The 56,795-nt window shown below is 33.8% G+C and carries 41 protein-coding genes; 10 read left to right on the forward strand and 31 right to left on the reverse strand.

The window, feature by feature from the left end; genetic code table 11:
* Positions 1–1,834 (forward strand): beta strand repeat-containing protein (locus ACM55K_RS16980; protein ID WP_416851499.1); only part of this gene is annotated, 1,834 nt, incomplete at its 5' end.
* A 63-nt stretch (positions 1,835–1,897) separates the two neighbouring features.
* Entirely contained in the window at positions 1,898–3,649 is a 1,752-nt protein-coding gene (locus ACM55K_RS16985) for a T9SS type A sorting domain-containing protein (protein WP_416851501.1), read from the forward strand.
* Positions 3,650–4,137: 488 nt separating this feature from the next.
* Here ACM55K_RS16985 and ACM55K_RS16990 read toward each other — a convergent pair whose 3' ends face one another.
* Positions 4,138–5,463 (reverse strand): ammonium transporter, encoded by a 1,326-nt coding sequence (locus ACM55K_RS16990; protein WP_416851503.1) that lies wholly within the window; start codon positions 5,461–5,463, stop codon positions 4,138–4,140.
* A gap of 368 nt (positions 5,464–5,831) precedes the next feature.
* On the reverse strand, positions 5,832–6,209 hold the full coding sequence (locus ACM55K_RS16995; protein WP_416851504.1) for a PH domain-containing protein: 378 nt from the start codon (positions 6,207–6,209) through the stop codon (positions 5,832–5,834).
* A gap of 185 nt (positions 6,210–6,394) precedes the next feature.
* On the opposite strand from ACM55K_RS16995, the gene ACM55K_RS17000 reads away from it, so the two are divergent.
* The 3 genes from ACM55K_RS17000 to ACM55K_RS17010 all read left to right on the forward strand — a co-directional run bounded on the left by ACM55K_RS17000 (position 6,395) and on the right by ACM55K_RS17010 (position 10,030).
* Positions 6,395–7,384: a Gfo/Idh/MocA family protein gene (locus ACM55K_RS17000; RefSeq protein ID WP_416851506.1), complete on the forward strand. Its 990-nt coding sequence runs from the start codon at positions 6,395–6,397 to the stop codon at positions 7,382–7,384.
* An 81-nt stretch (positions 7,385–7,465) separates the two neighbouring features.
* Positions 7,466–9,001, forward strand: coding sequence for a YifB family Mg chelatase-like AAA ATPase (locus ACM55K_RS17005; RefSeq protein ID WP_416851508.1), 1,536 nt, complete (start codon positions 7,466–7,468; stop codon positions 8,999–9,001).
* Positions 9,002–9,331: 330 nt separating this feature from the next.
* Entirely contained in the window at positions 9,332–10,030 is a 699-nt protein-coding gene (locus tag ACM55K_RS17010) for a pseudouridine synthase (protein ID WP_416851509.1), read from the forward strand.
* A 1,344-nt stretch (positions 10,031–11,374) separates the two neighbouring features.
* Here the strand turns inward: ACM55K_RS17010 and ACM55K_RS17015 are convergent.
* The 10 genes from ACM55K_RS17015 to ACM55K_RS17060 form a co-directional block, all read right to left on the reverse strand.
* Entirely contained in the window at positions 11,375–12,664 is a 1,290-nt protein-coding gene (locus tag ACM55K_RS17015; protein WP_416851511.1) for a DEAD/DEAH box helicase, read from the reverse strand.
* Between the two features lie 311 nt (positions 12,665–12,975).
* Positions 12,976–13,833, reverse strand: a complete 858-nt coding sequence (ypfJ, locus tag ACM55K_RS17020) for a KPN_02809 family neutral zinc metallopeptidase (protein ID WP_416851512.1) — start codon at positions 13,831–13,833, stop codon at positions 12,976–12,978.
* Between the two features lie 88 nt (positions 13,834–13,921).
* Positions 13,922–17,341, reverse strand: coding sequence for a PAS domain S-box protein (locus ACM55K_RS17025; protein WP_416851513.1), 3,420 nt, complete (start codon positions 17,339–17,341; stop codon positions 13,922–13,924).
* Positions 17,342–18,127: 786 nt separating this feature from the next.
* Positions 18,128–18,898 (reverse strand): hypothetical protein, encoded by a 771-nt coding sequence (locus ACM55K_RS17030; RefSeq protein ID WP_416851515.1) that lies wholly within the window; start codon positions 18,896–18,898, stop codon positions 18,128–18,130.
* A 35-nt stretch (positions 18,899–18,933) separates the two neighbouring features.
* The gene (locus ACM55K_RS17035) at positions 18,934–19,671 is read right to left on the reverse strand and encodes a nitroreductase family protein (protein WP_416851516.1); all 738 of its coding nucleotides are present in this window, start codon (positions 19,669–19,671) and stop codon (positions 18,934–18,936) included.
* Positions 19,662–20,990 carry an aldehyde dehydrogenase gene (locus ACM55K_RS17040; protein ID WP_416851518.1) on the reverse strand — a complete coding sequence of 443 codons (1,329 nt, stop codon included), beginning with the start codon at positions 20,988–20,990 and terminating at the stop codon, positions 19,662–19,664. Before ACM55K_RS17040 ends, ACM55K_RS17035 begins: the two co-directional genes overlap by 10 nt.
* 76 nt (positions 20,991–21,066) lie before the next feature.
* Complete coding sequence (locus ACM55K_RS17045; RefSeq protein ID WP_416851519.1) at positions 21,067–21,762, reverse strand: RluA family pseudouridine synthase; 696 nt, start codon at positions 21,760–21,762, stop codon at positions 21,067–21,069.
* Between the two features lie 41 nt (positions 21,763–21,803).
* A complete protein-coding gene (gene panB, locus ACM55K_RS17050) occupies positions 21,804–22,622 on the reverse strand; it encodes a 3-methyl-2-oxobutanoate hydroxymethyltransferase (protein ID WP_416851521.1) in 819 nt (272 codons plus the stop codon).
* 180 nt (positions 22,623–22,802) lie between these two features.
* The gene (locus tag ACM55K_RS17055; protein ID WP_416851522.1) at positions 22,803–23,912 is read right to left on the reverse strand and encodes an acyltransferase family protein; all 1,110 of its coding nucleotides are present in this window, start codon (positions 23,910–23,912) and stop codon (positions 22,803–22,805) included.
* Positions 23,913–24,166: 254 nt separating this feature from the next.
* The gene (locus tag ACM55K_RS17060; RefSeq protein WP_416851524.1) at positions 24,167–26,632 is read right to left on the reverse strand and encodes a glycoside hydrolase family 3 N-terminal domain-containing protein; all 2,466 of its coding nucleotides are present in this window, start codon (positions 26,630–26,632) and stop codon (positions 24,167–24,169) included.
* Between the two features lie 159 nt (positions 26,633–26,791).
* Between ACM55K_RS17060 and ACM55K_RS17065 the strand changes: the two genes are divergently transcribed.
* On the forward strand, positions 26,792–27,538 hold the full coding sequence (locus tag ACM55K_RS17065) for an NUDIX domain-containing protein (protein WP_416851525.1): 747 nt from the start codon (positions 26,792–26,794) through the stop codon (positions 27,536–27,538).
* Between the two features lie 58 nt (positions 27,539–27,596).
* On the opposite strand, the gene ACM55K_RS17070 is transcribed toward ACM55K_RS17065, so the two are convergent.
* The 7 genes from ACM55K_RS17070 to ACM55K_RS17100 all read right to left on the reverse strand — a co-directional run bounded on the left by ACM55K_RS17070 (position 27,597) and on the right by ACM55K_RS17100 (position 41,544).
* Positions 27,597–29,024 carry an L-serine ammonia-lyase gene (locus tag ACM55K_RS17070; protein ID WP_416851526.1) on the reverse strand — a complete coding sequence of 476 codons (1,428 nt, stop codon included), beginning with the start codon at positions 29,022–29,024 and terminating at the stop codon, positions 27,597–27,599.
* 188 nt (positions 29,025–29,212) lie between these two features.
* On the reverse strand, positions 29,213–30,484 hold the full coding sequence (locus ACM55K_RS17075; RefSeq protein WP_416851527.1) for an NRAMP family divalent metal transporter: 1,272 nt from the start codon (positions 30,482–30,484) through the stop codon (positions 29,213–29,215).
* Between the two features lie 142 nt (positions 30,485–30,626).
* Complete coding sequence (tamL, locus tag ACM55K_RS17080) at positions 30,627–32,918, reverse strand: translocation and assembly module lipoprotein TamL (RefSeq protein ID WP_416851528.1); 2,292 nt, start codon at positions 32,916–32,918, stop codon at positions 30,627–30,629.
* On the reverse strand, positions 32,911–37,911 hold the full coding sequence (locus tag ACM55K_RS17085; RefSeq protein ID WP_416851529.1) for a translocation/assembly module TamB domain-containing protein: 5,001 nt from the start codon (positions 37,909–37,911) through the stop codon (positions 32,911–32,913). Before ACM55K_RS17085 ends, tamL begins: the two co-directional genes overlap by 8 nt.
* Before the next feature lie 216 nt (positions 37,912–38,127).
* Complete coding sequence (locus tag ACM55K_RS17090) at positions 38,128–39,810, reverse strand: Na/Pi cotransporter family protein (RefSeq protein WP_416851531.1); 1,683 nt, start codon at positions 39,808–39,810, stop codon at positions 38,128–38,130.
* Between the two features lie 197 nt (positions 39,811–40,007).
* Positions 40,008–40,808: an NIPSNAP family protein gene (locus ACM55K_RS17095; RefSeq protein WP_416851533.1), complete on the reverse strand. Its 801-nt coding sequence runs from the start codon at positions 40,806–40,808 to the stop codon at positions 40,008–40,010.
* Between the two features lie 46 nt (positions 40,809–40,854).
* The gene (locus tag ACM55K_RS17100) at positions 40,855–41,544 is read right to left on the reverse strand and encodes an aspartate/glutamate racemase family protein (RefSeq protein WP_416851535.1); all 690 of its coding nucleotides are present in this window, start codon (positions 41,542–41,544) and stop codon (positions 40,855–40,857) included.
* Between the two features lie 213 nt (positions 41,545–41,757).
* Between ACM55K_RS17100 and ACM55K_RS17105 the strand changes: the two genes are divergently transcribed.
* Positions 41,758–42,603: a transglutaminase-like domain-containing protein gene (locus ACM55K_RS17105; RefSeq protein WP_416851537.1), complete on the forward strand. Its 846-nt coding sequence runs from the start codon at positions 41,758–41,760 to the stop codon at positions 42,601–42,603.
* Positions 42,604–42,630: 27 nt separating this feature from the next.
* On the opposite strand, the gene ACM55K_RS17110 is transcribed toward ACM55K_RS17105, so the two are convergent.
* The 5 genes from ACM55K_RS17110 to ACM55K_RS17130 all read right to left on the reverse strand — a co-directional run bounded on the left by ACM55K_RS17110 (position 42,631) and on the right by ACM55K_RS17130 (position 46,206).
* The gene (locus ACM55K_RS17110) at positions 42,631–43,185 is read right to left on the reverse strand and encodes a hypothetical protein (RefSeq protein ID WP_416851538.1); all 555 of its coding nucleotides are present in this window, start codon (positions 43,183–43,185) and stop codon (positions 42,631–42,633) included.
* Between the two features lie 9 nt (positions 43,186–43,194).
* On the reverse strand, positions 43,195–44,115 hold the full coding sequence (locus ACM55K_RS17115; protein ID WP_416851539.1) for a helix-turn-helix domain-containing protein: 921 nt from the start codon (positions 44,113–44,115) through the stop codon (positions 43,195–43,197).
* A gap of 69 nt (positions 44,116–44,184) precedes the next feature.
* A complete protein-coding gene (locus ACM55K_RS17120) occupies positions 44,185–45,195 on the reverse strand; it encodes an aldo/keto reductase (RefSeq protein ID WP_416851541.1) in 1,011 nt (336 codons plus the stop codon).
* Positions 45,196–45,383: 188 nt separating this feature from the next.
* Positions 45,384–45,731, reverse strand: a complete 348-nt coding sequence (locus ACM55K_RS17125) for a nuclear transport factor 2 family protein (protein ID WP_416851542.1) — start codon at positions 45,729–45,731, stop codon at positions 45,384–45,386.
* Positions 45,732–45,768: 37 nt separating this feature from the next.
* Positions 45,769–46,206, reverse strand: coding sequence for an acyl-CoA thioesterase (locus ACM55K_RS17130; RefSeq protein WP_416851544.1), 438 nt, complete (start codon positions 46,204–46,206; stop codon positions 45,769–45,771).
* 251 nt (positions 46,207–46,457) lie between these two features.
* Here ACM55K_RS17130 and ACM55K_RS17135 point away from each other — a divergent pair, with 251 nt between their 5' ends.
* The gene (locus ACM55K_RS17135; protein WP_416851546.1) at positions 46,458–46,838 is read left to right on the forward strand and encodes a hypothetical protein; all 381 of its coding nucleotides are present in this window, start codon (positions 46,458–46,460) and stop codon (positions 46,836–46,838) included.
* A 51-nt stretch (positions 46,839–46,889) separates the two neighbouring features.
* On the opposite strand, the gene ACM55K_RS17140 is transcribed toward ACM55K_RS17135, so the two are convergent.
* From ACM55K_RS17140 to ACM55K_RS17160, 5 genes are all read right to left on the reverse strand, one after another.
* The gene (locus ACM55K_RS17140) at positions 46,890–47,573 is read right to left on the reverse strand and encodes a 2'-5' RNA ligase family protein (RefSeq protein WP_416851548.1); all 684 of its coding nucleotides are present in this window, start codon (positions 47,571–47,573) and stop codon (positions 46,890–46,892) included.
* A 14-nt stretch (positions 47,574–47,587) separates the two neighbouring features.
* Positions 47,588–48,148 (reverse strand): TetR/AcrR family transcriptional regulator, encoded by a 561-nt coding sequence (locus ACM55K_RS17145; RefSeq protein WP_416851550.1) that lies wholly within the window; start codon positions 48,146–48,148, stop codon positions 47,588–47,590.
* Between the two features lie 64 nt (positions 48,149–48,212).
* Positions 48,213–49,274: an MBL fold metallo-hydrolase gene (locus ACM55K_RS17150; RefSeq protein ID WP_416851552.1), complete on the reverse strand. Its 1,062-nt coding sequence runs from the start codon at positions 49,272–49,274 to the stop codon at positions 48,213–48,215.
* 338 nt (positions 49,275–49,612) lie between these two features.
* On the reverse strand, positions 49,613–50,233 hold the full coding sequence (locus ACM55K_RS17155; protein ID WP_416851553.1) for an HAD family hydrolase: 621 nt from the start codon (positions 50,231–50,233) through the stop codon (positions 49,613–49,615).
* Between the two features lie 57 nt (positions 50,234–50,290).
* On the reverse strand, positions 50,291–51,241 hold the full coding sequence (locus ACM55K_RS17160; RefSeq protein ID WP_416851554.1) for a phytanoyl-CoA dioxygenase family protein: 951 nt from the start codon (positions 51,239–51,241) through the stop codon (positions 50,291–50,293).
* Between the two features lie 147 nt (positions 51,242–51,388).
* On the opposite strand from ACM55K_RS17160, the gene ACM55K_RS17165 reads away from it, so the two are divergent.
* On the forward strand, positions 51,389–52,249 hold the full coding sequence (locus ACM55K_RS17165; protein WP_416851555.1) for an AraC family transcriptional regulator: 861 nt from the start codon (positions 51,389–51,391) through the stop codon (positions 52,247–52,249).
* Between the two features lie 93 nt (positions 52,250–52,342).
* On the opposite strand, the gene ACM55K_RS17170 is transcribed toward ACM55K_RS17165, so the two are convergent.
* The gene (locus ACM55K_RS17170) at positions 52,343–52,666 is read right to left on the reverse strand and encodes a nucleoside triphosphate pyrophosphohydrolase family protein (RefSeq protein WP_416851556.1); all 324 of its coding nucleotides are present in this window, start codon (positions 52,664–52,666) and stop codon (positions 52,343–52,345) included.
* A gap of 216 nt (positions 52,667–52,882) precedes the next feature.
* Positions 52,883–53,854, reverse strand: coding sequence for a C1 family peptidase (locus tag ACM55K_RS17175; protein WP_416851557.1), 972 nt, complete (start codon positions 53,852–53,854; stop codon positions 52,883–52,885).
* Positions 53,855–54,578: 724 nt separating this feature from the next.
* On the opposite strand from ACM55K_RS17175, the gene dnaK reads away from it, so the two are divergent.
* The gene (gene dnaK, locus ACM55K_RS17180) at positions 54,579–56,465 is read left to right on the forward strand and encodes a molecular chaperone DnaK (RefSeq protein WP_416836796.1); all 1,887 of its coding nucleotides are present in this window, start codon (positions 54,579–54,581) and stop codon (positions 56,463–56,465) included.
* Positions 56,466–56,795: the final 330 nt, after the last annotated feature.

Raw genomic sequence — 56,795 nt, forward strand, 5'->3', positions numbered from 1 at the left:
CACTAATGTAGCTGCCAATGCAAGCGCAATTGAAGGAGAAACTACTAGAGCTACGGCTGCAGAAGGAACCCTTACCACTAATGTAGCTGCCAATGCAAGCGCAATTGAAGGAGAAACTACTAGAGCTACCGCTGCAGAAGGAACCCTTACCACTAATGTAGCTGCCAATGCAAGCGCAATTGAAGGAGAAACTACTAGAGCTACGGCTGCAGAAGGAACCCTTACCACTAATGTAGCTGCCAATGCAAGCGCAATTGAAGGAGAAACATCAGCTAGAGCTGCTGCAATTTTAGCAGAAACATCAGTCAGAATAACTACAGATGCTATTCAAAATACAGCTATTGGTGCAAACGCTACAGCTATATCAGCAGAAACATCAGCTAGAGCTGCTGCAATTTCAGCAGAAGCTACAGCTAGAACAAATGGAGACGCTAACAATGCAGCTTCAATTTCAGCAGAGACATCAGCTAGAACAACTGCAGATGGTCTTCAAAACACAGCTATTTCGAATAATGCAACTACAATATCTGCAGAAGCTACAATCGCGAGAGCTGCTGAGTTAGCCAATGCCAATGCAATTTCAACAGAAAGCACAACTAGAGCCACTGATAACACTGCTCAAGATAACGCCATCGCTGCCAATGTAACTGCAATATCTGCAGAAGCTACAATCGCGAGAGCTGCTGAGTTAACCAATGCCAATGCAATTTCAACAGAAAGCACAACTAGAGCCACTGCTGACACTGCTCACGATAACGCCATCGCTGCCAATGCAACTGCAATTTCAGCAGAAGCTACAACCGCAAGAGCTGCTGAATTAGCTAATGCCAATGCAATTTCAACAGAAACATCAGCCAGAGCAGCTGCAATTTCAGCAGAAGCTTTAGCTAGAACAAATGGAGACGCTACCAATGCAACTTCAATTTTAGCAGAAACATCAGCTAGAGCAGCTGCAATTACAGCAGAAACTAATGCTAGAACCGCTGCAGATGCTGTTAATTCTAGTGCGATCACAGCAGAAACTACAAGAGCTACAGGAGTTGAGGGAACAAAAGAAGACTCGGCAAACAGATCAACGAATGTAACTACTGATGCAGCTTCAGATACAAAATATCCAAGTGTGAAATCGGTAAAAACGTATGTTGATGCTCAAGTAGGAGGGGTAGTAACTCCAGATGCTACTAGTTCAGTGAAAGGAAAAATACAATTGGCTGGAGATTTATCAGGTACAGCTGCTGTTCCAACAATTGCATCAGTTGGAGGTGTAAATGCTATAAACGTGGCAAGCGGATCAAACTTAGCTAATGCGGCAACGAATGCAAATAATGCAAGCACAATAGTAAAACGTGATGCGTCAGGAAATTTTAGTGCAGGAACAATTACTGCGGCTTTAACTGGAAATGTTTCTGGTACAGCTACTAATGTTACCGGAACAGTGGCTGTTGCAAATGGTGGTACAGGATCTACTACGCAAAATTTTGTAGACCTTACAACAACGCAATCATCCATAGGTGGTGCCAAAACTTTTACAGGAAGTGTTCAAATTGGAACAAATGGAACTACATTGGCAGCAGTGATTAAAGCTACTGTTACTACTAATACAGGTAATCTAATAAAGAATGTGATTACCACCCAAAATTATACTGTGCCAAATTCTGTAACAACTGGTTCTGTAATGGTTTCACCAAACAGTGATACAGTGATTCCTCCAGGTGTATTCATTGCTTTTGCTCGTGTTAGTTCAACTGGTACAGTTACGATTGGTTTTTACAACTTGAACACAGGAACTAGTAATCTCAATGCAGGTTCTTTTTATATAACAGTTATTCAATAAGTAAAGGCTAAAAACTTTTAAAAAGTGTAATAGTAACCAAAGTGATTTCTAAAACATGATACAATGAAAAATATAATCATATTATTTGCATTACTAACAATGATTAGTAATGCAAATGCGCAAACCATCAGTCGTAAGCTCGTCTCCAATGCTGGGGGAACCCTAACGGGAGGCAGTAGTCAAATCACTTTTAGTATTGGTGAAACAATTATTCCTTCGCTGAATACTGCTACTGCTATGATAACGCAAGGTTTTCAACAACCAGGTGAGCAAATTAGGACGGGTAGCGTGGCTACTTCAATATGTGCTGGAAGCAGTTTTAATCTTCCGTACACCGCCACTGATGTAGGAGGGAGCAATACTTTTACGGCGCAATTAAGTAACGCCGCAGGAAGTTTTACAAGTCCGGTAAACATTGGTACACTGTCTGGCAATGCTTCTACAACTGTGATTAATGTAACGATTCCTTCTAATACAGTGGCAGGTAGCGGCTATAGAATACGTATAACGAGCAGTTCACCAGCTTTTATAGGTGCCAATAACGGTGCTAATATTACAATTAACCCAGCTCCAACAGCGAGCATCAGTTATAGTGGCAGCCCTTATTGCGCAAGTGGTGCCGCTTCAGTAACAAGGTCAGGGCAATCGGGAGGTTCTTATTCAACTGCTGCAGGATTGAGTATTAATAGCTTAACTGGGGAGATTAATCTTGCAGCTAGTGCAGCAGGTACATATAGTGTAACCTACATCTTCAGCAATGGTACTTGTTCCGGTACAGCAACTACGAATGTAACTATTGCGATTCCAACAGTACCTGTTGTGGCAGCACAAAACTTCTGCAATTCAGCAACTGTAGCTTTACTGCCCAATGGTAGTGGGGCATATAAATGGTACACTAAAGCGAAAAACGGCACGGCACTTATAAGTTCTACTGTAATAAGCACAGGAACCTACTATGTAAGCAGTACATCGGGTAGTTGTGAAAGCGAAAGAGCAGCGGTAAGTGTCACAATTAGTCCAAATGTTACAGCAGGAACAGTAAGTGGTACTACGTCACTTTGTAAAGGAGCAGCAGCAAACTACACAAGTAACGGTACAACAGGTGGAAGCTGGAGTAGCACGAACACATCTGTAGCAACTGTGAATGCAAGTACGGGACTTGTAACTGCAGTGAATGCAGGAAATGCGATTATCAAATACACTGTAACTACAGGTTGTGGTAGTCCTGTTACGTCATCATCTGGAACTTTAGCGGTAAATGCATCACCGACAGCAAGCATCAGCTATAATGGTAGTCCGTTCTGTAAGTCAGGTTCAGTAAATGTGACTAGAACGGGTCAGGCAGGCGGTACGTATTCCTCTTCTGCAGGATTGATTATTAGTAGTTTAACAGGAAGTGTCAATCTTGAAGCCAGTTCAACAGGAACATATACGGTGACCTACATTTTCAGTAATGGTACTTGCTCTGATATAGCTACGACCACACTAAAGATTAATAAATGTAATAATAATAGTCGCATAGTAAATGATGTTAATACTATTACTCAGGAATCATCTTTAAAGGTAACAGTTGATAAATTTGATGTTATTGCTTATCCTAATCCATCAAATTATCAATTTACTCTTATCGTTAAAGGCGGAAGCGATGAAAAAGTAGAAGTAGTGGTATATGATTCACTTGGAAGAATGGTGAAACACATTGATAATAGTGATGGGAAACAAATCAAGTTTGGAGAAGAACTTCCATCAGGTGCTTACATTGCAATAGTCAGTCAGGGTATTAACCAAAAAACAATCAGACTGATAAAAGAATAAAGTTACTTACAAACAGGTTTTAAAAACTCCATTTCAATTTTATTGAGATGGAGTTTTTTTATATAATATTTTGTGTTTTGAGAATTCAGTTTTAGATAAAAATAGTAATTATATGGGCTATCAAGAATTGGATAATCAAATGAAAATGTAATGATTTTAACCTGATTGAGTATTATTTAAGCAATGATTTGGGTATTGAGAATGTAATAAATGAGGAGGATTGAATATATGTGGAAGTTCAAAATAGAAATAATTTGTATTGTAAGATAATTCAAATTTACTTTTGGAGCACTATACCTAAATTATTTTAAAACAAAAAAATAGAAGTATGATTATGTAATCACTATTATTGAGAAGTTTTCGGAAAAAGGAGTTTACTGATGTATTTAAGGAAGTTGATGTAGAGAAAAATAATTGAATATTATGTAAAAAAAAACACTCTGAAAACTAATTTTCAGAGTGCCTTAATTTATTTATAAAAAGGTATATTATAAGTATTCTCCGTGTTGAGAAATATCTAAACCTAATTCTTCTTTTTCTTCAGAAACTCTTAAAGGAGTAATTTTATTTACAATAAAGAAAAGGAAATACGATACTGAAAATGCAAATACCGAAACAAGAACTAATGCTTTTAATTGAATTAAAAACAAAGTAGCATCACCAAAAATTAAACCTTGGTTATCTCCTACAATCGCATTTACAGATTTTGATGCAAATACACCTGTTAAAAGCATACCTACCATACCTCCAACACCGTGACAAGCAAATACATCTAAAGCATCATCAATTTTACCTTTAGGGAATTTGCTCACCACAAGATTACTTACAATACTGGCAATTATACCAATTGCCATTGCATGAGGAATGCTTACGAATCCTGCAGCCGGTGTAATAGCTACTAAACCTACAACAGCCCCGATACAAGCTCCCATTGCAGAAAGTTTGTGTCCAAGAATTTTGTCAAGAAATACCCAACCCATTGCAGCAGCAGCAGCAGCAACTGTTGTAGTTCCTAAAGCTTGAGCAGCAAGACTTCCAGCTCCAACAGCTGATCCAGCATTGAAACCGAACCAACCGAACCATAATAAACCTGTTCCTAATAATACATAAGTAATACGAGCAGGATTTGCCTTTTGTACTTTTCTTTTTCCTAAGAACATAGCTCCGGCAAGAGCAGCCCAACCTGCACTCATGTGAACTACTGTTCCTCCAGCAAAATCTAGTACTCCCCATCCAAATAATAACCCATCAGGATGCCATGTCATGTGACACAAAGGAGAGTAAACGAATAATATGAATAAAACCATAAACAACAAGTAAGCCCAGAAACGAACACGTTCTGCAAAAGCTCCTGTTATTAAAGCTGGTGTAATAATTGCAAATTTAGCTTGAAATAAGGCAAACAAGATCATTGGAATGGTTGGAGCCAGTTCCCAAGCAGTGTTAGCACTTACTCCTTGAAAAAATAAGTTTGACATAGGATTTCCTATAAATCCACCTATTGACGGTCCAAAACATAATCCAAATCCAACAACAACCCATAGAACAGTTACTATAACCATAGCCATAAAGCTTTGTAGTACCGTACTAATAACATTCTTTTTACCTACCATTCCACCGTAAAAGAATCCAAGTCCTGGAGTCATTAATAATACAAGAGCTGTGGCAACTATCATCCAAGCCGTGTCTCCCGTATCTAATTTTAATTCAACAACGTGTGCACCTAATGTTGTAGATTCAACAAAAAGATGAATTGAAAAAATGGATAATACTAGAATTGTGATCATTATCACACTTAAAATAATCTTTCGCATAGTTTTTAGTTTTAAATTTCGATAAAAATATAAAATGATTTTAAACCCCCTATTAAAAAAGAGTATAATATTTTATTTTTATTGATTTTTCAATTTACCCCCCTATATTTTGTGGGTATGTGATAATTCAACATTAAATTTAATGATTTATTAATGTTGTTTTTCTGAAAAACGACAGTTTCTATAAACTATTAAATTTATCATAATATATTAGCAGTCTTTTAATATTATATGGATTATTCGATAATTACACACAATAATAAACAATTTTATCGAGAATTTATCAAAATTACAAACAAAAAAAACACCTCATACTTTTATGTATCAGGTGTTTATTTTAATTTTTAAAAATTATAATTTTAAAATTATTATTTTAAAAGGTGTTGACTTAAAATTTTGTAAACTTCATTGATATTGTTTCCTCCCTTTCCAAATTGTTTAGAGATGGGTGTATCTTCACTTTTTAACCAAATTTTTAATTCAGCATCCATGTCCATAATTCCAGCACTTTCTTTAGAGAACTTTTGGATACTTGAATAAGGAATTGACATGTAATCTACTTTGGTTCCAACCAATTGCTTTTCGACTAAAATTAATCTTTTATTAGTAAATATAAACATATCACGAATAAGTTTATATGCTTTTTCGATTATCTCCCCATCAATTAAAATAGGTTCAAATTCTTTTGAAACATTTTCAATGTTTACTTCTGATGCATTGCCTAAAATGGCATTGAATATTCCCATAATTATTTTTTCTAGTTTGTAAAATTCAAAATTAAACGAAATTATACGTTATTAATGCCAATATTTTACTAATTTACGTACAAAATTAACATACATACTAAATTAAAATATTTCTTGAAAAATATGTAAATTATAGCTTGTCAGTATGTTTAATGTTTATCGAAAAGGTTTAATAATTATTTTTTATGGAAGAAGGGGTTAAGATAAAATGGGGAATTATAGGTTTAGGCAACATTGCTCAACAATTTGCAGATGATTTAATGTTGGTTCATGATGCTAAAATTGTTGCAGTAGCCTCACGAAATAGTGAAAAAGCACAAGAATTTGCAGAAAAATATAATTGTGGAAAAGCCTATACCACTTATGACGAAATTTTTGCCGATGATGAAGTAGATATTTTATATATAGCAACACCCCACAATTCTCATGCAACATTAACTATTAAAGCATTACAAAGCAATAAACACGTGCTTTGTGAAAAACCTATTGCATTATGTTATAATGATGCTTTTCAAATGATTGAAGCTTCAAAAGTAAATAATAGATTTTTCATGGAAGCCTTTTGGACTAGGTTTAATCCTTCGGTTCGGGAAGCTTTTTATAAAATTAAAAATGGTGAAATAGGTGAAATCAAATACATTAATGCTGACTTTGCATTTCAAGCTGAGGAACTGGAAGGAAATCGAATGACAGATTTAAAATTGGGTGGAGGTGCACTTTTAGATATTGGTGTATATCCTCTTTTTTTGTCGTATTTGATGTTGGGAATTCCTAACGAAATTGTTGCAAGATCAAATTTTCATGATTCGGGAGCAGATTTACAAACGACAATGATTTTGCAATATGATACTGCTCAGGCAGTTTTGCATTCCAGTTTTCTTTCTTCGTCAAATAGGAAAGCAACGATCAGTGGTACTAAAGGTATAATTAATTTGAATTCGCCTTGGTACATGACTAAATCATATACTTTGATTAAAGACAATGAAAAAGTAAAATATAAATTACCTACTAAGGGTAAAGGCTTTACCTATGAAATTGAAGAATGTCATAGATGTATTAGAGAAAACAAAATTGAGAGTAGCCTTTGGTCCCATCAAAATAGTTTAGATCTTATAAAGATAGTTGATAAAGTCAGAAGCGAAATTGGACTAGTGTATCCTCTAGAAAAAATATAGTTGAGAAGTCTAAAATAGTTGTTGATTTTTTATTGTTGTTTTAGAATTAATACTTTTTACATTTAAACAAAACAATTTTATATGCTAGTTAAAGTTTTTGGAAGTGCCGTTTTTGGAGTCGAGGCCACAACGATTACCGTCGAAGTAAATATTGATAAAGGTATTGGATATCATCTGGTGGGATTGCCTGATAATGCCATCAAAGAGAGTAGTTATAGAATTGCTGCCGCACTCAAAAATAATGGGTACGCCATGCCAGGCAAAAAAATTACGATCAATATGGCTCCAGCTGATTTGCGTAAAGAAGGTTCGGCTTATGATTTGACTTTAACGATAGGAATTCTTGTTGCTTCAGGACAAATTAAAGCAGATGACATTGACAAATACATCATCATGGGAGAGCTTTCTCTGGATGGTGGTTTGCAACCAATTCGTGGGGCTTTACCAATAGCAATAAAAGCAAAAGAAGAAGGCTTTAAAGGTTTTTTTCTTCCAAAACAAAATGTAAAAGAAGCCGCAATTGTTGCCGGGCTAGAGGTGTATGGAGTAGAAAATATACAGGAAGTCATTGATTTTCTGGAAGGAAAAGGCACATTAGAACCGACAACTATTGATACCAGAGCAGAATTTTATAAAGATTTAGATTTCCCAGAATTTGATTTTTCGGATGTCAAAGGACAAGAAAGCATTAAGCGTTGTATGGAAATTGCCGCTGCAGGAGGACATAATATTATTCTAATAGGTCCGCCAGGTGCAGGAAAGACAATGCTTGCCAAGCGTTTGCCCAGTATTTTACCACCTATGACTTTGCGAGAAGCACTGGAAACTACCAAAATACATAGTGTTGCAGGAAAACTGAAAGAAGTGGGTTTAATGAATCAAAGACCGTTTCGTAGCCCACATCACACTATTTCAAATGTGGCACTTGTTGGGGGAGGGAGCTACCCGCAACCGGGAGAAATTTCTATGGCGCATAATGGTGTTCTGTTTCTGGATGAATTGCCGGAATTTAAAAGGGACGTTCTCGAAGTGATGCGTCAGCCATTAGAAGATAGGGAAGTAACCATTTCAAGAGCTAAGTTTACCGTGACTTATCCTTCGTCTTTTATGCTTGTGGCAAGCATGAATCCAAGTCCGAGTGGTTTTTTTAATGATCCGGATTCGCCACAAACTTCTTCGCCACATGAAATGCAGCGGTATTTGAGTAAAATTTCGGGACCTTTATTGGATAGAATTGACATTCATATTGAAGTGACGCCAGTTCCTTTCGAAAAATTGTCCGAAGACCAAAAAGCGGAAAGCAGCGTTGATATTCGAAAAAGAGTTACAGCTGCGCGCGAAATCCAAACGGAACGCTTTGATCAAATGGAGAATATACATTACAATGCCCAAATGAATACCAAACACATTCGGGAACATTGTGCGCTGGATGATGTCTCCAAACAATTATTAAAAACTGCAATGGAAAGATTGAATCTTTCGGCTCGTGCTTATGACAGAATTTTGAAAGTGGCCAGAACCATTGCCGATTTAGATGCCGCTCCAAAGGTTGTTTCTTCTCATATCGCAGAAGCTATACAATATCGCAGTTTGGATCGCGATGGTTGGTTGGGTTGAGATTTCAGATTTTTGATCAACGATTTTTGATTTTAGATATTTATCACAACGCTCCACAAAGTCTTCAACTTTGAGGAAGTGACTTTCTATTTTTAACCGATTTTGGTTTTCAAATGTTTGATTTTTAAGGTCAGTCAGAGAATGGAAAATAGATACTCAAAGTCGGAGACTTTGCGTAGCAGATGAATTAGATTTCAGATATTTGATTAACGATTTTTGATTGCAGATGTTTAACCTCTGCAAAATCGATAAGCGGGGGGAAAAAGAAAAGTATAGAAATAAATAAGTCAAAAAAGAGATTTCGATAGAAATCTGTTTTATTTTTGCCAAATGTTAGAAATTCTTTACCAAGACGAATATATTATAGCAATTAATAAGCCAAGTGGATTGTTGGTCCACAAATCATTTTATGCGCGCGATGCAAAAGTTTTTGCTATTCAAGAATTGAGAAATCAAATAGGAGGGCAACACGTTTATCCTATTCATCGGTTAGATCGCAAAACATCTGGTGTCTTGTTATTTGCGTTGGATTCAGCGGTTTTAAAAATTATGAATGATCGTTTTGCCACACGCGAAGTCGAAAAAAAATATTTAGCAATTTTACGTGGTTGGTCACCCGAAGAACTAACGATTGATTATGATTTAACCAATGATGATGGCATTATACAAAATGCAATAACATACTTTCATCGATTGCAAAGTACCGAAATTGAGTTAGAATTTAACAATCAACCAACGTCACGATATTGTTTGGTAGAAGCGATTCCTGAAACTGGACGTATGCATCAATTACGAAAACATTTCAAACATATTTTTCATCCCATTTTAGGAAGTCGTCCACATGGTTGTAACAAACAAAATAAATTATGGTTGGAGAATTTTGACCTGAGAGGAATGATGCTTCATGCACATCAGTTAATTTTTAATCATCCAATAACAAATGAACAACTTATCTTGAATGCAAAGATTAATGAAGAGTTTAGCAGAGTAGGTACTATTCTTAATCTAGATTTGAATAAGTATGAATAGAATACTAATGTGTAAATTAATGCTTTAAATTATTGTTGAAATTGGAAACAACAGTTTTCAGTATAAAGAGGAGCATATTTCAGATTTTTGATCAACGATTTTTGATTGCAGATATTTAACCTCTGCAAAATCGATAATGTGATTGCTAGCGCGAGCGTTCCGCTCGTGCCTATTACAAATTTATAGTGATTTATTTTTGTTAGTGTTCACGAGCGGGACGCTCGCGCTAGCGGGGGGGTAAATGCTAGACAATTCCAGTAATATCAGATTATTTGTTTCAAGTTTAGTTTTAGAGTTATTAACAAATTAAGATTTAATGATATTCAATATCTTAAATATATTTTGGTTAAAATAAAAATATAATAGTTAAATATAAATTAAACACTGCTTTTTCCTTTCCCAAGAAAAACAAAATACAGCAAGTATATGTTAATAAAAAAGTTTCCATACTACTGTAGATTACGATATATTTGTAAATGATGATCCAAGGGAAATTAGACTTGTAAGAAATAAAAAAACCAAAGCGTGGGGCTTCGGTTCTTATGAGCTAGATTTTAATGTCTAACAATAAAATATTAACGATAATGGAAATATTTATTTATTTGTATTACCTAATGGTAATATTGTCATTAACTAGATTAGTTGAAAAGATTACAAGATTAGTAATTGAATCTAAAAAGTAATCTAAACTTATTAAACCACTTGATCCTTTTACTGTTGATAGTGGTTTTCTATTTGTAATCAATTGTATTAAACAATTGCCATAAGGCAAATGTATAGAACAAATATATAGAACAAACGATACATTTCGCAACATTTTACAACATTTATATTTATTTATTTATTAACAGTATTAATAATAAAAGGTTTAACGTATTGAATAATAAATAGTTATAAAAAAGCTATAAATAATTAAGTACTATTTTACTACTACTTTACTACTAGTTTAATTAAGAGGATTGAAATTTGTTACTGGTTTTAAAAACATCTAAGGATAGAGTTAGGTCAGAAAGAGTGCCAGAGCGCATAAATAAACCAGTTTTCCCAGTTTCCAGCCATTATCCCATCATTCCCTTTTTTTACTAATCCTGGCCACTCGGATTTGCACTAAACGCATCGAGTTGGATAGCGCAGTTTTGTAAACTGTGCCCATAAACGAGAGCGACTTTGTTTTTCAAAGATTTGAATAAAGGTCTTTAGAAAGAAAATAGTAAATTATAGCCCCGATAGGAACGAAAATTCTCCCGATTTTTCATCGGGAGATTATAGTGTATAGCGGGAAATAAGTTCTTAAAAAACGAACTCGTTCTGCTCCTAAAAAAAGAAAACGTATTTTCTTAATTGTTATCTATTAGAACGTCTGTCAATATTTTGACTTGGACGTCTTGGACCAAAGCTATTATTGCTGCTACGGTTTGTAGTATCTGTTTTTGGTTTTCGAGGAGTTGAATCGCGTTGTTGCCTTCCTTGACCTTGTTTAATTGGTTCAGTTGAAGCGTTAGGATCTGGCTCAAAACCTTTAATGTTTTCTTTCGGTAATTTCAAGCCAACCAATTTTTCTATATCGCGTAAAAAAACAGTTTCGTCTGGACTAAACAACGAAATGGCTTCTCCACTTGCTCCAGCTCTTCCGGTTCTACCAATGCGGTGAACGTAATCTTCGGGAATATTTGGTAATTCAAAATTAATAACATGCGGTAATAATGGAATATCCAAACCTCGAGCGGCAATATCTGTGGCGACCAAAGCGGTTAGGCTTCCGTTTTTAAAACCGGCTAAGGCTTTAGTTCGTGCGCCTTGACCTTTATTTCCGTGAATGGCAGCTGCTTTGATTCCGGCACTAATCATGCTTTCCGTCAGTTTATTGGCACCTTGTTTGGTACGGGTAAAAACCAAAATTTGCTTCCAGTTTCCTTCCGTAATCAATTTAATGATTAGTTCTGTTTTTTTCTCTTTGGCAACAGGATATACTTTTTGAATAATAGCATCTACGGTTGTGTTTTCCGGAGTTGCTTCAACCTGAACAGGATGGTGCAAAATACCCATTGCCAATTTTTTGATGTCTGTTGAAAAGGTTGCCGAAAACATCAAATTTTGCCTTTTTGAAGGTAATACTTTTATAATCCGCTCAATGTCTCGTACGAAACCCATGTCCAGCATACGGTCTGCTTCATCTAAAACTAAGATTTCAACTTTTGCGAGCGATATTAATCCTTGATTTTGCAAATCGATTAGTCGACCTGGAGTAGCGACTAATATATCGACTCCTTGACGCAATTGAGTTACTTGTGGGTTTTGGTTTACACCTCCAAAAATAACGGTACTGCGCAAGTCTAAGAACTCACTGTATTCTTTTATATTAGCAAGTATTTGTGCTGCTAATTCTCTGGTTGGGGTCAATATTAAGGCACGAATAGGTCTTTGTCGCAATTGTTGACCTTGTGATAATATTTGTAAAATGGGTAACGTGAAGCCTGCTGTTTTTCCTGTTCCAGTTTGTGCAGATGCTAATACATCTTTACCTTCTAAAATGGGTGGAATTGCTTTTTGTTGTATTGGTGAAGGAGTTGAATATCCTTTTTTACTGATGGCTTTTAATAAAGCATCAGATAAGCCTAATGAGTTGAATGACATAAATAGTATTTATAAAGTAAACACTATTATTTAGGTTACTTTTTTAATTGGGCGCAAAGATACTGCTAATTTTTTCGATGTACTTTTTATTGCGCGACTTTGTTTAAATAAAGGATAGTCCTTCGTTTTAATCCGTTATAAACAAGAGTCGAGACGTTAATAATTAGGGTATATTCAAAAACGTAGCTGCTAGTGTTATTCCTATATAAATGAATGGAATAACAATAGTAGCTTCTTTAAATTTTCAGGTTTGCACATAAAAAAATCGGGTACAAAGCCCGATTTTTCAAGTAATAATATTTAAAAATGTTTTAATGCAAGTCCTTAAAAGTATCTCCTTGTTTTATATCGCCAGTTTCGTATCCTTTTTTGAACCAGTACATTCTTTGTTCAGAAGTTCCATGAGTAAATGAATCAGGAACAATTTGTCCTTGCATTTTTGATTGAATCGCATCATCACCTACAGCATTTGCAGCACTAAGGGCTTCTTCAATATCACCATCATCCAGAACATTATTCCCTTTTTGGTAATGTGCCAATACACCCGCATAAAAATCAGCTTGTAATTCTAGCGCTACCGATAATTTATTGGCTTGAGTTTCACTTTTTCCTTCTTGAGCCTGTCTCATTTTATCTGAAGTTCCTAATAAATTTTGTACGTGATGTCCTATTTCATGCGCAATTACATATGAGATAGCAAAATCGCCGCCTTCTGCACCAAATTTTGATTTTAATTCTTCAAAAAAAACCAAATCCATATATACTTTTTGATCGCTAGGGCAATAAAATGGGCCAGATGCAGATGAAGCCCCTCCGCAAGCAGTTTCTACCGCTCCTTTGAATAGAACTAATTTTGGATTTATATATTCCTTACCGTTCTCGGTAAAAATTTTGCCCCATACGTCTTCATTGTCTGCTAAATTCACTCTAACAAAATTGCCTAGTTCTTCCTCTTCTTTCGTTAAAGGAATACCAGATTCTGTTTGTGTAGATTGATTGCCTTGCATTTGCTCCAGAACAGGAGTTAAAAGCTGTGCATTTTCACCTCCAAAAACATTCAATAATAAAATTATAATTCCTATTATTCCACCACCAGCTGCTATTTTTCCACCAGATAATGTTCTACGGTCCTCTACATTGTCACTTTGTCTTCTGCCTATCCATTTCATAATTTAGAATATTAAATTAATTTTTGTTTTTCAATAGTAGTACTAAATTAAATTATTTTTTTTAAAGCAGTATAGATTTCCAGTATTATTAATCCTCATAAATTGGGGTTGTCCATTTAGAAAGTGTTTCTTCAATAATCCCTTTTATTATAGGTTTTGATATATAATCATTCATTCCTGCCTCAATACATTTGTCTTTTTCTTCTTTTTCGGTACCTGCAGTTATTGCAATAATAGGAATACTTTGACCGGATTTTAAATTACGGATTTCTTTCGTGGCTTCATATCCATTCATTATTGGCATTTGGATGTCCATAAAAATAATATCAGGGTATAGGATTTCAAATTGATCAACTGCATCTTTCCCATTTAAAATTTCAGAAATTGTCGCATTTGGATATAAATTTTTAAGTATTGTTTTAAGTAATAACATGTTGATTTTATTGTCCTCAACAATCATTATTTTTATTTTTTTAGAATTTTTGGTTGGTACAATTATGTCCTCACCTTTATTAATAAGAGTGTTAATTTGGACTGTGTTCTCATATGTTTTATCAGTAATCTCTAAATCTAAATCAAAATAAAACGTACTACCTACATTAATAGTACTATCAAGTTGTAAATGGCTGTTCATTAAACCCAATAGCTGATTCGAAATTGTTAAGCCTAAACCTGTTCCTCCAAATTTTCTGGTTGTAGAGCTGTCTTCCTGAGAAAAAGCCTGAAAAATTTTCTTTTTATTTTTTTCTAATATTCCCATTCCAGTGTCTGCAACTGCAAAACGAATTTTGGCTCTGGAATCATCCGTTTTTTCAATAACACAAACATCTAATTTTATAGTCCCTTTTTCAGTAAATTTTACCGCATTTGCTAAAAGATTAATCAAGATTTGCTTTAAACGAACACTGTCAATCCAAAAATATTTAGGAACATCCTTGGCTATATTCAATTCTAAACCCAATTTTTTTTGATTGGATTCATATAATATCAAATCAATGATTTGACTCAATATTTCCTTAGCATCATGTTTTTCAATATATAAGTCTAATTTCCCAGCTTCTATTTTTGAGAAATCAAGAATGTCATTTATGATATCTAATAATGAATGTGCCGATTGGTTTACGGTTATCATATATTTTTCTTGGGTTCTTCCAAGATTTGTTTTCATCAATAAATCAGTAAACCCAATAATTCCATTTAAAGGAGTTCTGATTTCATGACTCATATTAGCAAGAAATTCTGATTTTGCTTTATTGGAAGCTTCAGCCAATTCTTTTGCTTTTATTACGGTTTCAGTTTGTTTTCTTTCGGTAATATCAATGAAAATACCTTCTATAAATGCAATTTTTCCATCTTTATAAATAACATCTCCAAATTCTTCAATCCATATAATTTCTTTATTCTTGTGAAGAATTCTATAGCTTAAATGAATTTGACTTCCGTTTTGGATTGCTTCTTGTTGTTTTTGTAAAGTTTGCTCTTTATCCTCTGGATAGATTAAGTCTATAAATGACAACCTATTAGAAAGAAAATCTGATTTTGGGTATCCAGTCAGTTTTTCAATTTCATCATTGATATAAATTTTAGTAGCATTTTTATCATATTTTGATAAATAAACAGTCCCAGGAATATTATTAGCTAATAATCTGAACTTTTCTTCACTTTCATATATTGCCGTTTCATTTATAATTCGTTCTATAGCGGCAGCAATGTTTCTTGCTAATGTTTGTAAAATATTGATTTCATCTTCATTCCAAATTCTTTCATTGTGAGTATCATCAAATCCTAAAAATCCATGAAATTTGTTTTTTACAAAAATTGGAAAAAGGATTACTGAAGATACATCTACTTGAGATAATTTATGTCTTAAAGATTCATTTTCAATTTTGGAAACGGTAGATTCAAAAATTTGATTATTTAAAAGCGGAGTTAGCAATTCCTCAAAAAACTCATGAGGTAAATTTTGAAGCTTTATGTTGTTTTCAGTTAATTTAATGTTGTTAATTAACCATCGGTATTTTTGGCTTATTAATCCTGAATTTTCATCGTTTTCGTAATAATACGCCCTATTTGATTTTGTTGCTTTTCCCATGATTATAAGAACATCCGAAAAAATAGCATTAATATCATTACTGTTTAATAATTTTTCGGTGCAAATCGTCATAGCGGATAATAGCTCGCTTTTATATTCTAATTTTTTATCAACTTCATATCGCATTTGTGATGCAATTGCTAATGATATAATATCGGATATTGTTCGTGCAAAATTGACATCTTCGTTATCCCAATTTCTAATAATTCCAGTAGTTTCAAAGCATATCGTTCCAATTAATTCACCATTTGTAAAAATGGGTATATCGAGCGTGGATTTAATGTCATTTTTTGAAAAATAGTTTTCGATGAATTCTGAAATTTCCCATTTATTAAAAACATCTGGGGCAACAATTTGTTTTTTGTTTTTTATAGATTCAAAATAAATTGGAAATTTTTTCTGCTTTAAAATATTTCCTTCTCCAAATGCATTTGTATCTAATAAGTATAAATTTTCGCAATAAATTGCATCTTCCGTATATTTCCAAAAGCTAACTCGATTACACTTAGAACTTTTTGCAGCAGCTTCTAATATTAACTTTATACTAATTTCAAAATTTTCAAAATAGCTAAAATTAGTTGTAGATAATTTTTTAATTATATTATTGTATTCTTCATTTTTTTCTTGACGTATTCTATTTTCAGTTTCGATATTTTTTAAAATAGTTATGTCCCTACCTATGCCGGAATAGCCAATTATTTTGTAAGAATCATTTCTGCGAATCATTACTTTTTGAGAAATCCATACTATTTCACCATTCTTTTTTAATAAAGGAATTTCGATAGTTGGAAAATCAAATTCCTTTTCTTCTAGATTTTGATAAAAAAGCATCATTTCATCAATAAAATCTTCCCTTATAAATTCCGAATAATTTCTCATAAGAATCTCTTCCTCTTGATAACCTAAAATTTTAATAGTAAAATCGTTAACAAACGTAAAATCACCATCATCATCAACTTCAAAAATAATATCAGTAGCCGTTTGAATTAAGTTTTTATATTGATTTTGAATCTGAACTTCATTGGTTATATCTTGACCAATTCCTATGATTAAATCATCTGAAAATTTCGTATCCTTCCATTGAATGTATTTGTATTCACCATTTTTACATTTTAATTTTCTAGTATATAATTTCTCGTCAACATAATTTTCGTGATACTTTTCGCCAATAAATTCTGGATCTTCAGTAAGTTTCCAAAACTCTAATCCCATTACTTCTTTTGATGTGTATCCTAAAATTTGAAATATGTTTTCACTACAAAAAATAATTTCTCCCTTTTTATTACTTGCTACCGAGAGTGAATTTCCTTTGTTTACAATTTCATTGGTAAAGCTAAATTTATCTTTTATGTTTAATAAATACAGGTGTCTGATGTAATTAATAACCAAAATTATCAAAGAGTAATTGAATACCATAATTGTGGTATTCAGTGGTACTAATTCAAAAATAAAAATGATGATTAAGTAGGTAAAAACTAATCCAACAAAAATGCAATATAATTTTATTGGTTTTAGAATGCTATAGGAAAAGAAAAAAGCTATTATAAAAGCAATAGCGGGTAAAATATCAGGGGAAGAAAAAATCAAATTTCTGCATACAAAACTAAAAGATAGAACAAAAAGTACCTTGAAAATTTGATGTAGGTTTCGAAATACAAAAGACGATTTTTTACTAATAAAATATACCGCTAAAAAAAATGCACCTAAACTGCAATTTACGATTAATAAACTTTTGTGTCTTACTTTGAAAATTTCGAAAGTAATTTCGAAGATGGGAATTACTATTCCTAAAAAAAACAGATAAAGTTGGTATTCTTCACTTTTCGAAGTCTCTTTAGAATAGTTTTCTATATACTTATTATTTAATATAGATTTAATTTTCGAAAATTTATAAATCAATGAAAAAATCAACAAAAATAAAAATGGAGCAATAATTCTAAATAAATTATTGCTTATAGTCGATTTATCAATTAATAAAAAATGATTAGAAATAATCAAATTATTGAACCAGCTTGAAAAAGCAAAGTTAGGTTTAAAGAATAGTAAAGAACTACAGTATGATACCATAGGATAAATTTGCTTAGGTTTGAAAGATTGACTTGGGGTTCTATCTTTAGAATTTTGAAATATAGGAATTTTTTCAAAAAAACACAACTAAAATTTTTAATTGTGTTTTTTAAGAAGGGTGATATCTAAAATAATTTATTCAAATTCATTTTCTGAATCTATTCCTATAATTGCAACATAAATAGCATAGTACATGGAATACATAAAAGGAATTGTAAAAAATATTCCAATGCAACATCCTATAAACCCAACCATTGACGCTATTGCTGATACAATAATTAATCCCAAAAGTACAAATGGTTGTTTTGATACAATTATGGCGCTAGATTTTAGAGCCTCAATAGCTTTTAAATCACCAAAAATTATAAGGGGAATTGTTAGAAAAGTAAAAAAAGAAATTGTCATTGCAATAAGTGATCCAACTATTTTAATTCCTGCATAATCAAGCAATGATGATATGCCGGAACTTAATATTGAAATTATGATTGTAGAAATTAGAAGTTCCTTAAAATAAGGAGCTTTGTAATATTCTAAAATTGTAGAAACATGAAATTCCTCGTCTTTCTCGCCACAATGTGCCATTTTAATTAATCCGGCAGGGAAAGGACTTAAAAGGCAAGATAACACAATTGCTCCAACTACATAAACTAACATAAAAATGCCTGAAAAGTTTTCGTTTTTTAAATTTTCTAACGATTTTTCATTTAATATGGAAACTCCAAAAGTAAAAATTACTACTCCAAATATAAGAATAGCTATCAGAACAGAGAAAACAAAAATCATTAAACCGGCATATAGTGCGATTTTTTTATAGTTTTCAAATGCATGATTGAATACATTTCCAAAATCTAATTGGTATCCATTGATCTTAATTTCTTCTATCTTTTCTTTAGTAGTTTTCATCATTTAGTTTATTTGTGTATTGGGTGAATTGAATGTATTTATAGTTTAAAATAGACTTCTTCAAAAGGAATTCTAAAACGGGTTCCATAAACGCCTTGTTCTTCTCGAATACCACATCCTATAATCATATTTATTTCGGATGAAGCAGGTAAATGTAATATTTTTTTTATTCTTAGCGAATCAAAACCTTCCATAGGACATGTGTCATAGTTTATTGCAGCCATGCTTATCATGAAATTTTGTGCAGCAAGTCCAGCGCTTTTATGAGCAACAATGCGCATATCACTTTGTCTTGCTTCTCTGTAAATGGGCTTGAATACTCCGATAATTTTAAAAACAATAAATTTTATTATTCCTATGATTCCCAAAAAATCAAAATAAAGCGTCGGTATAATTTTTTGATAATAATTCAATGCAAATTTTTCTCTTTTTGAATAAGTGGATTCTGGTTTATCTCCATACATCGATTTTAAATAATCAATATTTGACTGCACCCTTTTTCTCCATAAATCTTTTCTGGCTACCACAATAACCAGCTGTTGTGCTGTTTTTGCTGCATTTTGACCGAAACTTGCGGCTGTCACTTTTTGTATAATTTCAGGAGAAACAACATGATAAAATTCCCAAAGTTGCATATTACTGCTCGTAGCTGCAAGTGTTGCTAATTGAATGCATTCTTTTACTTTTTGAACGTCAATGGCCTCGTTTTTAAAAACCCGAACGGACCGTCGGTATGTAATGGCTTCGCTTACCGATTTTTCATTGGTTACAACCATTTTAATAATTTTTTAATTGTTTTTAATTTATCATGGTAAGGGGCATAACGCATCGGTAAATCCAACCAATTTGCTTTTTTTACAATTCCTTTTTTATGCGAAAAAGTGTCAAAACTTAAACTGCCATGATATGCGCCTATTCCGCTGTGGCCAACGCCTCCAAAAGGTAATCTTTTATTAGAAAAGTGAATTACAGTATCATTGATGCAGCCACCCCCAAAAGAATATTTGTGTATGATTTTTTGTGCAAATGAATGGTTTTCAGTAAAAACATATAAGGCTAAAGGTTTCTCGTATTTAGAGATTATCGTATTTATTTCTGTCTCATTTTCATACGAAAGAATAGGAAGCAAAGGACCGAAAATCTCTTCTTTCATGATCAGACTATCAACACTCGATTCATCAATAAGCGTAGGGGAGATATAACAATTTTCAATTTCAGTTTGCCCTCCAAAAATAACTTTGTCTTCCTCAATCATATTGACTAGCCGAAGCCAGTTTTTTTGATTTATTATTCGGGCATAATCAGGTGATAGTTTCGGATTTTCGCCGTATGCTTTGGTGATTTCTTCTTTCATGAATTCCATGAAATGGCTCTTCATGTTTTTTTGAATCAAAATATAATCCGGAGCAATACATGTTTGACCAGCATTTATAAATTTGCCCCAAACGATTCTTTTGGCAGCGAGTTTTAAATTGGCAGTTTCATCAATAATACAAGGGTTTTTTCCGCCAAGTTCCAGTGTTACAGGAGTTAAGTTTTCGGCAGCAGCTTTTGCCACAATTTTACCCACAGGAACACTTCCTGTAAAAAAGATATAATCCCAGCGTTGTGAAAGTAGATTCTGAGTGACTTCAACTCCGCCTTCTACAACTTCGACATGACTGATTTGAAATGTTTTTTCAATAATTTTCGCAATTATTTCGGATGTTTTTGGTGTGAGTTCAGAAGGTTTTAAAACTACTTGATTTCCTGCCGCGACAGCTGAAATTAAAGGACAAAGAGCCAGTTGAAACGGATAATTCCAAGGTGCTATAATCAATACTTTGCCGTAAGGTTCATTGTAAATATAATCAGTGGAAGGGAAATTGAGAATTGAAGGGAATACTTTTTTTGGTTTAGCCCATTTATATAAATTCTTTATAGTGTCTTTTAATTCAGAAATAACATAATTGGTTTCTGTGAGTACTGCTTCAAAAGCCGGTTTTCTGAAATCATCGTATAAAGCCTGAATAATTTCATTTTCATGAGTAATAATTACATCGAGTAACTTTATTAAAGTTTCTTTTCTAAATCCTATAGTCGTTTTATAATTCATTAGGCACACACAATTTATTTAGTGCTATGCAAGTTAATTTTTATAATTTACATAATGAATTATTCTTAATAAAAAATTATAACGCATCCCAGATGGAGTCTGATGGAGTGGGAGCAGTTATGGTTAAAGCTTCTTTTGTAACCGGATGGACGAATGTTAATTTCCTAGCGTGTAAATGAATTCCACCGTCAGGATTACTGCGGTCAAAACCGTATTTTAAATCCCCTTTTATTGGTGAACCTATAGCAGAAAGTTGTGCCCTGATTTGATGATGTCTTCCGGTGTGAAGATTAATCTCTAATGCAAAATAATTATTGAGTTCCTTAAATACTTTGTAATCCAAACTGGCTAATTTACTTTCTGGAACTTCCTTTATATGCGCTTTGGAAGTGTTGTTTTTTTCGTTTCTTTTTATATAATGAACGAGATTATCTTCCTCTTTTGAAGGTTTATTTTTTACGATTGCCCAATACGTTTTTTGAGTTTCTCGATTGCTAAACAGTTCATTCATTCGGGTTAAAGCCTTGCTTGTTCTGGCAAAAACGACAATTCCTGTTGTAGGTCTATCTAAGCGATGTACAACACCCAGGAAAACTTCTCCGGGTTTGTGGTATTTGTCTTTTATATATTCTTTGACAACTTCACTCAAAGGTTTATCACCGGTTTTATCGCCTTGCACAATATCTCCCACGCGTTTATTGACTACAATAAGATGGTTGTCTTCGTGAAGAATTTGTAAGTTATTTTTGTTTGAAATGATTTTGTTAGACACTTTTAAGGCTTTTTTTGTAAACTGAATACTGCGGTTGAATACTAATATTGCTCATTAGCATTAGGAAAATCACTAGATTTCACATCAGCAACATATTGACTGATTGCAGTTGTCATTCCTTCATATAAATTCATGTATCTTCTCAAGAAACGAGGACTGAATTCATTATTCATTCCTAACATATCGTGAATAACCAAAACTTGACCATCAACACCGCCCCCGGCACCAATACCAATAACCGGAATTGAAATGCTTTTTGCTACTTTTTCTGCTAAATGAGCCGGAATTTTTTCAAGAACCAAGGCAAAACAACCTAATTTTTCTAATAATTTGGCATCTTCCATCAATTTTTCAGCTTCTTCTTCTTCTTTGGCACGAACAGTATAGGTTCCAAATTTATAGATGGATTGTGGGGTTAAACCCAAATGTCCCATCACTGGAATCCCTGCGTTTAATATTTTCTTGATAGAATCTTTAATTTCTTTTCCACCTTCCAGTTTTACGGCATGTCCACCACTTTCTTTCATGATTCTGATGGCAGAACGCAACGCTTCTTTTGGGTCCGATTGGTAACTTCCAAAAGGTAAATCAACCACAACCAAAGCTCTTTCTATGGCTCTAACTACGGAGGAAGCGTGGTATATCATTTGATCCAAAGTAATAGGCAAAGTCGTTTCGTGTCCAGCCATTACATTCGAAGCCGAATCACCAACAAGAATTACATCAATTCCAGCAGTATCAACAATTTTAGCCATTGTATAATCATAAGCGGTCAGCATGGAAATTTTCTCTCCATTGGCTTTCATTTCAATTAATGACTTTGTTGTAATTCTTTTGTAATCTTTTTTTGCTACAGACATTTGATATTAGATTTCAGATTTAGTTTGTAAAAGTAGTAAAATCGATTAGTTTTAAACAAAAAAATGGACTTGAAATAATTCAAATCCATTTTTTAACTATTGTTAAATTGAAAATATTTAAAGTTATGTAAGTGATTTTTTTATTTATTGTTTTTACGAAAAAATCATTTCCAATTTGATCTAAGCTGTTTTTTTATTTATCCATTGTCTTACAGGTACGTCATATAATTTCAAGCAAATGTAAGCAAGCGCAATACACGATAATAAAACTAATATACTCACCGGAAATACTTCGCTAAATGGTGTTTTATGATCTGCTACCCATCCTGTATAAATGTATATTATTGGATAGTGAGTAATGTATATTGGATACGAAATATCACCGAAAAATTTGCATACCCGTGAAGAAAATTTACTTTTAATTTCTCCGCTTGCCGCCAAGAAAATAATCAGAGGAAAAAATAAAATTACAACTGCTGAATCATAAATGCCATTCAGCCATAAATGTTCGCTTCCACCAATCCTTGGCATAGCTAAGGCTAATATAACTAGCAAACTACACCAAAAAAAAGCATTTTTTACGTGAATTAATTTTCCCATACGAAAAAGTAATAATCCTGCAAAAAAAGGATACATCATCCGAGCAAAACCAATGTGCATTTGTGTTAGTTCTAGTGACCAACCTCCAATAAGATCCCCATTTGGACTTGTAACTGCAAGATGAATTAATGCGCAGCCAGCAAGAAAGACGAGTATCGAAAGCGCTGTTTTTGAAAATTTTCTCACAAAAAGTGCATACAAAATATTGGCAATATATTCATAAAACAAAGACCAGCCTGGGCCATTTAGCGGATGCAATTCTGTCCAGCCACGAATATCCAAAGACGGTGGGACAGGAACCAGCGTAAATCCAATGAACATTACCAATAGCATTTTCCATACAGGTACATCATGAATAGTAGGCCACAATACCGAATCTTGAAAATAGAATAACAAAGCTCCGATAATCATTCCCATAATCACCATAGGCTGAAGCCTAATCAATCGGCGTTTGAAAAAATTCCCGATCGACATAGTATCCCATCGGTCATCATAGGCGTAGCCAATAACAAAACCGGATAATAAAAAGAAAAAATCAACAGCAAGATATCCGTGGTTTATTATTTGGTCCAGATGACTTGTAGCATGTGCCTCAAAAATGTGAAAAGCAACCACCATCAGTGCGGCTACGCCACGCAAACCATCTAAAATAGGATAATGGGGTTTTGATTTTAAAGTGCTTATATTCATATTTTTATCTTGTGTTTTTTCGTAAGTTAGTATTGGGTTTCAAAAGTATATATTTCTCTTCTTAAAAAAAGCATTTTTTCTACTTGATAGTTAAAGGGTAAATAAATTTATCAAACTTCTTTCAAGTTAGCATAAGATGCAAAAACTCAAACAGACTTAATTTTCATTTTAAAAGCCCAACATTACTGTCAGGCTTTTAATTACTACTTCTTTACAGAAGCGGCATCAATAATTTAATAATTGAAATGTACAAATTAGTGTTTCAAGTCTGCAAATTTTGTATCTGGAGCAAACGCTGCATTTGTTTTTTCAACAATTTTCTCTTTTGCTAAAGTAAAATTTGCTGTTTGCTTAATATTTAATGATGACGTTCCAATTGCCACTTTATAAGAGCCTGCTTCAGCAATCCAAGCATTTTTGTTAGGAATAAATGAAGCTAAATCTTTTGAATTTATTGTCAATACAATCGTTTGACTTTCTCCAGGTTGTAATAAATTAGTTTTACCAAAAGCTTTTAGTTCTTCGGATGGTTTATCAATTATTTTTGCTGGAGCAGAAAGATATAATTCTACTACTTCTTTACCTGCTATTTTACCGGTATTTTTTACGGTTACGGTAACATTCATTTTGTCTGCAAATGCGCTTGAACTCAATTTTAAATTAGATACATCAAATGTGGTATAAGATAATCCGTAACCAAATTCATAAGATGGTTTTACATGAAATGTATTGAAATAACGGTATCCAACATAAATTCCTTCTTCATAAGTTACACTAGTAGGATTTTCAGCAGGTGTTCCAATCCAGTTTTTAGCTGATGGTGTATCTTCATATTTTACTGGGAAAGTCATTGTTAATTTTCCAGAAGGAGTTACTTTTCCAGAGAAAACATCCGCAACAGAATTTCCACCTTCTTGACCCGGTTGCCAAGGTAAAAGGATAGCATCTACTTTATCTTTCCAGCTTGCCGTTTCGATTACACCACCAATATTTAAAACTACAACCACTTTTTTGCCTTGAGCATGAAAAGCTGCTGAAACAACATCGATTAAGTTGATTTCATCTTGAGCCAAATTAAAATCTTCATCTACTTTACGGTCATCACCTTCACCAGCATTTCTTCCAATTGTGATTAATGCCAATTCAGAAGTGTTTGCTTTATTTTTAACGATTTCTGAATTTAATTCTAATTCAGGAAGTCTTTTTGGAGTTGCCAATAAACCTTCTTTTTCACGTCTTTTTGTTTCAATCTCTTTTTGAGTAGCCATAAAAGGTTTGTATAATCCTTCTAAATCTTTGTCAATAGAAAATCCAGAGTTTGTTAAACCATCAATTAATGAAACTGAATAGGCTTCGTTAACATCACCACTACCAGTTCCACCAGAAATAAAATCATAGGAGGTTACACCAAAAACGGCTAAAGGAGCTGATTTTGAAGTGAAAGGCAATACATTGTTATTGTTTTTTAATAAAACAACCCCTTCTGCAGCAGCTTGTCTTGTAACTTCTGCATTTTCTTTTAAGTTTGGTTTGTTAGAATATTTGTAATTGCTCATTGCTGGGGATCTCATAACCAATTCTAATACTCTTCTTAAATTGATATTGATGGCTTCTTTAGATAATTTTCCGCTTTTTATATCTTCAGCAATTACTTTTTGTTGTGCAGGTAAACCCGGCATCAATAAATCATTTCCTGCTTTAAGTTGTTTGGCAACATCACTAACAACGTCTTTATTCATAATATCTCCAAATCCATTATAACCTCCAAACCAGTCTGTCATCACTAATCCTTTAAAACCCCATTCGTCACGAAGTACAGTAGTTAATAGATCTTTACGTGCTGATGTGTAAGTGCCATTTAATAAGTTATAAGATGACATTACTGTCCATGGTTGTGATTCTTTAACTGTAATTTCAAATCCTCTTAGGTATATTTCGCGTAACGCTCTTTCACTGACATGGGCATTAACACCCATTCTGTTTCTTTCCTGATTATTGGCAGCAAAGTGTTTTATTGAAGTTCCTACGCCATTAGATTGTATACCATTTACCATTGCAGCTGCAATTTTTCCTGCGATAAATGGATCTTCAGAATAGTATTCAAAATTTCTTCCACATAATGGGTTTCTGTGAATATTCATTCCTGGACCTAATAAAACATCTACTCCATATTCTTTTACCTCATTACCCATTGCTTTACCAACAGTATTGATAAGTGCTACATTCCAAGTAGAAGCTAATGCTGTTCCCACAGGGAATGCGGTAGCATAATACGTATTCGGATCCTCATCTCTAATGGATTTAATACGCAAACCAGCAGGACCATCAGATACAATTACGGAAGGAATTCCTAAACGAGAAATGGCTGTTGTTCCTCCTGCAGAACCGGGAACTTTTGCGGTGTCTTTTTCAGTGGAAAACTGCATTTTAGTCCAGTCAAAACCAGGCATTCCAATTCCAATAAGCATACTCGCTTTTTCGTCATCAGTCATTTGATTGATTAAATCTTGAATCCGGTCTTGAGTTGAAAGACGGTAATCTTCATATCGGTCTAACTTTCCATTTTTATTTAAATCAGAAAAGGTAAATCCGTTAACAGTGATTATTGGGTTGGGTGCAGTCTCTTTTATTTCTGGGTTTTTTGCCCAAGAAATTCCAGAAATGACAAGTGCTGACAGCAGCGAAGTCTTTGCGATTTTTGAAATTGAATTGTTCTTCATTTGGTTTTTTTAGTAAATAGTTTTTTATTGCTTCATTATGAAGCAATATTAATTATTTTTTTTTTAATATTTGCAAAAAAAGATAGTTTATTTTTTGATTATTAGTTTTTAAAGTAAAAATTATAATCAATTTCGTATTTTTGCAATCAATATAAAATAATGGAATTTAATAAAATAATAGAGGGAAAATCAGCTGAAGCTTGGGACATATACATCCCAAATTTATCCGTGGATTGTGTCGTTTTTGGATTTCACGATACTACCTTAAAAGTATTGGTTACTAGATTAAAAGAGGTAGATCTTTGGGCTCTTCCCGGAGGATATGTTTTAAAAACAGAAAATCTTAAAGAGGCGGCCAATAGAATTTTATTTAGTAGAACAGGTGCAGAAAATATTTATTTGCAAGAATTTAAAGTTTTTAGTGATTTGAATCGATCTGATGGAATTTTTGATAATTTTCCGGATACGCTGTGGAACAAACAGCGATTTTTATCCATTGGATTTTATGCCTTAGTCGATTTTCATCATGTAAATTTAGTTATGGATGATTTTTCTGATGCGTGCGAATGGAAATCAATTGATGAATTGCCAGATTTTATGATGGATCACAGAAGTATTTTTGATAAAGCATTAGAAACGCTGCGCAGACAATTAAATCATAAACCGATTGGCTACAGTTTATTGCCTGAAAAATTTACTATGCCCGAACTTCAAAAATTGTATGAAATTATTTTAGCAAAGAAATTGAATCGTGGTAATTTTTATAGAAAGATGCTGCGTTATGATATTCTCGAAAAATTAGAAGAAAGTAGAAAAGGGGGAGCGCACAAAGCACCGGATTTATATAAATTTGATTTAGAAAAATACCGATTAGCACTTAAAAATGGGTTAAATGAAGGTTGGTAAAAGGATTGCTTTTTTAACTCAAAAAACCTCTTTTGAGTTAAAAAAGTAATCAAATTATCTAACAATCGGCCATATTCACAGCGATTGCTAAACCTCCTTCGGAGGTTTCTTTGTATTTATTGTTCATGTCTTTGGCAGTTTGCCACATCGTGTCAACTACTTTGTCTAAGGGAACTTTTGCATTTTTAGGATCTGTTTCTAATGCTAATTCGGCAGCATTAATCGCTTTTATGGCTCCCATCGTATTTCTTTCGATGCAAGGAATTTGGACTAATCCACCAATAGGATCACACGTTAAACCAAGATGATGTTCCATGGCAATTTCGGCAGCCATTAAAACTTGTTCCGGAGTTCCGCCCATTAATTCGCATAGAGCTGCTGCTGCCATTGATGATGAAACACCAATTTCTGCCTGACAGCCACCCATTGCTGCTGAAATAGTAGAACCTTTTTTGAAAATGCTTCCTATTTCGCTGGCTACCATCAGGAATTGTTTGATTTCTTTTTCGCCAGCATTATGGTTTTCGATAACTAAATAATACATTAAAACAGATGGAATAACGCCGGCACTTCCGTTAGTTGGAGCGGTAACCACACGCCCTAAAGCAGCATTGACTTCATTTACAGCAAGTGCAAAACAGCTTACCCACTTTAGGATTTGGCGAAATTTTACTTCGGTTTTTCTAATTTCTTCTAGCCAAGTTTGCGGAGAATCATAGTTTGCTAAGCCAATGAGGTTTTGGTGCATATCAAACGCACGACGGCGAACATGTAATCCTCCGGGTAAAATCCCTTCGGAATGACAACCGATATACATAGACTCCAACATCGTATTCCAAATGCGCATTAATTCATGATTGATTTTTTCTTCGGTGCGCATCGATTTTTCATTCTCATAAACAATTTCCGAAATCTTTTTCTTTTCTTTTCTGCAGTAGTCCAAAAGTTCAGTTGCTTTATCGATTGGGAAAGGAAATGCACATTTTATAGCAATTTTTTTCTTCGCATTGATGCGTTCTTCTTTTACAACAAATCCGCCCCCAATGGAGTAGAAGGTGGAAATGTATTCTTTATCATGATTTATGTAAGCTGTAAAAGTCATAGCATTAGCATGAAAAGGAAGGAAGTTTTTATTGAAAACAATATCTTGTAAAAAATGGAACGGAATCTGGTTTTCATTGCCAAGATTGATTTCATTTTTATCCTTGATTGATTTTATAATTTTATCGATATCCGAAATAGGAATATATTCAGGATCTTGTCCACTTAAGCCCAACATAATGGCTAAATCAGTTGCATGACCTTTACCAGTTAGCGAAAGAGAACCATATAAATCTACTTTTACTCTGTTTACTTTATGGATTAAGTTTTCGTTTCTCAATTCACTTAGAAAACGTTCTGCTGCGCGCCAAGGCCCAAGTGTATGAGAACTAGAGGGCCCAACACCGATTTTAAGCATATCAAAAACAGAAATACATTCTTCCATAATTTAGTAGTAGGTTTTATTAATGCAAATATAATCTAATGCATTAACGATTGGAAGGTCATTGAGGTCAAATAATAAAGATTTAACAAAATTCAGAATGAATTTTAATTATTATTTAATGAATTGTGGCTTTTGCAGTTTTATATTGAGTTTGATTTGGTTTTTAAAATAATAAAAGAGGACTCCATTTATTTAGCTGTTACTTCCAGGTAAATTAAAGTCACTGCGGCGACTGTCATAATAATGAATGCTGCAATTCCTAGAATATTAGCAGTTTTTCCATTTGTGAATTCTCCCATAACTTTTTTATTATTGGATATATGAAGAATAATAGCAATTAATACCGGCGCGGTCAAGCCATAAAGAACCGCAGTATAGAGTAGTGCTTTTATTGGTGAAATACCAATATAATTTAAGGATAAACCCAATATAAGGGAAATTGCAATAACAATATAAAATGCTTTTGCTTCATGAAATTTTTTGTCCAGACCTTGTTCCCAGCCAAATGTTTCGGTAATAATGTACGAAAGGGAACCACTTAAAACGGGAATAGCCAAAAGACCAGTTCCAATAACTCCAATTGCAAAAAGAAGATAAGCTGAATTTCCTGCTAATGGTTTTAATGCCATTGCCGCCTGTTGTACAGTTTCAATCTGATGAATTCCACTTTTAAATAAAACAGTACCGGTAGTAAGAATAATAAAGAACATGACCAAACCAGAAAAAGACATCCCAAAATCGACATCTTCTTTCATGTCATTAATTATTTTTTTATTTACCATCAAATGATTTTTCTTGTGTTTCATTTCTTCCACTTCCATAGAAGCTTGCCAAAAGAATAAATAAGGCGAAATTGTTGTTCCAAGTATGCCTACAAGAATCCCAATATATTCTTTATTGAATTGTATAGTAGGAATAAAAGTTGACTTTAGTATTTCGGTTAAATCCTGTTTATATAAAAACGGGACAACCAGATATACTAAAAGAACAAGGCAGAGGTATTTAAGCGTTGAAGCAATTTTTTGATAAGGCAAATAGACAATCAGTATTAGTAGAATAATAGTAAAAACTACACTGAAAAAAGTGGCATCAATAGCGGGAAATAATAAATTACCGACAGCTCCCATTCCTGCAATATCGGCACCAATATTCATAACAATAGCAGGGAAACTAAATAATAACATTAAATACAAAACCGGTCTTGGATAGTTTTTTTTAAGTGTTCCTGTTAAGCCTTGTGAAGTAACTAAACCAATCCTGGCACACATTTGTTGAATAGAGGCCATAAGCGGGAATGCAATAAGTGCAGTCCATAATGTTGAAAGCCCAAATGCAGCACCTGCCTGGGAATAAGTAGCGATTCCGGATGGATCATCATCACTGGCACCAGTTATAAGTCCCGGACCCAAGAGTTTCCAAAAGCGCACAAATTTAGTTGATAATTTTTTTCGGGCATTCATTTTCTAACTACTTTGGAGTTATTTAACAGCTCATTTTAGTGTGTAGTAAATGTACAACCATGTAATTTAATTTTAATAAAAAATTGTTTCAATGTTTTTAAAATCAATATTTTAACTATGGGTATATTCAGTTTTATCTAAACTAAAATGGATAGCCGATAGCCAAATTGAAAACTAAATTTTCTTTTCTCCATGTACCATTTCCAAAATTGATTTGATCTAAAACCCAATGTTGTCCATCCGGTAAATAAGGTTTTCGAATAGGGAAAGCAAAGTCCGTTCTAAGAATTAGAAAAGAGAAATCAAAACGCAATCCGGCACCAGTTCCAACGGCTAATTCATTCATGAATTTTTTAGAAAATTGGGCGCCTGGTTTTTCAGGGTTATCTTTCAATAGCCATATATTCCCTGCGTCTAAGAATAAAGCTCCTTTTACCAAACCATAGATTTTAGCTCGATATTCTGTATTGAATTCCAGTTTTAAATCACCTGACTGATCCGCTAAAAAACTACTGGCGGTAGCAGAACCGTCATACGTTCCGGGACCTATGGATCTAGCACGAAATGCTCTTAAACTATTGGTTCCACCAATAAAAAACTGCTTAATAAATGGTAACTCATTCGAATTTCCGTAAGCAAAACCTGCGCCCACAATAATTCTACTGGCAAGCTGTGAATCAGGTCCTAATTTTAAATAATGTCTAAAATCGTTTTCTATTTTTATAAATTGGCTGAAAGGGACATCAAACAGTTTAATGGTATCTCCTTTTTTTAGGTTTGCTCCAGTAGCTAATCCAGCTATATTCCCGGCCAAGTCGATAGTTCCTTTATAGTAAAATGTATTTTTCTTTCTTTTCTGTAAAGTGTTGGTGTAGGTAAAGGAATAGGTTGGACCAAAAATTAATTGTTTCTCAATTACTTTCCCCAGTGATGGATTGGCTACAATTTGCTCTTGGTACAAAGGAGTTACATTTTGAGGGCTCGCATAAGTGATTTCAGTAACATTTAATAAATGCTCTTTTTTCTCACTTGCTTTCCATAAATAACCAAAGGATCCTTTGAATGTTTGTAACGAGTACAATTTGGTTCTGTTTTGAAATTCATATCCTAATGTAGCTTTTGTTTTAGGTACGAAACCACTGGAAGATCTAAATTTAAATGGGGAAACAAATCGAGGCCAAACTAAATTAGCTTCGGTTCCAAACCGGTATACATTAAATCCATTATTCTGCCCGGAAACTTGTACTTCGACACCGCCAAAAGCAGATATAGTCAGTAATTCAGCACCTCTAAAAGCGTTTCGATTGCTCCAGTTTAAATTGAGTTCGGTTCCGGTGTAATTAGCAGAATTGGTTTTTGCTAATACTTCAAAACGAAGTGATTTTTTAGGTAATGGGGTAAGATAATAATAGGCGTCTAAATAATTTCCTATGGTATCGGAAGGTTTAAACTGATTTTTTACGAATTTGAAAGTACCCAAATTCACCAATCTATTCAAAGATAAATTATGATTGGTACGGTTGTATAAATCTTCTTTTTTGAAATACAAAGTACGGTCAAAAACTCGTGGTTTGAATAAATTCTCCGGATCTATAATGGTAAAATCATTGTATTTTTTGATGGAATTATAATTAGGTTTCAAACTATCAGAACCAATGGAATAGTTAGGATAAACAATAATTTTATTGATTTTGAATGGTGTTTCTGCTAGTTTTGGAGTTTCGTCTTTTACTTTTACGATAAGATCCACTTGGTGATCAGCAACAGTACTGTCTACTTGTACTTTAAGATAATCGGGGTTGAAGTAGAAAAAACCTTTTTCCTTAAGTCTGGTATCAATACGCACTCTTTCTTCTTTAATAACATCAAGGCTGTATCCGTTATCTTTTTTTAATAAAGTTCTGCGTTTGGTATTACGAACCGCACTAGAGATTAAGGAGGAATCTGTGGGGAATTTTACTTCTCTAATTTTATATTGTTTACCGGGTTTTACAATATATTCCGCCGTGGCTTTTTTACCATGGCGAGTTGAATCTGCTTCTGTTTTAGTGTTGAAATAGCCACTATTTTCAGAGAAATTCTGTAAAACACTTTTACTATATTCTAAATCAACCTTACTGTATAAAACGGGTGGTTCACCCACTTTGGTTTTCAGCCAGTAACGCCATCCCTTTTCTTTTTTTGGCTTTCCCGCTAAATTATAAATGAATAATTTGGGTCTCAACCCAAGAAAGGAGGAGTTGGGTTTTGGTCTAAGAATCTCTTTTAGTGCCGTCTTTAACGCTTTTTTTTCTTTTTTAGCGATCTCATTTCCTTCCACTTTTACTGTTGCACCAGTATACAGCAGTTCTCCTTCGGGCAAAAATTTTGTATTGCTGCACGATGTGGCAAAAAATGCTAAAAAAAGAAAATATTGTAAATGGGTCTTATTCATCAGATTTCTTTTTTGATTCTTTTTTTAATTTTTTAGCTGCTTTTTGCGCTTTACTTTTAGCAAATAACTCCTTAAATTTATTGTAATCCAACGTAATGATGAAAGCAATTCCGGTCTCTACAACTTCACCTTGAAGTGCCACTTGATATTTGTTTATTCGGTAGGCTCGAACTTTATACCTTCCATCCTTTGAAAGTTGGTAATCTAAAGAAACGTCGCCGGCTATATTGTTAGCATTCTGATTGACTTGTTGCGGTCCTTCAATTCCAAAACTACTACCAACGGTAACTTTCAATCGGTCGTTCAGTAATTTTTTGGAAATACCAACATTCAAATCGGTTTTATTAGCTCGTTGCCCGGTGGTATAATCGTCAGAAGTATTTAAATCAAAATTAAGTTCTACTCCATTGATTAAATCGCCTGCAAGATTATTCAGTTGCTGCGATAAAATTTTACTGGCACTTTCTCTGGCTAATGAAGAAACGTTTGCTCTTCCTGCCTCACTTGCAAATGGATTTTCTCCAATGAAACGATTCAGTAGCAGTAAGGCAAAAACCTGTTTATTCAATTCATCCGGCTGCTGACGTAGTTGCGTCAGTTTGGCTTGCGTAGTGTTGATAATTTCAGTCGAAACACTATTATTTCCTTCAGGCAAAACGATATCAAACGAAATGGTAGGTTTCATCAGTTCACCGGTCATTTTTAATCTGGTTTCAAAAGGAATTCTTTGCTTGTATGTATTTCTCACTTCGGCGGTTACTGTTCCTAATTGATCATTTACTAAATCAATTGGCGCCGCATCTGTTTTATAAATTGCTGTAACACTAATGTCTGCGGTGGTTGGTTCTCCTGTCCAAAGAATATAACTTCCCGGTTTGATGTCGAATTTTCTTTTAATGGAATTAAAATTCATTTCATAACTTCCTTCTGATAATTCATATCTTCCGGTCAAAGTTGTTTTTCCGGAAGAATCAATTCCGCCGTTCAATTGTGCTTCCCCTTTTAATTTTAGGAAATCCCCGTTGGCTTTATCAATAACCAGAGACAATTCGGCCTCTTTATCTATTTCAATATTTACCGAAGCATTAACTCCTTTTATCTCTGATTCACTGGTAAATTCTGCCAGAGCAATATCCCCCATCAATTGTGGCTGGTCTTGATCAATAAATTCTACAATACCTTCTCTATCAGCTATTGATGGATCTGATTGTGGTAAAACAACAGTAAATTTAGTGTCTTTGTTAATTTTGATATTTCCTTCCACAACAGGATTATCAAAATTGCCTGATATTTTTAAATGATTGTCTAAATACAATTCGCCATAATACATAGCATTGTCTTTGGCTTTAGAATTAATGGCTTTGAAATTATCGGCATCCAAAGCTAAATCAAAACCAAAATTCCTGAAATTCTTACTGTCGATTTTTCCGTTGATGGTTAAATCATTGTCTTTTTCATCTTTTAAAATGAAATTATCGAAAAGGATGGCATCGCTGGTAAATACGATTTTATCATTTGCAGACTTGAAGGTTGAGTTGAGTTTTGTCGCCTTGAAACCAATTTCATTGAATTGTAATTCTCCAATTACTTTTGGCTGAGATGTATTGCCTGTAATTTTGAAATTGCCATTAAAAAAGCCGGTACTTTCTTTTATATTATCCAAAGTAAAGCCCTGAATGCTTTTTAAATTCAGTTTTTCAATAACCAGATTCATATCAAAACTGCTGTCCGTAGTTTTATAATTTCCGTCTAAATTGACTTGGTTTCCTTGACCTGTGATTGAAATTACTGCATCATATCTATTGGCAAATGCATTATTAACTTTTATACTAACGTTACCGACAGTATCTTTTTTGAAAGTGAAATCTTCAATATTTAAATCCGAAGTAAAAAGGGGTGATGTATTTACATTTTTAACTAATGCGTTTCCATTGATTTTACCGCTCATTTGCAAATCCTTTTTTTCAACCATACTGGTAATGGTTTTGATGTCAAAATCCTTGAAATCAATCGCGATTGGTGCATTTGTATTATTGGATTGTGACTGAATTCGGATACTGCTTCCATCTTTACTCAATTCGAAATTATCAGCATAAATTCCTTTTTTACCAAAACGAATTAAATTGTCTTGGGATATTTTCCAGGATTCATAGTTGAGCAACAGATTGTTTGGATCAAGATTTATTTCATTATTTCCGTTTGTTGCCTGTAAAGTTCCTGCAATCAAGTATCTTTCTACTTCTTTTATGTCTTTTAATTGGAGCGTATAATCCAGAATGTTGTTTTGTACTTTCCCCGACATATTGGTATAAGGCAATTGAATTTGTTTGTTTTGAATGTCGTCTACAATCAAACTGTAAACAAGTGCTTTATCTTGCGTATCCACTTTAAGAACGGCATTTGTGATCGTATTTTCTCCGTAAATTAATTTTGGAACGGTACCGTTCAGAACAATAGAATCGTTAACAGAATTGTATCTTCCATTGATGTTAATAGGCTCAAGACTTTTCAATTCTGGAATAAGCTTCAATAGAATTGGACTGTCTTTTATACCAATTTTAAAAGCAAATTGTTGTTTTTCAACAACGGTTTTTCTTGAATTTGGTTTGCTGTCATAATACTTGGCAATAGAATTAGATAAAGCGGTCGCTATTTTTGATAACTTGTATTTTCCATTTACTTCACCATCTAAAAAAGGGGATTTTAATAGTAATGTATTCTTTTCAGATGTGGATGTTGCGACTATGTTTATGGAATCAATTACAAATTGTTCTTTCGCATTGGCTATACTTATGCCATGTGCATTTACAGTTCCATTGAGATAATCTAAATTTGCCGATTGAATGTCAGCATCTACAACGCCTCTTATTTTCATGGGACCAGCATGCAGATTCAGTTTTTCCAAATCAGCGATATCCACATTCAGTTTTAATTTTCCAGTTGGATATTTATCTCTAAAACTTCCGCTGCTGACCAAATCAAAAGTCAGATTAGGGTCTTTTGCGACAGCGGTTGCATTGAAATTTCCGCTGCGAATAGTCCCTTTTACGCTCAGATTTTGATACGTATATTTATTATAATAGGCTTTTTGAATCGTTCCGTTGAAAGAAGCCGTTGCAGTTTTTAGATTGGAACCACTTCCTTTTATATTGGCTTTTAAAGTGACTTTTCCAATAGAATCGTTTTTGATAAATTTCCCTAATTCAAAATTAGTCAGTTCTATTCGGGCATCATATTTATCCCGATTTTTTATGCTGCGGTCATAGGTGCCTTTGATTTTTGCATTTCCAAAACTACTTACCAAATTCAGATTGGTATTAAAATTAGCAATTGTCCCTTTGAAAGTTCCTACTGCACTTAATTTTGAAGGCAACTGAATCGAATTTGGAATCGTTCCTGGAGGTAAAATTCCATTAAAATCTTTCGAACCGGATTGTAAGTCTTTAATATTCAAATCAAAGTAGGCTTTGTTGACATCTGGTAAACCTATAATTCTACCGCTTGCCACTACTTTTGTGGTTCCAATGCCGCTGATTTCGATGGCTGGAAATACAAGATTCTTTAATTTCCCAGAAACTTTACCATTGACAAGCAGTATCGCGTTGGGATAGCTCATGAAAGGATTCGTCTTCGATACCATGGGAGCAAAAAGCAAAATATCTTTAACGCCCAATTTACTTTTCTTCAAATTAGCCATTAGCCCTAATTCTCCTGGATTTTTAGCCAATGATTCAATTGAAGGATAGCCTATTAGAATTTCATCTCTCAATTCCGTTTGAGGCGTTTTTAAATATAATTTTTTAAGCGACGCATTTCGTTTACCGTAGAAAAATTCAGCATTGAATGATTGCACATTCAAACCACTTTTCTCTCTGAATGTTAACGAATTTGCATCTCCGGAAATTTTTTCGGGGTTGTAATATAAGGCATCAACTTGTAAGTTTAATTTCGTGAAATCTAAATGGTTGTAATCGATTCCTTTCTTAGTTGCGACATTGTTATTATTGTCATAACGGAAGTTAATTCGGTTAAACGTTGTTTTATTTACTTTTACTTCCCAGTTGTTAGCTTTGTCATTAGATTGATTTTTTGCGTTTTTTTGGTCTAGTTTTCCAAAAGCCAATCCGCCTTCCACACCCGTCAAATCAATACTTTCGATTAAAAGCAATCGATTGTTAAGATCAATTTTATCAATTTTAGCTAACAGTTTTTTCAAATAGAAATTAGTGGATAACTTGGTTTCGTCACTTTGATAATCGAAATCAATTTTGGAAAAATCAATTTCGCCCAGCTTTAATTTTAAGATAGATTCCGGAGCATTTTTAGCAGCAGCAACTTTGGTTTTATTGGATATTTGAACCAAACCTTGTTTTAATTTAAACCTCAAACCATTAATTTTAGCTTTCGGAATTTCAAAGTTCATTTGATCTAAATCAAACGTTTTTATTGTTGTTTCAAAATGATTTAGATTGGCATTTAAATCATTTTTTGTAACGGCATCATTATAATTAAATTTTATTCGGTCTAACTTAATTTCCTCAACGGAAAATTGCATCGGAGGAGAATCGCTCTTTTGTTTCTCTGGCGAAGCAAAAGCTTTGAAGATGTATTCGAAATTAAAAACTGCTTTAGTATCTCTATTTAAATTGGCAGTAATGCCTTCCAGTTCGAGGGAGTTGATTTCTATTTTGTTATTCATCAATTGCAACAAACTAATATCAGCCGCTAATCGCTCTCCGGCCAAAAGTGTGTCTTTTTTTTGATCTTGAAAATAAACACCTTTGAGTATTATTTTTTCTGGAAACCCAATTTTTAAGGTATCAATTGAAACTTTGGTTTTAATCTTCCCTTCCAGATAAGTTACTGCTTTTCCTTTGGCGAAATTTTGAACTGAAGGCATTTGAATAGCAAGAAGTAACAATAAAAACAATACGATTATAGTTCCTATTATCCAGAGGAAAATTTTAAAACTTTTTTGTAAGTATTTTTTCAAAAGGTCTTGATTTTAGGTCTAAAATTAGCCAATTTAGACTAGAAAAGCAATTTAAATTCTAAATTGAATTAAACACAAAGATGAAAATTTAAATCAGAAATGGTTTATATAATTTGAATATTAACTTGTAAAATTTTTGGATTAAAGTGTGCCAAAAACAATTTTACGACCTGTTTAATTGAAAATGAATGGTAAACGAACCAAATTTTGTTTACGTTAGGTTTTGTAAATTGGAATCTCATTAAAATATTCTGCTTGTTTTTCCTCCAATAAAATTTCTTTTACTGCCATCAGCAAAGCTTTATTTGAAGTAAAAAGTTCCCGGTTAAAGTTGATGACTGTAGTGATATCAATATCTTCAATGGATGCGTTTTGTGCTTCTGTATAAAAATTATTGAGAGCTGAACTATAATTATTCTGAATGGAATCAAATATATTTTGTAGTTCTTCAAAGCTTGCTTTTTTATCCTCGCAGAGGAATGCATTCAACTGAAAGTATAGATTTTCGGTTTCTTTTTTATGATGTATAAAAAAATTGTATTTGATATCTTTTGACGAATGTCTGAGATTCGTAATATTGGTTCCAATGTCTTTCACGCTTTTCACAGAGTGCATGGAACTGCGTACGGCTGAAATCAGTTGGTTGAGTTCAGCCTGTTTTTCTCCCTCTAATTTTGTTCTTAGTTCCAGATAAAAAGCATGTATTTCGCCCTGTAGTTGTTTCAGAAAATCATATTTTTCTTCTTCGGTTTTCGAAAAGAAATTGCTTTTCTCATTGATGGCTTTAAAATCATCATTTTTTCGAATCTGTAGTGTATCAATTTTGAATAATTCTAGATTAAAAAGCATCGAATTATGAATAAAATGTTTTGTTTCTCTTCGGAACAAATCGAGTGCAGTTTCTGGTTCATTAATAGAGGCGTGGCTTATAAAAGCAACTGTGGACCCATTGGAGTTTTTAAAAAAACGTTCTAAAAATTTCGTAAAAATTTCAAGAAAGGGAAGAAAGAGTACAATGGCCAGCAGGTTAATCAAGCTCGAAAAAGTTACGAGGCCAATCAGCGGATCTTTGATATTGAAAACATCAGTTATGAGTAATAGGATTGGTCTCAGTAATACAAAAGCAAATGCGGTACTGCAGATATTGAAAAGTAAATTGCCAAGTGCCACCCGCTTTTTTGAAGCATTGCCACCTATTGCGCTTACTACTATTTTAATGATGGTGCCAGTTTCTGAACCCAAAACAATTGCGGCTGCCATAGGAAAACCAATCGCTCCGGCGTGAAGTGCGCTCAATGTAAGTGCCATGGTCACGGTACTGGATTGGACGATTAAAGTAATTCCAAATCCAATAAGTAAAAAAACGACAAGTGGCATCGTGGCATATTGAGAAAAATCAAAATGCTGTACCTGCGATTCCATAGCTGTTTTCATAAAGGAAAGACCGATGAACAATAAGCCAAATCCTAAAAGAAAATAAGAGAGGTATTTTATAGTTTTCCGATGCCCAAGCAGGATTAACAGAAAACCACCCAAACAAACTGCTGGATAGGCTATTATTTCAATATCCGTTTTAAAACCCAGCGTTGCGAAAACCCAGTTGGCGAGTGTAGTACCCAGATTTGCACCCAGAATAATGGCTAAGGCATTTTTCATCGTAAAAACACCTGCGCCGACAAATGCCAAAACCATCATCGAAACCATGGAACTGCTCTGAAGAACTGCAGTTACAATTGTTCCGCCCACTACTGCGCCGATGTTGTTTTTTGTAATGCGCTGAAGAAATAATTTAAAACTTCTCCCGGATAGATTCTTTAAAGATTCTTCGACCAGATACATGGCAAAAAGGAATAAACCTATACCAGCAGCGAGTTTTAGTATTGTATTGAGCGTTTCCATAGCTTTAAAGATACTTAAATTTACTTGTATAATCTTTCTGACAATGCGTATTTCTATCTTTAAAAATGTATTTTATAATTCTTAAAATAAAAAACTACAACTTTTTTAGAGTTGTAGTTTTGTGAGTAATGATTGGAAGTGTCAACTGTAAACCACAGTTTGTAGAAGTGATTATTTTTTAGTTTTTTTATGAAAATCTAATAATCGGAATAGTCTGTAGGGTATAAAAAAGTAATGTCTATGTGTGAAACATTGTTTTTGTATTTTTCCATAGCAGTTAATTCTTTCCACTCGGGTGAAGCTGAAAAGGCTTTCCAGTGCTCATCTCGGCCGGCCTGATCCGCAAAAGTGGTCATGTACATCAAGTTTGGCATTTTTGCTCCCGAAATAACTTCGCCATAAAAAACAGGATTAAATGCAAGGCGGTCAAAGAGTTTTGTTTCTCCACCGGCATTAAACATATCCACTTTATTTTTATGAATCGCTTCGGTTGCTGATTCGTAACTTCTTAATTCATACACCCGGTTTGCTCTTGGGCTATTCAAAGTAGGGGTTGTCATTATGGGATGATCAGCGAATGCTTTTAATAAAACTGATTCGATACGCGCATAAGGTGCTTGTTTATAAGTGGCATTCAAATAATTTGCCCCTGCAGCCAAATAGGTTTTGTCTTTTGCCAGTTTTTCTTCCAATCCAAGAAATTGTGATAAGGACGAAAATGGAATTAATACTATAATCTTTTTTAGTGTGTCAGTAGCATTTGGTTTTGGTTTGAAAACCCCAATATTCTTTATTCCCAGTTTTTTTAATCCTGGCAAATACGCTTCTTTCAGAAACTTATCAGTGGTTTGTTCCTGCTGTTTCGTTTTGAAAATATAGGTTTTGAGTTGGTAAAATTCTCTTGATGGCGCTACGATTTTAGAATCAGAAGTTATTGTTTTAAAGCTGGTAATGGCTAAGGCGATTCCCATTAGAAATAGTAATTTTGTTGCTTTCATATTTTATTTTTATTTGGAATAATTTTGGAATTATAGCGGTATATTTTTAGCTTAAAGCAAATGCTACTGCAGCTGCTGAATGAATTATGGCAGTGTCAAAAATAGGAACGGCAATATCCTCTTGTTGAATCAATAATGGAATTTCAGTGCAACCAAGAATAATTCCTTCAGCACCATTTTCTATTAATTTATTGACAATACTGATGTAACGCTGTTTTGAATCGGGGTTAATGATTCCTTTTCCCAGTTCGTGGTAAATGGTATCTTGAATAAAATCTCTGTCTTCCTGCTCCGGTATGCAAGTTTCAATATTTTGATTATTGAGTTTAGAGGTAAAAAAATCCAGCTCCATTGTGAATTTAGTTCCTAAAAGCCCCACTTTAGATAGATTCAGTTTTTTTATTTCTTTTGTAGTTTCAGTGGCGATATGAATTACGGGTATCGATATTTTTTGCTCAATTCTATCAGCTAAAAGATGCATTGTATTAGCGCATAAAACAATAGCTTCCGCGCCACTTTGTTGCAGGTTTTCACAGGCTTCTGAGAGCATTATAAATGTTGATTCCCAATCGTTGTTGTTATTATTTCTTATAATATCTGCATAATTGAAAGAATGAATTACGCATTTGGCAAAATTAATACCTCCCAGTTTCTCGTTTACTCCTTCATTAATAAGTTTATAATAATCAGCAGTAGAAACCCAGCTAATCCCACCAATAGGTCCCAATGTTTTCATCTCTGTTTATTTTTGGTTGTCAATTTTTATTCCTTTTTTCAAAACCGATTGGAATTCTTGTTGTGTTTATAAAAGTATAAAAAAAAGTATCACTTTTTTGGAATTGCATAAATAGATTCTGTCGGATTTAAGAATCTGATAAAAGCGAATAGCGGCGGAGAATAAATCAAGCAATCGTATTTAGTGCCAACCACAAATTGGTACATTTACAAAATGAAATTTAAAGTATACAGTGAATTATCATACGAAGTCTTTTCTCCAACTACCTTTATTTTTAATATACAGGCAGCAAAATCAGCGAGTCAAATAATTATTTCGGAATCCATTATTGTTATTCCGGCCATAAAGTTTGAGGAATTTACTTTGAAAAATTCGGGTACACGTTTTGTAAAAATGGAGGTAGAGCAAGGCCTGTTTTTCACAATAATTTACAAAGCAGAAGTAGAAGTAGAACATACGATTTATGATGAAAAAGCACTTTTGAAATCCATACCGATTATCAACCTGGATAACGAAGTATTGCCCTTTATTTCGCCAAGCAGGCATTGTGAGTCGGATAAATTATCAGAATTTGCCATGAATGAGTTTGGATTTTTGCCTAATGAATATGCTAAAGCAAAAGCAATAAACGAATGGATTTTCAACACTGTCGAATACAAAACCGGCGTTACCAATTCCAATACTTCCGCATGCGATACGTTGCTTGAGAAAGTGGGAGTTTGTAAAGATTTTGCCCATTTAGGGATTGCGTTGTGCAGAGCTTTAGATATACCGGCGCGCTATTTTACTGGATATGCACATAATCTTAATCCACCAGATTTTCATGCTTGTTTTGAGGCTTATATCGGTAGACAATGGCTGTTTTTTGATCCCACTAAATTAGCTGTTGCTAATGGATTAGTAAAAATAGCGAATGGGAAAGATGCTTCAGAAGTGGCGGTAGCCAGTTATTTTGGGAATGTTAATTGTACGTTCATGAAAATTGAATGTAATACCACTGCAGCTGGTTTTGCGCCTTTTAATTCTGAACTTGATACAAAAACGATTTCTTATGGATGAAATTCTAGTGCTTTATTTTAGAAGTTTTTAATCTAAAATTTTTCTAACTGTGATTCGGTTGTCGTTTCCCATTTTCCAGATTTCTCCAAACAAAGTAACCTTTTCTCCTATTTTAAATTCACGAAATTTTCCCGGGCTTCCAAGATTTGGAATGCTGATTACAGCAAAATATGACGTTCCCTCAGTTGTTTTTATTTTGGCAGTATAGCCATCTTTCCCTTTTTCGATAGATTGAACTGTTCCAGTGATTTTAGCTTCGGCAACGTTCTTCTGTTTCAGTTCCAATATTTCTCTAACAGTAATTTGTTTTTCTTTTCCCATTTTCCAAACGTCTCCTTTCACAACTATTGTATCTCCAATTTCCGCCTGTTTGAATAATTGAGGATTGCTCAAATTAGGAATACTAATTGTTCCTAAATAAATGCGTCCTTTTGTATTTTCAATTGTCGCAGTGTAGCCATCTTTCCCTTTTTGAATGACCGAAACTTTCCCACTAACGGTAGCTGTTTTCATGGATGAACATGACACGACGCTTATGATAATTAGGCTTAAAATACTGTTCTTTAGTATGGATTTTTTCATGTTTGAGGTTTAATTAAAGGAGCTTCTAAATTCTAAAGGCGAAACATTGGTTTTACTTTTGAATAATTTGCTAAAAGACTGTGGGTATTCAAAACCCAATTGGTACGCTATTTCACTCACGGATAAAGAAGTTGTTGTCAAAATTTCTTTGGCTTTTTCAATTAACTTATCGTGAATGTGCTGCTGCGTACTTTGTCCAGTGAGTGATCGTAGCATATCACTTAAATAATTTGGCGATACATTCAATTGCTCTGAAATGTATAGAACGGTTGGAAGGCCAAATTCCTGAACTTTGTTACCATTAAAATAATTCAAGAGTAGTTTTTCCAGATTACTCAACAAATCATTACTGGCATTTTTTCGGGTAATAAACTGTCTGTTATAGAATCGGTTGGAATAATTGAGCAATAATTCAATGTGAGATAGTATAACATCCTGACTAAAACCATCGATTACAGAACAATATTCGGTATCAATATTTTGCATAATGTCCGTAATCATTGCTTCTTCTTTATCCGAAAGGTGTAGCGCTTCATTTACTGCATAGGAGAAAAATCCATAGTCTTTGATGCTTTTTGCCAAGGCGTAATTTTGGATAAAATCTGGGTGAACGACTAACCATATTCCCGAAAGCGCTATATCTTCATCAACAACAGTCGAAATTACCTGACCCGGCGAAAAAAAAGTCATTATACCTTCGTCAAAATCATAATAGTTTTGTCCATATTTCAATTTGCCTTTAAAATCCTTTTTGGTACAAACCGAATAAAAATTATAAACGAAACTTTTTATGCTTTCATCAAAATGACATTTTATTTCATTCAGATTAATGACACTAACCAATGGATGTTTTGGTTTTGGTAATTCTAATAAACGATGCAACTCAGAAATGGAATTGATGATATAAGGAGAATTGGTCTCTTTTTTCATGGTGCGAATTATAAATTCAGTAGGAAAAGCGAATAGTAAAGATAGCTTTTCCTACTGAATATTGTTGTTTTATTGATCGATAGCGCCCATATTGGCAGCATCATAACGAGCGCCTGTGATGGTTCCTAAAGGGATAATAGTTTCTAAACGGTTTAGGTCCTCAATGCTTAATTTAATTTCGGCGGCAGCATTATTTTCTTCGATATATTTCACTCTTTTTGTTCCCGGAATTGGTAAAATACCTTTTGAAACAATCCAAGCGATGGCTAATTGTGAAGGTGTTATTTCTTTTTTAATAGCCAATGTTTTTATTTCATTTACCAAGGCAATGTTTTTGTAAAATTGTTCGCCTTGAAAACGGGGTAAACTTTTTCTAAAGTCATTCTCAGGAAAATCATCGGGGCTTTTGATATCGCCAGAAATAAATCCTCGGCCTAATGGGGAGTAAGCCACAAACCCAATTCCAAGATCTTGAAGTGTTTTTAAAATTCCCGTTTCTTCTACGCCACGCTCAAACAAAGAATATTCTGTTTGTACCGCAGTCAAAGGATGAATAGTATGGGCTTTTTTTATGGTCTCCGATGAAACTTCCGAAAGTCCGATGTGACCAATTTTCCCTTCTCTTACCAATTCGGCCATTGCTGCAACAGTTTCTTCAATTGGCGTGTTTGGGTCTAAACGGTGCAAGTAATACAAGTCAATATAATCTGTTCCTAGATTTTTAAGCGAACGCTCCACAGCTTTTTTTACATAATCTTTTGTACCGTTGAATTGCCAAGTCAGTTGTTCCTTGTCATCGATTTCATAACCAAATTTTGTGGCAATGGTATATTGATTTCTATTTCCTTTAATGGCTTTGGCGACAAGCCTTTCATTTAATAAAGGACCATATAAATCGGCAGTATCTACGAAGTTGTACCCTAGTTCCAATGAACGGTGAATAGTGGCAATAGATTCGGTCTCATCCGCTTTTCCATAAATATCCATTCCTGCAATTTGGGTCATTCCCATACAACCCAATCCTACTTTTGGAACTAAAAGTCCTTGACTTCCCAGTTCGATTTTTTTATTAGTATTCATACTTTTTTATTTAATTGTGATTTAAATTAACAATGCAAATGTCAGTACGATACTAAATTTAAAAGTAACCCAATCTCTTATAGTTGTATCCAAAATGAGGAAATTGGGTTTTAAAAACAAAGTTAGCCGCAAAACAAATCGCATTTAAATGAAATTGTATGAATTAGTTATAACGTTGAAGTTGAGTTTCATTTATTCATTAAATAAGATGTTAAATGTTTTATTTTCTCATTTTGCATATGGAAAACATCACAAAATACGGCGTCCAGTAAATTGCCATTTTTCATTTTACATTGGACCTCACCTTCTGCGATTACAATGTTATTTTCTTCTGTCATTCTAATAATTTGTATGGTTGGACTACCAATAAAATTGTCGTTTTCTATTTCCTTATCAAATGCTTCTTTCCCAGATAAACGAAACATTCCCGGTACTTCCCAACTAACATCTTCAGTTAAGCAGGATAAAATTTTTTCATGGTCACTAGCCATAAAAGCTTCCATATATTTTTGTACAGTTTGCTTGTTTTTTGTCATGGCTTCCGGTATAATTTAAGTATAGGAATGTCTTAGATTAAAGACTTACAAAATCATCACTTTTAGGGAAAATACTCAGGGCTTGAACTGCAATTTCGGGAGTAGGAGATGCTAATTTGCGAAGTTTGGTATCCATCCAAGCGCCATCAACAGTTATGGTTGCACAAAGTTTGTTGTCTTCATTTATAAACTCATGTACAATAGACCAGCGCGAAGCATCGGCTTTCATTTTGGAGGTTTTAGTATGCATGAAAATTTTGTCTGAAATTTTTATTTCTTTTCTAAAAACACATTCTTCCCTAAAAAGAATAGGACCAAAACTTTGTGCTTGCATCACCTTCATCGTCAATCCAAGACTTTCCAAAATTTCGATACGGTGTTGCGCTCCAAAATCATAATAAGCGCTATGTCGTACATGAAAATTAGGGTCAAGATCAGACCAACGGAAAGATAATTCTTTTATAAATGAAGTCATTTTTATGTTATTTTAGAATCCTTTCAGGATTAAATTTTAGTGAAAGCATATAGATTTAGAAAATCGAAAATACTAATAAAAAAGGAATGTAATGGCGGTGAGCCCTGTTTTTTAAGGCTTTTTTATGATAATCAAACAAAAGTAATCTGTTAATTATTTGCTTGTTGAAACGAAAAAATTAATGTGGCCTATCTTTTGTATTATAAATAATAATTATTCAATTCCGGATAATAAAATATAACCTAAGAAGGATGAAAAAAATAATTTCAATGCTACTTATAACTGGCGGTTTGTATGCTCAAGAACAGGTGTTTAACGTTCAGCGGTATTGCATAGACGAGGAACCTTTCAAAAAAGGAGAATGTGATAGAACGGGAAACGAATATTCTTTCGTGTTCTTAGATACTAAAAAGAGCAATGTGGTATTCTTTCTTACTGAAATGAGATTGAAATATAAAATTGTTAAGTCAGGTGTTTTTTCTTTCGATCCTAATTATACCGTCTATACTTTAGAAAATGAAAAGGAACAAATAGAAATGAGAATAAATAAGCAGAACACTAAGATCGAATTCCTGTATCCTAATAATCACATTTATTTGACGGTAGGGAAGTCTACTAAGGCTGTAAATTAATTGATTTTCAGAAAATTTAACTGGCAGTAAACTTTTGTTTGCTGCTTTTTTTTAACTGCACTTAAATTCGTGTAATTCTTTGACAAATTCTTTTCGCTGGTACCAATCATTATAAACCAAATGGTATTTTCCAACTTTGAATTTTCCGAAATCAAAATTCCGATATTTTTCTAAAGTTTCAATCCACTTTTCTTTATGGTTTATTTCTTTTCGAAATCGTGCAACAGTTGCGTGAGCGGTATTAATGGAATAACGTTTGTCAATACTTTCCTCTAATCCAGAATTCGTAAAATTTGTTCTTAAGTTATTTCTCAAATTATCCAGGGAATTAGAATTAGTAAAACCTTGTAGCATTATAGCAGATGGGGAAGCAGTGATACCTTGAAAATTAATGGCTATATCCTGTATCCCAGTAAGACTTTTTTCGATAATTGCAACATAATCGGGAATCGAAATTGTTGCCAAATCAAAGCCATCATAACAAGAAATAATTGATAATACGGTGATGTGAATATCTGAACTGGGATAATAATATTGCTCCGGATCTATTTGTTTCAGTTCATCTAAAAAGCTCTGTATGTTTTTTTTGGTTTGACTGTCAGGTCGAATTAATAGAGTGATACCAAATCTATTGTCTGAAAGCGAATCGATTTGATTGTCGATTTGATACGTATCCGTCACAATCTTTTCAATAGATTCGTTGTATAGCGCAGTATAATGCTGTTTTAAATCCATTTATTAGGTTTTGTTTATGTTATCATATCCCAAAGCAGGTCAAAAGTTTCATTGATAACGGTGTCTTGTTTGGGTTTTGAAAATTCCTGGGTAACTAAATATTGATTGACGCTGAAAGTGTGTCCGCAGATTAGTGTAAAAATGAGGTCAACATCCATCGGCTTTATGATTTTGTCTTTTACTCCTTTTTCTAAAAGTGCCATAATTGGTTTAATATATTTCTGAATCTCTTCTTCTGCTATTTGTTTTAAGTATGGCGAAGAATTGAATTGTTCCATGAAACGGAACTCCGTCTTGTGTTTTTGTGCCCAATGAAGTGTTGCAGAATAATAAATTTTCAAAATTCCCTGCAACGATTTTTCGTCTTTAATTATTTCTGAAATGTATTCATTCAGACGGCTTTTAATGTCAATATATAAAGCCTTGACTAATTCGTCTTTTGTTGGAAAAAAGTAAAATAAAGTGCCGCTGGCAATGCCAGCTTCCTTTGCAATTTTACTTGTTGGTGTATCGTGAAAGCCAAACTCAACAAAAAGTTTGAGCGCCGCCGCTATTAATTTTTCTCTCTTGTCCATTATTCAGTTTTTTTTCTAATCTTAAACCGCTACGGGTTGCTTTATTCACGAGTAATTTAGGGCCTTATTTTGCACCTTTCCACCATTGTGAAAATTGCTGTGTGGTATCTTTTAAATTTACCTGTTCGCCAATCATTGGGGTGATGAGGTTTAGGTTTTCTTGTTTGTTATTTTCGGTTATCAATTCCAGAGGTTCGTACCAAGGATGATTCCCGAGCGCAAATTTTGAAGAATGGACGGGAAAAATTCGTTTCGCGTTTAAGTCTTTTGCTGCTTGCAAAATTTCATCTGGCATCAGGTGAATGTATTTCCAACTCTTGTCATACTGACCGTTTTCTAAAATAGCCAAATCAAATACGCCAAACGTTTTTCCGATTTCGGCAAAGTGTTTATCGTACCCACTGTCACCACCAAGAAAAATTTGCATTGTTGGTGTTTGCAAAACATACGATGTCCAAAGCGCCTTATTTCTAGTTAGTCCACGACCTGAAAAATGTCTAGAAGGTACCGTATGTGCCGTAAAGTCTTCGTCCAAAACTATTTTCTCGTTCCAGTCTTTTTCAATGATTTTAGTGGTGTCAAAACCCCAATATTCAAAGTGTTCGCCGGTACCAAGTCCGCATATTATTTTTTTGATTTTAGGTTTTAGTTCTAAAATGGTTTTGTAATCCAAATGATCCCAATGGTCATGCGAAATAAAAAGGTAATCAATTTCGGGAATGTCATCCGTTGTGTAACGGTCGGTTCCTTTGAAGGCTTTTGTTGAAAATGAAAATGGTGAAGCAACGCCACTTAAAACGGGATCGACTAAAATTCGTTTTCCGTCAATTTGAATGTAGTAGGAGGAATGTCCGAACCAAACCAAAATATTTTCGTTTAGGTCTACATTCAAAAGGTCTGTCTTTGTAGATGGTATTTCGTCCACTGGTGTAACATTTTTATGCTGCCCGAAAAAGAACTCTTTACCAACAGTATAATAGCTTGCTCCTTCCGTTAGGTCAGGCGTGATGCTTTGGTTTTGAAAAGAACCGTTTTTATAATTCGGAGATTGTTTAATTCTTTCCAATCTTTTGCCTGAAGGCAGTTTACCAAATTTTACTTGTTTTAAATAGGATAATACACTCATTACGAATAAGAGAATTAAATAAATTGAAATAAAGACATGCTGTGTTACTGACTAATCAGTCAGTAAATGTAAATCTATTTTTTCAACTGGCAATAGTTTTTCAAAAAAATCATTTTATTGAGATTGTGTTTTATTTCGAGTATAAAACATAAACGCTTCCAGTCTAATTTGTTTGTCTCTTATCATCGAATGCGCTGTCACGGTAACGCTTTAGTTTCATCTGAGTTGAATATCCTAAAAGAAGTTCGATTTTATCACTAATACACACTTATTTAAACCAAAGTTTGTGGCTGGTCAAACTATAGATATAGGCTTAATTTTATAAAACCAGTCTTTTTTTATAAATAGTTTTGGAGTTGGTTGAAATCAGAAATTTTAGGATTTTTAAAGTAATTGGCATATAAATTTAATTTGTCATAAAGGATTGCGTCAATTCCCAGTTCTTCGGCAGCAGCGATTTCCGATTCAGGGTCATCACCAATCACTACTACTTCAGAGGTATCATAATTGTAGTAATGTAAGATTTTTTTAAAAACATTTTTCTTAGTATCATTGGTCATTACTGTATCTACAATATATATTCCTTTGAAATTTTTTTCTATCCCAAGTTGTTTCACCTTACTGTTTTGTAATTTGGGAAAACCGGAAGTGACCAAAAATTTATCGCACTGGATTTTAGTAACTTCATTGTAATCTGGAAATGGTTCAATCGTTTCATTATAAGTAAGCTCACTCAATAGTTGTAATGCATCTTTGTATAGTGATTGGGTCATTTTATATTGCTTGGCAACCACAGAAAATGGTTTTCTGTTAATATCTTTTTTTAGGTTTTCCAGATCTCCTTCAAACTCGCTTAGATTGATTTCCAAGAGATAATAAAGGTCTGCAAATAGTTTGTCACCAATGGATGGTGTTGAAAATATTGTATTATCTAAATCTAAAATTATTGCTTTTTTCATTTTTCCATTTTTTTATTAAAGAAATATGTGGCGATGGTTTCACCGCCACAATTGTAGTTACCATTTTTTAATTCCAAGAAGTTTTTTCCCTAAATCGGAAAGCTCAGCAACAGGCTGTTTGCTTTCACGGTTCAAAGGGTCTCCAGGAAAAGCATATCCTTCAGGTACATGTTTGTTTTTCCAAGCATCTATTCTCCATTGAAGCATTTCCTCATTATCTTCATCTGCAGGAATCATAGCGATATATTGCGCCATTCGGACTTTATCTTTGCTATTATTTGGTCTGATGCCGTGCGGCTGTGAGCTGTTGAAAATCAAAAGGTCTCCTGCATCCATTTTTACTTTTACCAATTCAAAACCAGTAGTGTCAGGTTTGAAATGATCTCGGTCTTCAGGTTGTGTAAGTTTCCAGGTATCGTAGGTTCTGAACAGTTCAGGGATGCATTGAAAACCACCCATATTTTCGTCATTTTGGTCGGCTAATGCCAATACACCCTGAACATTTTGAGGTTTCGTCTCAGGATCATAATCCCAATGAATAAAACCTTTGTATTCATGCCCCGGTCGAATGGGGAAGTTAAGGTTGGCACGGTCGATAGTAACCCACAGTTTTTCAGTTCCCCAAATATCGGCAAAAGCTTGGTGTACTTTTGGAAATTGACGGTTGTCCCATAAATGCTGATGGTTATATATTTCCACCATTCCGGTGTTGTTCAGTTCCGACATTTTCATGGAAAGTGTTGGTTTGTACCATGTTTCAGGATCATTTTGTTTTTTATCTTCATATTCCCATAAATAATTAGCCAGTTTCTCTGCTTGTTCTCTTGGAACTGCATTTTTTACGACTACATACCCATTGTGAATCCAAAAAGCCCATTCCTCTTCGGTCAATACGCGCAACTTTTCCCCATTGCTACGGTCGCTTAATTTCACTTTACTGCTAGTTGCTACTGACGGATTTCCGGGGATTTCTTTATGACCCTTATTTAATCCGTTGTTGGTTGTCATTGTCTTCATTTTTTTAATTCTTTAAAATTGATATAGCAAAGTTCAAGTTAATAGCAGTAGTTGATGAATTCTAAAATGATGTATATGTGCTCTGTATTGACTATTTTACTTAATTTTGTGTTTGATAATGGGTAAAATGAAGCTATAATGAAAATAAAGAAAGAAGAAATCACGATACAGCCCGGAAAATCATTCCGTATTTTCACCCCTAGTTTACGTAATTATTTTTTTTGGCATTACCATCCGGAATTCGAATTAGTCTATGTAGAAGCGATTGCAGGAATTCGCCATGTTGGTAAAAACATTTCAAGTTTTGTAGAAAGTGACCTTGTATTAATAGGCTCCAATGTTCCCCACTTAAATTTTGATTATGGATTGCAAACGGAGTATAAACAAATTGTAGTACAGTTTAAGGAAGATTTTTTCCCAAATACAATTGTGTCCACTGCAGAGTTTGCCGACATTCGTGCGCTCTTTGATAAAGCTTATTTAGGTTTGTCTTTTTATGGCAAAACAAAAGAACAAGTTGTCATCAAACTAAAAGAAATACAACATAAGAATAATTTCAATTCTTTACTGGAACTTTTTGAAATATTAAACATAATGGCTACCTCATCTGAAGTGAATCAATTGAATACTGAGGATACAAGAATAAAGCTTTTTATGAATGACAAAATCAGAATGGGAACCATATATGATTATATTCATGAGAACTACGACAAAAAGCCTGATGTGAATGCTATTGCATCGAATGTACATTTAAGTACCGCTGCTTTTTGTCGTTATTTTAAAAAGCAGACGAATATGACATTCACTGAATTCGTAAATCAATACCGAATTACACAAGCTAAAACGCTACTCCTAAAACACCATAATGTATCAGAAGTTGTATATGCTGTTGGGTTTGAAAGCATGTCTTATTTTAATAAACTTTTTAAATCGTTGGTCGGAGAAACGCCTTCCTCCTTTAAAAAAAGAGTATTTTCTCAAGTAAATTCGGATAATTAATTTACTGAGTGTCTCGCTCGTGCCGAAAAATCAAATCTTTTTCATTTAAGAAATTGAAATATTGGTTCTAGTGATTGATGTTGCGTGCAGTTTTTATTCTCCCATTAAATTTTCAGTTTTTGTCAAAAAATATTCTACGGATTCATTAATGTCAATATCCATTCGTTCAGCAAGTACTGTGAGCCACCAAATACATTCACCCAATTTATGCTGTAGTTCAGGATTTGTATTTCCTTTTGGCCAGCGACCTTGTTGGGACATCGTATAACGTCCTACTAATCCGGCATCCGTAAGAAAAGCCAAAGCATCTTCTTCTACCGTCCATTCACTGCCGTGGTGGGTTTTTTCCAGTTGATGGTATTGTTTTCTGATTTTTAACGCTCTTTCTTTGATTTCTTTTAAGTCTAAATTCTTCATTTGTTATTTATTTATGTTAATCGGGATAGTTTTTTATTATAAAAGGGTAAATAAAAAAATTAAAGGTTTGAATTTGGTCACGAGTGGGACGTTCGAGATAGCTGGGGTGTCTCGTCCTGGACGAGATGTTTTTATATTTTAAATTCTTCCTACTTCTAAAATTAATGGGAAATAGTACTTTATATATTTAAACCCATATGCCGTATCCTTATATATTTAAACCCATATGCCGTATCCTTCGCAAAATGCTGCCGTAACATACTCGTTAGATGCATAAGCATAACCATTATCTCCCCAATCAGTTCCCCAACTGTTGCGAATGATAAAATGATTTTTAGTATAACCTACAATTGCAATTGCGTGTCCTGTATCTGGAACAACAGTTGTTAAATCATAAGAATCCAGTTTTCCACCATTATTATAGTTTCTAAAGTTCCAGTCGGTATCAGTCATTGCTATTATTGGACCAATACTTGCTAACCACATTCTAAGATGATTTAAATTGACATCGTATTCCTTAATAATGCTGTAATAACTATTGATAGAAAATAGTGAAGCGATCGAATAAAAAGTTTCAGCATCCATTTGTGGGTCAATTATTCTTCCACCAAATGGAAGGTGTTTATCTAGAACAGCACCATACTTTTTTAAAACATTTAAAGCACCTTTAAGAGGTGTGCCTGAATTTTCAATAAAAGTTTCAGGGTAGGTTGTAAAATTATCAGTTTCTTTTGCAGCCATCCAAGTAAATTGGACTGAAAGCCTTTCTGTTTCGTTTATTTTCTTAGCTCTTACTAAATGCCATCTCAATAATGAATCTGTAGCAGCCCATGCAGTACAAGAACCTGTATAACCTTGATTACCTATTTCCCACCAATCATTACCTGTTCGTAAATCTACTTCTTCGGGAAAATCATGCTTTACAATGCCATTAACTATTGCATGTATAATGGTCCAATCATTTTCTTTTTCTCTTGATCTTACACAGTGGGCAATTGGTTTTTTTATTGTTTCTTCTATAAATCCTCTTGCTTTTTCTTTTAAACTATCTTCAGTTTTTCCTCCCACTCTTCCTCCTGCCATCTCACTTTTTCCACCTCCTGTTCCGCCTCTTGTTCCACCTTTTCCACCTTTTCCTCCGGATGTGCCTCCTTTTCCTCCTGAATTTCCTGCTATTCTTTCTGACATAATAATTTATTTAAGGGTTAAAAATAGTTGCTCATTTTTAGGCTGAAATTGTGTGCCAGTTTTATAACTTAACGAATAACGAGCAATACGATTTTTTTTGTAGTAAATATAGGTGTTTTTTGCTTTTTGAGAATAATTTAAGAGGATTAATACAAAAGTTCAATTCACTGAAATACTGTTTCCCCTTTTACCCAAAGAGATTTTTACCGATTTGATGTATAAGTTTTTGTTTTTCCTCTTTAGATTGGCTGTTCCAATATTAAAAGTCAATTTTTAAATTTTGAATTGGCTGATGCTGATTTTGACACGTTATGTTTACTTGTTAAATCATAGGAGCTTATTAAATTGGATTTTTTTGAAAGTATTAATAAAAATTTCTAATCCCAAAAAAAAAGGTATTGAAACCTAAATTCCCTAGCCACGATAGCAATGGAAATCCTTTTTATTTTTTTCTTTAAAAATAAAAAGATTGCAATGAATAGCGGGAAACAGCTCCCAAAAAGAATTCAGAATAAATCCAAGTTTCGGTTATACTTACTGTCAGATTAAGAATGACAACTTCGGTTATAATGACAAACCTCTGAAATGTCATCTTGTCAGATTTTTTTACGCCAATTTTAACATAAACTGACAATTTAAGGACGTGTATTGCATTGGCACAAAGATTGACTTATCGACTTCGAGCTATTAAAATGAGTATATAATAAAATTAAATATATTAAAAATGGGTAAAATAATCGGAATTGATTTAGGTACAACAAACTCTTGTGTTTCTGTAATGGAAGGTAATGAAGCAGTAGTTATCCCTAATGCTGAAGGAAAAAGAACAACGCCATCTATCATTGCATTTGTAGAAGGTGGAGAAATTAAAGTAGGAGATCCTGCTAAGAGACAAGCGGTAACTAATCCAACTAAGACTATTGCTTCTATCAAACGTTTTATGGGTCATTCTTTTTCAGAAGTTTCAGCTGAAGCAAAAAGAGTTTCTTATTCAGTAGTAAAAGGGGACAACAATACACCACGTGTTGATATTGATGGTCGTTTATACTCTGCACAAGAATTGTCAGCAATGACACTTCAAAAAATGAAAAAAACTGCTGAAGACTATTTAGGTCAAACAGTTACTGAAGCAGTTATTACTGTTCCTGCTTACTTTAATGATGCACAACGTCAAGCTACGAAAGAAGCTGGTGAAATTGCAGGTCTTAAAGTTATGCGTATTATCAACGAACCTACTGCTGCAGCTTTGGCATACGGTCTTGATAAAAAAGGTAAAGATCAAAAAATTGCTGTTTATGATTTAGGTGGAGGTACATTTGATATTTCTGTTCTTGAATTAGGAGATGGAGTTTTTGAAGTATTATCTACAAACGGAGATACTCACTTAGGTGGGGATGATTTTGACCACGAAATTATTGACTGGTTAGCTGCTGAATTTTTAGCTGAAGAAGGTATTGATTTACGTTTAGATCCAATGTCTTTGCAACGTTTGAAAGAAGCTGCTGAGAAAGCAAAAATTGAATTGTCTTCTTCTACTGAAACTGAAATCAACTTACCTTACGTAACTGCTACAGCTTCAGGACCAAAACACTTAGTTAAAAAATTAACTAGAGCTCAATTTGAAAAATTAACTGACGCTTTAGTAAAACGTTCTATGGCACCAGTTGCTAAAGCGTTGAAAGATGCAGGTTTATCTGTTTCTGATATTGACGAAGTTATTCTTGTAGGAGGTTCTACTCGTATGCCAAGAATTGCTGACGAAGTGGAGAAATTCTTTGGTAAAAAAGCGTCTAAAGGAGTTAACCCTGATGAGGTTGTTGCTATTGGAGCAGCGATTCAAGGTGGAGTTCTTTCTGGAGATGTAAAAGATGTATTGTTACTTGACGTTACACCTTTATCTTTAGGTATCGAAACTATGGGTGGTGTTATGACAACTCTTATCGAGTCTAATACAACTATTCCAACTAAAAAATCTCAAGTTTTCTCTACAGCGGCAGATTCTCAACCAACAGTTGAAATCCACGTTTTACAAGGAGCTAGAGCAATGGCTGCGGATAACAAAACGATCGGTCGTTTCCATTTAGATGGTATTCCACCAGCACCAAGAGGTGTTCCACAAATTGAAGTTACTTTTGATATTGATGCTAATGGTATCATCAAAGTTTCAGCAACTGACAAAGGAACTGGTAAATCTCATGATATTCGTATCGAAGCTTCTTCTGGTTTAACTGCTGAAGAAATCGAAAGAATGAAAAAAGATGCAGAAGCTAATGCTGATGCTGATAAAATTGCAAGAGAAAGAGCTGAAAAATTGAACGAAGCTGATGGAATGATCTTCCAAACTGAAACTCAATTGAAAGAATTAGGTTCTAAATTATCTGATGAAAACAAAGTTGCTGTAGAATATGCATTAACTGAATTGAGAATGGCACACCAATCTCAAGACATTCCTGCAATTCAAACTGCTCTTGACAACATCAACGCTGCTTGGAAAAAAGCAACTGAAGCGATGTATGCTCAAGGTGAACAAGGTCAAGGTGAAGCACAACCTCAAGGGGATGCTGCTCAAGGAGACAATGTTGAAGACGTTGAATTCGAAGAAGTAAAATAATAATTTCCTGTAGAGACGCGATTCATCGCGTCTTTGCATTGTATAAAGAAAACCGTTCGCCTTTGGTGAACGGTTTTTTTATGAATTTTTTTTAACCCTGATCATTTTTTTAAATGGTCGTTTTTTCTTTTTATAGAGACGCGATTTATCTCGTTTTTTATCAAATAAAAACCCTGCAACATATTACGTTGCAGGGTTTTTTTGATAAAAATGTGTCCCGTCCTGAAATAGTGATACACAAAAAGTATCCTTATGGAAAAACAAGAAGAACCACGCTATTTAAAGCGCACCCAAAAAGACTATTCGATGTTTTTTAAATTGCAAATTGTT

It is taken from the genome of Flavobacterium arabinosi, assembly GCF_048158725.1.
Taxonomy (GTDB): domain Bacteria; phylum Bacteroidota; class Bacteroidia; order Flavobacteriales; family Flavobacteriaceae; genus Flavobacterium; species Flavobacterium arabinosi.

Coding starts and splice junctions, on each gene's coding strand:
- ACM55K_RS17135 (WP_416851546.1), top strand. CDS start 46,458: ATGAAAAAAATAATTTCAATGCTACTTATAACTGGCGGTTTGTATGCT.
- ACM55K_RS17115 (WP_416851539.1), bottom strand. CDS start 44,115: ATGAAAAAAGAGACCAATTCTCCTTATATCATCAATTCCATTTCTGAG.
- ACM55K_RS17125 (WP_416851542.1), bottom strand. CDS start 45,731: ATGACAAAAAACAAGCAAACTGTACAAAAATATATGGAAGCTTTTATG.
- ACM55K_RS17155 (WP_416851553.1), bottom strand. CDS start 50,233: ATGAAAAAAGCAATAATTTTAGATTTAGATAATACAATATTTTCAACA.
- ACM55K_RS17000 (WP_416851506.1), top strand. CDS start 6,395: ATGGAAGAAGGGGTTAAGATAAAATGGGGAATTATAGGTTTAGGCAAC.
- ACM55K_RS17110 (WP_416851538.1), bottom strand. CDS start 43,185: ATGAAAAAATCCATACTAAAGAACAGTATTTTAAGCCTAATTATCATA.
- ACM55K_RS17060 (WP_416851524.1), bottom strand. CDS start 26,632: ATGAAGAACAATTCAATTTCAAAAATCGCAAAGACTTCGCTGCTGTCA.
- ACM55K_RS16990 (WP_416851503.1), bottom strand. CDS start 5,463: ATGCGAAAGATTATTTTAAGTGTGATAATGATCACAATTCTAGTATTA.
- ACM55K_RS17100 (WP_416851535.1), bottom strand. CDS start 41,544: ATGAAAACATTGGGACCTATTGGTGGGATTAGCTGGGTTTCTACTGCT.
- ACM55K_RS17025 (WP_416851513.1), bottom strand. CDS start 17,341: ATGGTATTCAATTACTCTTTGATAATTTTGGTTATTAATTACATCAGA.
- ACM55K_RS17130 (WP_416851544.1), bottom strand. CDS start 46,206: ATGACTTCATTTATAAAAGAATTATCTTTCCGTTGGTCTGATCTTGAC.
- ACM55K_RS17170 (WP_416851556.1), bottom strand. CDS start 52,666: ATGAAGAATTTAGACTTAAAAGAAATCAAAGAAAGAGCGTTAAAAATC.
- ACM55K_RS16985 (WP_416851501.1), top strand. CDS start 1,898: ATGAAAAATATAATCATATTATTTGCATTACTAACAATGATTAGTAAT.
- ACM55K_RS17145 (WP_416851550.1), bottom strand. CDS start 48,148: ATGGACAAGAGAGAAAAATTAATAGCGGCGGCGCTCAAACTTTTTGTT.
- ACM55K_RS17035 (WP_416851516.1), bottom strand. CDS start 19,671: ATGGTTGTAACCAATGAAAAATCGGTAAGCGAAGCCATTACATACCGA.
- dnaK (WP_416836796.1), top strand. CDS start 54,579: ATGGGTAAAATAATCGGAATTGATTTAGGTACAACAAACTCTTGTGTT.
- ypfJ (WP_416851512.1), bottom strand. CDS start 13,833: ATGAAATGGATAGGCAGAAGACAAAGTGACAATGTAGAGGACCGTAGA.
- ACM55K_RS17150 (WP_416851552.1), bottom strand. CDS start 49,274: ATGAGTGTATTATCCTATTTAAAACAAGTAAAATTTGGTAAACTGCCT.
- ACM55K_RS17005 (WP_416851508.1), top strand. CDS start 7,466: ATGCTAGTTAAAGTTTTTGGAAGTGCCGTTTTTGGAGTCGAGGCCACA.
- ACM55K_RS17105 (WP_416851537.1), top strand. CDS start 41,758: ATGAAATTTAAAGTATACAGTGAATTATCATACGAAGTCTTTTCTCCA.
- ACM55K_RS17070 (WP_416851526.1), bottom strand. CDS start 29,024: ATGGAAGAATGTATTTCTGTTTTTGATATGCTTAAAATCGGTGTTGGG.
- ACM55K_RS17095 (WP_416851533.1), bottom strand. CDS start 40,808: ATGAAAGCAACAAAATTACTATTTCTAATGGGAATCGCCTTAGCCATT.
- tamL (WP_416851528.1), bottom strand. CDS start 32,918: ATGAATAAGACCCATTTACAATATTTTCTTTTTTTAGCATTTTTTGCC.
- panB (WP_416851521.1), bottom strand. CDS start 22,622: ATGTCTGTAGCAAAAAAAGATTACAAAAGAATTACAACAAAGTCATTA.
- ACM55K_RS17065 (WP_416851525.1), top strand. CDS start 26,792: ATGGAATTTAATAAAATAATAGAGGGAAAATCAGCTGAAGCTTGGGAC.
- ACM55K_RS17010 (WP_416851509.1), top strand. CDS start 9,332: ATGTTAGAAATTCTTTACCAAGACGAATATATTATAGCAATTAATAAG.
- ACM55K_RS17090 (WP_416851531.1), bottom strand. CDS start 39,810: ATGGAAACGCTCAATACAATACTAAAACTCGCTGCTGGTATAGGTTTA.
- ACM55K_RS17015 (WP_416851511.1), bottom strand. CDS start 12,664: ATGTCATTCAACTCATTAGGCTTATCTGATGCTTTATTAAAAGCCATC.
- ACM55K_RS17140 (WP_416851548.1), bottom strand. CDS start 47,573: ATGGATTTAAAACAGCATTATACTGCGCTATACAACGAATCTATTGAA.
- ACM55K_RS17160 (WP_416851554.1), bottom strand. CDS start 51,241: ATGACAACCAACAACGGATTAAATAAGGGTCATAAAGAAATCCCCGGA.
- ACM55K_RS17120 (WP_416851541.1), bottom strand. CDS start 45,195: ATGAATACTAATAAAAAAATCGAACTGGGAAGTCAAGGACTTTTAGTT.
- ACM55K_RS17175 (WP_416851557.1), bottom strand. CDS start 53,854: ATGTCAGAAAGAATAGCAGGAAATTCAGGAGGAAAAGGAGGCACATCC.
- ACM55K_RS17055 (WP_416851522.1), bottom strand. CDS start 23,912: ATGAATATAAGCACTTTAAAATCAAAACCCCATTATCCTATTTTAGAT.
- ACM55K_RS17030 (WP_416851515.1), bottom strand. CDS start 18,898: ATGATGAAAACTACTAAAGAAAAGATAGAAGAAATTAAGATCAATGGA.
- ACM55K_RS17165 (WP_416851555.1), top strand. CDS start 51,389: ATGAAAATAAAGAAAGAAGAAATCACGATACAGCCCGGAAAATCATTC.
- ACM55K_RS16995 (WP_416851504.1), bottom strand. CDS start 6,209: ATGGGAATATTCAATGCCATTTTAGGCAATGCATCAGAAGTAAACATT.
- ACM55K_RS17075 (WP_416851527.1), bottom strand. CDS start 30,484: ATGAATGCCCGAAAAAAATTATCAACTAAATTTGTGCGCTTTTGGAAA.
- ACM55K_RS17040 (WP_416851518.1), bottom strand. CDS start 20,990: ATGAATTATAAAACGACTATAGGATTTAGAAAAGAAACTTTAATAAAG.